Raw genomic sequence first — 57,671 nt, 5'->3', positions numbered from 1 at the left:
AGCGGCAGGTCCGCGACGTGCTCGACGGTGTCACCGGCCAGCCTCAGCAGCAGTCCCTCGCCGGTGTAGGCGCCGACCACCGCGTAGCCGTCCCCGTCGCGTTCGAAGGCGACGCCGCAGTTCAGCGGTGAGCGGTGCTGGTACAGCTCGCGGCCGGTGAGCGCGTCGAAGACCTTGCCGAGCTGGCCGCCCGTGAGCACCAGGCCGCCGAGCGGGGTGAGGAAGTTGCACAGGCTGCCGGTCTCGGCCACCGGCTCGCCGTCGCGCCGCAGCACGCCCGCGTCGCCGACGGTGAGCGTCGAGCCGCCGCGCTCCGGCAGCACCGCGTTGACGCCGCCGGTGGGCGGCACGGCGGCGGTGTCCCAGGTGCGCGCCTGGTAGTCGTAGCCGCGGTAGGTGGCGCCGAAGGTGGCGAAGACCAGGGTGGTGCCGCCCGCGAAGGCGCAGGAGCGGGGCCAGACGTCGTCGGGCAGGGCCGTGGTGTCGCGGGCCTCGGGGGCACCGGACGAGACGTCCCACAGCCGCATCGTGCGGTCGTAGGAGAGGCTGACCAGCAGGTTGCGGGAGTCGTCGAGCACGAGGCGCTTGATGCCCGCGTCGTGTGCGGGGACCGTGGTGCGCTCGTCGGGGCCGACGACGATGATCTGGCCTTCGTCGTTGCCGGCGAAGATGGTGCCGGAGGAGGAGATGGCGACGGTGTCGGTCTCCACGCCGTCCATGTCCAGGTCGGCGACCATGCCGCCGGTCCGCAGGGACCAGCGCTTGATGGTGCCGTCGTCGCTGGAGGAGATCAACTCGTCCTCGTCGCGGGCCCATTCGACGGAGATGACGTCGGCGGTGTGCCCCTCGAAGCGGTGCAGCACACGGCCGGTGAAGTCGTAGACCCGCACTCGGTGGTCACGGGAGGCGGTGGCGACGAGCTCCTTGCCGGGGTGGAAGACGGACATCTCCACGTCGTCCTCCTGGTCCCCGAAGACCGCAACCAGCCGCAGGCCGGGTACGGTCCACAGGCGGGCGGTGTAGTCGCTGGAGGAGGTCAGCAGGTGCCTGCCGTCCGGCGCGAACTGGCACTGGTTGGCCAAGTGGTCGTGGAAGGAGCGGGCCACCGCCCGCCCGGTGCGCTGATCCCAGCAGATGACCTGGTTGTCGTAGCCGGCCGTGGCCACATACTCGTCCCGCCAGGCGGCGATGCCGCTGATGGGCCCACTATGCCGGATCATATGGACTCTCCCAGGAGCTCGATGGTGTGTCCGCCCTGCTCGGCCTTGACCTGCAGATAGTCGTGGTTGCGTGCGGTCCGGTGGATGCCCGTGGGGATGACCTCCTCCACGGCGACGCCGTAGCCCCTGAGCTGCCGGACCTTGTCGGGGTTGTTGGTGCGCAAGCGGATGCGCGCCACGTCCAGGGCGCCCAGCATCTGCGCGGCGACGCGGTAGTCGCGCATGTCGTCCGAGAAGTTCAGCTCCCGGTTCGCGGCGAAGGTGTCCAGGCCCTGGTCGTCCTGGACACGGTAGGCGTCCAGCTTGTTGTAGAGCCCGATGCCACGCCCTTCCTGACGGAGGTACAGCAGGATGCCCCCGGTCTCGGCGAACAGGTCCACCGCTTCGGCGAGTTGCGGTCCGCAGTCGCACCGGGCGGAGCCGAAGACGTCGCCGGTGAGGCATTCCGAGTGCACACGCACCAGGGGTACGGGCGGTGCGCACGGGAACACGACGGCGATGTGTTCCCGTCCGTCGCCGAGCCCGGTGAAGCTGATCATCTCGGCAGTGCGCCAGGAGCCGTCGCTCAGGTTCACCGGCACTTCGATCTGGGTGCGGATCGTGGCCCCGGTGGTGAGCGGACCGGTCCTCGGTTGCGGCATCTTGCCGCTGGTCGTGCTCAGCATGGATCGTCCCTCCGCTGGTAACGGCCCGATCACGTAACCACGCCTTCACCACTGCGCACATGACGGACAGACCGAGACACCTTCCGAAATGTTTTGTGTTCAACACCGAGACCCTGTTGCTCCTCGGTTGGGGCGATCGAGGACCGTCGAGACCGTGGCGGGGTGCGCGGTGCCCTCCGGCCGGCCGGGACGCGGCCCGTGCCCGGGCCGAGCGGGGATAGCGGCGCGGGACCGGGCCGAGCGGGGAAGGGCGGCGCGGGCTCCCCGAGCGGCGGGGCGGGCGGCGCGGGCTCGGCCGGAACACGGCTGGACAGCCGCACCGGCCTGATCGTTATGCTGCCGCGGAAAGCGTTCAAACGAACATCCGCCGGGCCACGGCGAGGGGGCGGTCAGCATGCGGGACACGGTCGATGTGCGGCGCCGGCGGATCCTCGCCGCGGTGGACTCGCGCGGCACGGCCCGGGTCACGGACCTCGCCTCCGAACTGGGCGTGTCGGTGATCACGGTCCGCCGCGACGTGGAGGAGCTGGAGCGTGCGGGCAAGCTGACCCGGGGCCACGGGGTGGCACGGTCGCTGGCCGCGGTCGGTGCCCGGGCGCCGACCGCGGCCCAGGACCCGCCGGGGGACGGCGGCGCCGTCGGGGTGATCGTCCCCGAGCGCCACTCGTACCTCTACGATGCCCTGCACGGGGCGCGCTCGGTCCTGGAGGCGGCCGGCATGCGGATCGCCCTGCACATCACGCCGCCGACGGCCGGCGCAGAACGTCTCCTGGTGGAGCGGGCACTGGCCGGCGGGGCCCGCGGCCTGATCATCGCGCCGCGCTGGCGCAGCCCCGCAGCCGAGGAGGCCGACTACGGCTGGCTGGCCGCCCTGGACGTGCCCACCGTCCTGATGGAGCGCAGGCCACGCCCCGGCAGCGCCCTGCACGCGCTCGACTCGGTCTGCTCCGACCACTGGTACGGCATCCACCTGGCGGTGGACCACCTGGTCTCCCTCGGCCACCGGCGGATCGTGCTGGCCGCGCGGAACGACAGCCCGACGGCCCGCGCGATCCGCGCGGCCTTCGCCGAGATCGCGGCCGCCAGGCCCGAGGTGGCGGACTGGTCCGTGGCGCTCAGCTCGCCGGACGCCGAGCCCTTCGAGCCGGGCACGGGCGGCACCGACGGGGTGGGCGGTGCGGGCGGCCACCCGGGCCCGGGGCCCCTCGACCTCGCCGAGGTCCTGCGCGAACGGAACGCGACGGCCGCGGTGCTGCACGGCGACGTCGACGCCCTGATCCTGGTCCAGCGGCTGATGGAGCGCGGTGTGCGGGTACCGCGGGACTGCTCGGTGGTGGCCTACGACGACGGTGTGGCGGCCCTGGGCAGCACCCCGCTGACGGCGGTCGCACCGCCGAAGGCGGAGATCGGGCGGGCCTCGGCCGAGCTGCTGCTGCGGCGCCTCGGACACCCGCCGGACGCCGCACCGGCCCCGGTGCGCAGGATCGAGCTGCTGCCGGAGCTGAAGCAGCGCGGCTCGGCGGTGGCCGTGGCACCGGCTCTTCCGGCCGCCCGGCCCCTTTCTGACTGATCGTTTGATCGTCTTAAGTTCTTCTGATCGATCTATTGACCAGATCTGGTCAAGCGATCAGGATGCCCGTGTCTCACCCCGGAGCCGCGGGAGGCCGCCATGCCCAGTCGACTGCCTGCACCGCCTGCAGAACCCGCACCACCCCCATGTCGCGCCCCCTCAAAACGGGCCGCGGCGGCCGGGAGCACCGCGCCGCCGGAGCCGCCCGGCAGGAGCCGCCGGTCCGTGCTCACCGCGCTCGGCACGGTGCCGCTCGCGGGCGCACTCGGGGCCTGCGGGGGCGGTGGAGGCTCCTCGCACGGCTCACGCGGCGTCACCCGCCTCACGTTCTGGTCGGCGCTGCGCGGCAGCCAGGAGGTGGTGGAGGAGTTCAACCGCACCCACGACCGGATCCAGGTCGACTTCGAGCAGATCCCCTCGGGAACCCAGGGCGGCTACCTCAAGCTCAGCAACGCCGCCCGGGCCGGCAACTCCCCCGACGTGGCCACCATCGAGTACCCGGAGGTGCCCGAGTTCGCCATCGACGGGGTGGCCCGCGACATCGGCTCCCTGGTGGACGACCGGCTGCGGGCGAAGCTGCTGCCGCAGGCGCTGGACCTGACCACGTTCGAGAAGCGGATCTACAGCGTCCCGCTGGACGTCGAGCCCATGGTGATGCACTACCGCAAGGACCTCTTCGACCGGTTCGGCATCCGGGTGCCCCGGACCTGGGACGAGTTCGAGCAGGCGGCGCGCGTCGTGCGGAAGAAGGCGCCGGAGCGGCGCCTCGCGGTCTTCGCAACCGACGGCGCCGAGACGTTCGCGGCGTTCGCGTGGCAGGCCGGCGCCCAGTGGTACGACATCCGGGGCGGCGCCTGGAACATCTCGCTCGCCGACGAGCCCACCCGCCGGGTCGCCGCGTACTGGCAGCGGCTGGTCGACGAGGACCTGGTCTTCGCCAATCCCGGGACGGGCAAGCTCCACGACGCGCAGGTCGGCCAGGGCCTGATGCTGGTGCGGTTCTCCGGCGCATGGGAGGCCGGGGCCCAGATGAACGCCCACCCCGTGCAGAAGGGCCAGTGGCGCGTCGCGGGGCTGCCGCAGTGGGACCCGGACCGGCCGGCGGTGAGCACCCAGGGCGGCTCCACCTTCGCTGTCACCAAGGACTGCCGGCACCCGGAGGCCGCGATGGAGTTCATCGCCTGGCAGGTCTCCGACCCGGCGGCGTCACGGGCCCGGCTGTCCAGCGGCGCCAGCAGCCAGTACCCGGCCGCGCCCGGCCTGGTGCAGGTGGGCAGGAAGACCTTCGACCGGTCGTACTACGGCGGCCAGGACATCTACCGGCTCTTCGACGACGAGGCCCACAAGATCAGGGCCAGCTGGCGGTGGGGGCCCCGGATGCGGCCCACCGTCACGGTGATGCAGGACGGCTTCGCGCGGATGAGCGGTGGCCAGGGATCCATCATCGGCGCGGTGCGCCAGGCGCAGCGGGGCACGATGCCCGACCTGAGGGCGCTCGGGCTCGCCACCACCGAGCACAGCACATGACACCGGCGCCGGGGCCCACGGCCCATGACGCGGCGCCGGATCCCGTACGGCACACGGCGCCGGCTCCCCACACGCCCGGCACGGGACACCGCTCGCCGTACGGCGCGCACCGCAGTGACCACAGCACAGCAGAGAGGCAGGTGACACCTGTAATGACCACGACCGCCCCCTGGCCCGCCGCGGGCGAGCGCCCCTCCCCCGCCGCGGTGCCCGCGCCACGCGGTGCCCGCCGCACCGGGCGCCGCCGTGCTCTCGGCGCCTGCGGTGTCCTGATGACGCCGTTCTTCGTCCTTCTCGTGACGGTCTTCCTCATCCCCGTCGCGACGGCCGTGTGGCTCAGCTTCTTCGGCACCGACGAGCCGGGCCTGGGCTTCGGCCCCGAGCGCACCGTCTTCGTCGGCCTGCGCAGCTACGCGGCCGTACTCAGCGACCCCACCTTCCTCAGCGGGCTCGGCGTCGTGGTCCTGTACTGCGTCATCTACATACCCGTGATGGTGCTGTGCGCGCTGGCCCTCGCGCTGCTGCTGGACTCGGGGGTGGTGCGGCTGCGGTCGTGGGCGCAGCTCGGGCTCTTCCTGCCGCACGCGGTGCCCGGCATCATCGCCGCCATCATCTGGCTCTACCTCTACACGCCGGGGCTCTCCCCGGTGATCGACCTGCTCGGCAAGGCCGGGTTCACGGTGGACTTCCTCGGCATCCACACCGTCGTCCCCTCGATCGTGAACATCGCCCTGTGGAGCAACCTCGGCTACGACATGGTGGTCTTCTACGCCGCGCTGCAGGCCGTGCCCCACGAGGTGGTGGAGGCCGCGGTGGTGGACGGGGCCGGGCCGGTGCGCACCGCGTTGCAGGTCAAGACACCGCTGATCCGGGCGTCCATCGTGATGGTGGCGATGTTCACGCTGATCTTCGCGTTGCAGCTGTTCACCGAGCCGATGCTGCTCAGCCAGTCCACACCGATGATCAGCTCGCGGTTCTCACCCAGCATGTACATCTACGACGCCGCGTTCGCCCGCAACAACTACGGTCTGGCGGCGGCCGCGTCCGTGGTGCTGCTGGTGTGCACCATCGCGCTGTCCTACGGCGTCACCCGCTGGACCAGCCGGATCGACGCCCGGAGCGCCCGTGCGGCGCGGCAGGAGGTGGCGGCATGAGTGCCGCGGGAATCGGGGCGGGCGGCCCCGCGGCGCTGCGGCCCCGGCTGCTCGGCCGGGCCACCGTGAACGTGGTGGTGGCCGTCTCCGTGCTGTACACCCTGCTGCCGGTGCTGTGGCTGGTGCTGGCGGCGACCAAGGGCCGGGACGCGCTGTTCAGCAGCGACCTGCTGTCGTTCCACGACTTCGCGCTCTGGACCAACCTCAGGGCCCTGTTCGCCACGGACGGCGGGCTCTACGGCCGGTGGTACCTCAACAGCCTGCTCTACGCGGTGCTGGGTGCCGGGCTGGGCGCGCTGATCAGCACGGCCTGCGGCTACGCCTTCGACAAGTACCGCTTCCGGCACAAGGAGAAGCTGTTCGGCCTGGTGCTGGCCGCGGTGATGGTGCCGCAGACGGTGCTGGCGCTGCCGCTGTACCTGATGGCGTCCGCCACGGGCCTGGTCAACACCTTCTGGGCGGTCTTCGTCCCGGTGCTGTTCAACCCGTTCGGCGTCTACCTGGGGCGCATCTTCAGCCAGGGGTACGTTCCCGACGAGGTGCTGGAGGCGGCGCGGGTGGACGGCGCGGGCGAACTGGCGACCTATGCGAAGGTCTCCCTGCGGATGCTGGGCCCCGGCATCGTCACCGTCTTCCTCTTCCAGCTCACCGCCATCTGGAACAACTTCTTCCTGCCCCTGGTGATGCTCTCGGACCAGCATCTGTACCCGGTCAGCCTCGGCCTGTTCACCTGGAACAGCCAGGCCTCCGTCACACCCGACTACTACCCCGTGGTCATCGCGGGATCGCTGCTCGCGGTGCTCCCGCTGATCGTCGCCTTCGCCCTGTTGCAGCGCTTCTGGCGCTCCGGCCTGACGGCCGGGGCGGTGAAATAGGCCGGCCGCCGCGCACCGCGGGCGAAGGCCGAACGCAAAGGAGAAGAATGCCCGGCGCACCCAGCGACCGTCCCCGTCCGCGCGCCGCTCTGGCCATGAGGCCGGACGCGGCGGCGGCCGTGCTCCCCCCGCCCGCCCTCGAGGCGCTCGGCGCGGTGTGCGACCTGGCCCCGCCGCCCGTCCTCGACGACTTCGGCACCGACCGCGCCCGCCGGGTGCTGGCGGACACCGAGCTCCTCGTCACCGGCTGGGGCTGCCCACCGCTGGACGCGGACGTGCTGGCCGCGGCGCCGCGGCTGCGTGCCGTGGTGCACACCGCGGGCACGGTGCGCGGCCATGTCACCGAGGCCTGCTGGGAGCGGGGCATCGAGGTGTCGTCCGCCGCCGCGGCCAATGCGCTGCCGGTGGCGGAGTACACCGTCGCCATGATCCTGCTGGCCGGCAAGCAGGTCCTGGAGCGTGCCGCCGCCTACCGCAGCACCCGGCGGCGCGACGAGCCGCTCGGCGTGGCCCCCTCGATCGGCAACTACCACCGGAGAGTGGGCATCCTCTCGGCGTCCCTGATCGGCCGGCGCGTCATCGACCTGCTGCGCCCCTATGACCTGCACGTCCTGCTGCACGACCCGTATGTCACCGGTGAGGAGGCGCGCGCGCTCGGGGCCCGGCCGGTGAGCCTGCCCGAGCTGTTCGCCGGCAGCGACATCGTCAGCGTGCACACCCCCCTGCTGCCCGCCACCCGCGGCCTGGTCAGCCGTGAGCTGCTCACGTCGATGCGCCGGGACGCGGTGCTCATCAACACCGCACGCGGCGCGGTCGTCGACCAGGACGCCCTCGTCGACGTCCTGCGGCAGCGCAGGATCCGGGCCGTGCTCGACGTGACGGAACCCGAGGTGCCGCCGCCCGGCCATCCGCTGTGGGACTGCGACAACGCCCTGATCACCCCGCACCTCGCCGGTTCGCAGGGCAACGAGTGGCGGCGTTTGGCCGACCTCGCGATCGGTGAGGTGAAGCGCTGGGCCGCGGGCGACGGCTTCGCCCATCCCGTGCGACGTGAAAGGCTGGCATTCCTGGCATGAGCTCACCCCTTGAACTCCCCGGCGACGAGCGGGAGCTGAGCCCGTACACCGGCTACACCCGGGTCCACTGGGAAGCGGCGGCCGACAGCCTGCTGCGGGCCGCATGGCGCTGGGCCACGCCGGGCAGCGCCCTGCTCGACCTGCCGGGCCGGCCGTCCCGCTCCGGGGTGCGCTCGGACGGCCTGGAGGGCTATGCCCGCACCTTCCTCGCGGCGGGCTTCCGGATCGCGGGGGCGGGCGGGAAGGACCCGTTCGGCTGGCTGGAGCGGTATGCGGCGGGCCTCGCCGCCGGCACCCGGACGCCGGGCCGCGACGACACCGAGTCCTGGCCGCTGATCCTGGACCACACCGTGCAGGGGCAGCCGATGGTGGAGTCCGCGTCGGTGGCGCTGGGGCTGCGGCTGACCAGGCCCTGGCTGTGGGACCGCCTCGACCCCGCGGTGCAGGACCGCGCCGAGGCCTGGCTGCGCGGCGCGCTGCGGCACACTCCCGCGCCCAACAACTGGTACCTGTTTCCCTTCACCGTGGCCGGTTTCCTCCAGTCGGTGGGCCGCAGCGACGCCGAGACGGCCCGGGCCCGCGAGCGGGCCCTCGAACTGCTGGACTCCTGGTACCTGGGCGAGGGCTGGTACTCGGACGGCGACGGGCGCGCCTTCGACCACTACAACGGCTGGGCGCTGCACCTGTACCCGGTGCTGGACGCCCACCTCGGGGGCGACGCGGAACTGTCGGAGCGGTACGGGGCGCGCCTGAGGGCCCATCTGGAGAGCTTCGGGCTGTTCTTCGGCGGCGACGGCGCCCCGCTGCACTTCGGCCGCTCGCTGACGTACCGGTTCGCCACCGGCGCCGCGGTGGCGCTGGGCGCCGTCACGGGGCACACCCCGCTGGCACCGGGGGCGTCGCGGCGCATCGTCAGCGGAGCGCTCAAGTACTTCCTGGACCGGGGCGCGAGCGGCCGTGAGGGGCTGCTCAGCCTGGGCTGGCACGGTCCGCACGAGGCGACCCTCCAGTCCTACTCGGGCCCGGCCTCCCCGTACTGGGCGTCGAAGGCGTTCGTCTCGCTGCTCGCCCCGGCCGGGCACCCGCTGTGGTCGGCACGCGAGGAGCCGGCGCCCAGCGAGGGCCCCGACCGGGTGATCGCGCTGTCCGGGCCCGGGCTGCTGGTGCACAGCACCCGCGCCGACGGGATCGTCCGGCTGCACAACCACGGCACGGACCACGTCCGCCCGCACGAGGGCGAGTCCACAGTCGCGGACGACCCGCTGTACGACCGTGCGGCCTACTCGACCCGCTCAGGACCCACCTCGGCCGTGAACGTCCCCGACAACCACCTCGCTGTCGAGGTCGCCGGGGTCGCGAGCGCACGCCGCAGGATCCGGCCGCTGGGCGCGGGGCAGGGCGACGGCTGGGGCTGGGCGGCATCCTGGCACCGGCCCGTCTTCCCGAAGGGCGCGCCGATGGTGCCGGGGCTGCGGGTCACGAGCGTCACGGTGGTGCGCGGCCGGTACGAGCTGCGGGTGCACCGGGTGTCCGGCGCGCCGGACGGGGCGCGGCTCAGGCAGACGGGGTGGGCCACCGGACCCGACGAGCAGGTGGTCTCCGCGCTGCATCCGCTGCACGGCTGGGACACCGCGGACGAGGTGCGCGCGCCACAGGGCACCGCCTTCACGCGGTGGGCGCTGGTGCCGCGGCTCACCGCGGACGACGCGGGCGGCACCGGTGTGTACGCCGCCCTCGCCACGCTGACCGCGGAGGACGAGCCGGCGCCGCCGGCGGAGGCGGTGACGGGGGTGACGGCCTCCGCCGACGGTTTCGAGGCCCGCTGGGCGGCGGACGGTGCGGTGACGCGGATCGCGTTCGATCCGCTGACGGTCGAACTCCTCCCCTGACCCGACGCCGTCCCCTCGCCCCGGCCGGCTTAGGGGGCGCGGGGAACTGCGCGCCGGCCACGACGAGACGGCCGGGTCGTCACCGTCCCGAAGGGGCAGTCCCTGCCGTCCCCGGGACCACCGGCGAGGGGGTGGTTGCGCGCGCCCGCGCGGTGTTGCCGCACATCGAGGCAGCCCCGCGCCCCCGGGAGGCGGGCCGGGACGCGGCCCCGCCGAGCGGGCCCGGCGAAGGGCACCTTGCGGCCCCATGTGCACCCGCGACACTGTGGTGCCGGTCGGCACCGCGGTGTCGGCCCCTGCCTCACCCCCCACAGACACGAGGTACCGCAGATGATCAGAACCAGCCGCCGCCGCTTCCTCGGCACCATCGCCGCGGGAGCGGCATCCGCCGCCGTCCCGGTCTCGGCCGTGCCCGCCGCCGCGGCCCGCGGGCGGCGCGCCGGCGGGGCCGCCCCGCGCGCCGGGCGGACGCTCTACCTCGGCACCTACGGCCAGGCGGTCGGGGTCGCCGACTACAACCCGGTGAGCGGGGCGATCACGGCACAGGGCACCGTCGACGGCGTGGCCAACCCGTCGTTCCTGGCCCTGCACCCGTCGGGGAAGACCCTCTTCACCGTCGACGAACAGTCCGGCGGCGAGGTGACGGCGGTCTCGCTCACCGGCGACGGCCCCCGGGTGCTGGGCACGCAGAGCACCGGCGGCGACGGCCCCTGCCACCTCTCGGTGCACCCGGACGGTGCCTGGCTGCTGAGCGCCAACTACGGCTCGGGCAGCGTCGCCGTGCACCCGATCGCCGCCGACGGCTCGCTCGGGGCGCGCACCGACCTCGTCACCCACAGCAGTCCGCCGCCCGGTCCCCAGGGCGGCCCGCACGCCCACCAGATCCTCACCAGCCCGGACGGCGCCTTCGTGCTCGCCGTCGACCTCGGCACCGACTCCGTGTACACCTACACCCTGGACCAGGACGCGGGCACGCTCACCCAGGTCTCGGTGGCGGCCTTCCCGGCCGGCAGCGGCCCCCGGCACCTGGTCTTCCACCCGGGCGGCGACTTCGCCTATGTGGCCTGCGAGCTGGGGAACGCGGTCGTGGTCTGCGGGTACGACCCGGCCACCGGGGAGCTCACACCGGGCGAGCCGCAGTCGACGGGCGCCGGCTCCGACTCGAACGCACCCGCGGAGATCGTGGCGACCTCGGACGGTTCCTTCGTCTTCCTCTCCAACCGCGGCGACGACACGATCGCCCGGTACGCCGTCGGATCCGGCGGGGCCGAGCTGCAGCTGCTCGACACCGTGCCGGTGGGCGGCGCCTTCCCGCGGCACCTCGCACTCTCCCCGGACGAGGGCCTGCTCTTCGCCGCCAACCAGAACTCCGGCACCGTCACGGTCTTCCACCTCGACGCGGCCACCGGCGAGCTGCAGAGCACCGGCCGGCCCTTCGCCCAGCCGCAGGCGGTGTGCGTCCTGCCGCTGTGAGCCACGTGCGGGTGTGCGGCTCCCGGCCGGGAGCCGCACACCGGTGGCGGTGGCCCGCCGGCACGGCAGACCCGCCCCCCTCCGGCTACCCGGCCAGGCGCTGGGTGCCGAGCACGGTGAGCAGGGCCAGGCGTTCGGCGTCCGCGGTGCCGGGCTCGGCCGTGTAGATCCTGATGCGCAGGTCGCTGCCGGCCACCGTGAGCACGTCGAAGTCCAGCGTCACCGGCCCGACCTCCGGATGGTCGACGATCACGCGCGCGGCCTCGTGGTGGCCCACCGCGCCGGAGTCCCACAGCTCCACGAACCGGTCGCTGTGCGCGCGCAGCTCCGCGACCAGCCGTCGGATGCCCAGGTCGGCCGGGTAGCGGGCGGCGGCCACGCGCAGGTCGGCGACGAGCGCGGCCTCGAACGCGCGCAGCGTCTTCGGGGTGTGCCGGACCCGGCCCGGCGGGCCGAGCAGCTTGCGCCAGACCGCGTTGCGCTGGTTGCCGCGCCATCCGGAGGAGTCGCCCATCAGCGCCGCATGCGGCTGGTTGGCCAGGAGCAGCGTCCAGGACGCGTCGTAGACCGCGACGGGCGTGGTGGTCAGCCGGTCCAGCACCCGCTGCACGCTCGGGGTGATCTGCCCGGGCACCGTGTCCGGTCCCGGCGGCGCGAGACCGGCGAGACCGTACAGGTGCGCCCGCTCGGGTGCCGACAGCCGCAGGGCCCGGGCCAGGGCCTCGACGACCTGAGCCGAGGGGTGGGAGGCACGGCCCTGTTCGAGGCGGGTGACGTAGTCGACGGAGATCCCGGCCAGCATGGCCAGCTCCTCACGGCGCAGCCCGGCCGCGCGCCGCTGCCCGCCGGTGGGCAGCCCGGCGGCCTCCGGCTGGACCCTGTCGCGCCAGCGGCGCACCGCCCTGCCGAACTCCGCCGTCGTCATGCCCCAAGTCTGCACCCCGGGTGCGCGGACGTGCCTGGTACCGGGAGTCCCAGGAAGCCGGGGCCACTGCCTGTGAGGAGCGTCCGGGCGGAGTCTGGCGGCATGACGACGACACTCATCACCGGAGCGAACAAGGGCCTCGGCTTCGAGACGGCCCGCCGGCTCACCGCGGCCGGGCACACCGTCTACCTCGGCAGCCGGGACGCCGAGCGCGGCCGCCGGGCCGCCGAGCGGCTGGGCGCGCGCCCGGTCCTCCTCGATGTCACGGACGAGGCGTCCGTCGCCGCCGCGGTGCGGACCGTGGCGGCCGACGGCGGCCTGGACGTGCTGGTCAACAACGCCGGCCTCGAGGCGCGGACGCCGGACGGCGCCGTGCCCGGCGCCGGCGAGGTGACCCTCGGCATGCTCCGGGCGGTCTTCGAGACGAACGTCTTCGGCATGGTGCGCGTCACCCACGCCTTCCTGCCGCTGCTCCGGCGGTCCACCGCCCCGGTCGTGGTCAACGTGAGCAGCGGCCTGGCCTCGCTGAGCCGGCTCAGCACCCCGGGCACACCGGCGTACGCCTACCCCGGGCTCGCCTACCCGGCGTCGAAGGCCACGGTCAACACGGTCACCGTGCAGTACGCGAAGGCGTTCCCGGGCATGCGGATCAACGCCGTGGAGCCCGGTTACACCGCGACGGACCTGAACCTGCGCCAGGGCACCCAGACCGTCGAGGAGGGCGCCGACATCATCGTCCGCATGGCGCAGGTGGGCCCCGACGGCCCCACCGGGGGCTACTTCGCCGCCGAAGGCCCGCTGCCCTGGTGATCCGCGGGAGGCCCGGGCGCTCCCGGCGCCACGGTGCAGGTCCGGTGCCGGGCACACCCAGGGCCGAAGCTTCGGAGAGCGCTCTCCGTTCGGGTACAGTGCGGTCATGAAGAGCAAGCCGCAGGAGGTGGCGGCCGGCCCGCCCACGCTGGAGGACGTCGCGCGGGTCGCCGGGGTGTCCCGCGCCACCGTCTCGCGGGTCGTCAACGGCGTCCGCAACGTCGACCCGGCGATCCAGGAGGCGGTGCGCGCGGCCGTCGCCGCCACCGGCTACACGCCCAACCGCGCCGCGCGCTCCCTGGTGACCCGCCGCGCGGAGACCATCGCCCTGGTGGTGTCCGGCGCGGGGGGCGACTCGGCCGAGGAGCAGGCCGCGTTCGCCTCCCGGGTGTTCTCCGACCCGTTCTTCGGGCGGGTGACCAGCGGCGTCATCGGCTATCTGCGGCCGCGCGCCATGCATCCGGTGCTGATGTTCGCGGAGACCCCGGCGGCCCGGGACCAGGTGGTCGCCTTCCTGCGGCAGGGCAGTGCGGACGGGGCCCTGGTCGTGTCGACGCACGCCGACGACCCGCTGCCCCCGATGCTGGCCGAGGCCGCCCTGCCCGCGGTGCTCTTCGCGCGCCCGGCGAGCCCGGTGCCGATCAGCTATGTCGACCTGGCCCACCGGGACGGCGCACGGCTGGCGGCCGAGCATCTGCTGGCCCGCGGCTGCCGGCGGATCGCGACCATCACGGGGCCGCTGGACGTGGTCGCGGGCCAGGACAGGCTGGCCGGCTTCCGGGACGCGATGGCGCGGCACGGCCACGGCCGTGTACCCGTCGCCGAGGGCGGGTTCACCCGGGACAGCGGCGAGGAGGCGATGGCCCGCCTGCTCGCCGAGCACCCCGGACTCGACGGGGTGTTCGCGGCGAACGACCTGATGGCGCAGGGCGCCTGCCGGGTGCTGCGCGAGCACGGCCGGCGGATCCCCGAGGACGTCGCGGTGGTCGGCTTCGACGACAGCAGCGCCGCCGCGGCCTGCGTCCCGCCGCTGACCACGGTGCGTCAGCCGGTGGAGGACATGGCGGCGGAGATGGCCCGGCTGCTCCAGCGGCGCATCGAGGGCCGGGACGAGCAGGACGGCGGTGCCGCCTCCGTCATCTTCGAACCGGAGCTGGTGGTCCGCGAGTCGGCGTGAGCGACGCGATCGGCCGTGACCCGGTAGGCGCGATCGGCCGTGACGCGGTAGCGGGGTGCGGCGGGACGGCGGTGTGCGGCGAGGCGACGGCGTCCGGGGACGCGCGGTCGCCCACCGTACACACCCCCGCGGCTCAGCGCGGCAGCCGGTTCTCCAGGACGTTCTGCCAGTCCGGTGCCGCCTCCCCCTCGCCGTGCTCACGGGCCGGCTCCGGGCGGCGGCCGCCGCGGGCGAAGAAGTCGGCGAGCGGGAGCGTCGCGGCGCCGACGGTGACGGCGTCGGGGCCGAGCCTGCCGAGCTCGATGGTGACGCGGGCGGCCGGGTGGCGCATGGCGTAGTCCTTGGCGTAGGCGCGCACCGCGGGGAGCATGTAGGGGCCGAGCTGGAGGCCCGCCCAGCCGCCGATGAGGATCCGCTCGGGGCTGAAGAGGTTGATCAGGTCGGAGATGCCGGCGCCGAGGTACTCGGCGGTCTCGTCCAGCACGGCGACGGCGACGGGGTCGGGCTCGCCGCCGTCCGCCGGTTTCGCCGCGGCCAGCAGCGCGGTCACCCCGGTCTCCTCGTCGGCGCCCTCGGGCAGCCGCCCGCCGGCCTCCTGCCAGCGTTCGAGCAGCGCCTCCGAGCCCGCGTAGGCCTCCAGGCAGCCGAGTGCGCCGCAGCGGCACCGCCGGCCGCGCACGCTGACCGTGAGGTGGCCCCACTCGCCGGGGGTGCCGTGCGGCCCGCCGTTGATGGTGCCGTCGGTGACGATGCAGGCGCCGACGCCGGAGCCGAACAGCACGATGGCGGCGTCCCGCGCACCCCGTCCGCCGCCGAACCACATCTCGGCCTGGCCGAGCGCCTTGGCGCCGTTGTCGATGTACCAGGCGGTCTCGTCGGGGAGGTCCACCGCGCTGCGCAGCAGCCGCTCCAGCGGGACCGCGTCCCAGCCGATGGTCTGGCCGTGCACGACGGTACCGCGCGGGTCGGAGCCGTCCACGATGCCGGGCACCCCGACGCCGACGCCCAGCAGCCCCGCCGGGTCGATGCCCGCCTCGGCCATCATCTCGGCGACGGCGTCCCTGATGTGGCGGACGATCAGGTCCACGTCGTAGCCGTCGGTGGTGAGGGGGCGCTCGGTGCGGGCCAGCTCCTCCAGTGCGACGTCGAACGCCTCGACCCGCACCCTGGTCTCGCCGACGTCGACCCCGATGAGGTAGCCGCTGGAGGGTGCGACCCGCAGCAGGGTGCGCGGTCGGCCGCCGTCCGACTCGACGACGCCGGCCTCCTCCAGCAGGCCGTCCGCGGTGAGTTCGGCGACGACGTTGCTGACAGAGCCTGAACTCAACCCCGTGGCGGGGCCGAGGGCCTGGCGACTCATCGGGCCGTCGAAATACAACCGTTGCAATACGGCTGTGCGGTTGCCCCTTCGCAGGTCACGCACGGTCCGTCTGTTGCGCTCAGCCATGTGGCTCCTTCCCTTCCGGCAAGATACCCCCGTGGAACCTCTTGACGCGAACTTCCTTCAGGATTTAACTCACGTCCTAAATTAAGCCCTGACATTCTTTGTTCAGTAAAGGCACCCACCTTCAGGACTCCCCGGAAAGGGGCGTATCCGACATGCGCAGACTTCGAGCCGCCGCAGTCATCGCCACGGTCACCGCTCTGTCCGCCACCGCGACCGCCTGCGGAGGCGGCACCAGCACCGGCGGAGGGAGCAACGACTCCCCCAAGACGCTCACCTACTGGGCGTCCAACCAGGGGCCTGACGTCCAGGCGGACAAGAAGATCCTGACGCCTGAGCTGAAGAAGTTCGAGCAGCAGACGGGTATCAAGGTCAAACTCGAGGTCGTGCCGTGGTCGGACCTGCTCAACCGGATCCTGGCCGCCACCACGTCGGGGCAGGGCCCTGACGTGCTGAACATAGGCAACACCTGGTCGGCCTCCCTCCAGGCGACGGGTGCGCTGCTGCCGTGGGATGCGAAGCAGTACGCCAAGATCGGCGGCAAGGACCGCTTCACGGCGTCGGCGGTGGGCTCGACGGGCGCCCCGGGCAAGGACCCGGCCGCGGTGCCGCTCTACTCCATGGCGTTCGCCCTCTACTACAACAAGCAGATGTTCAAGGACGCCGGGATCAGCAAGCCCCCGGCCACCTGGGACGAGCTGGTCGCCGACGGCAAGAAGATCTCCAAGAACGGCAAGTGGGCGCTCGGCGCCGAGGGGTCGAACCCGGTCGAGAACATCCACCAGACCTTCGTGCTCGGCAAGCAGCACGGCGCGGACTTCTTCGACGCCAAGGGCAACCCCACCTTCACCTCGCCCGGCGCCGTCGCCGCCGTGAAGCAGTACGTCGACTTCATGGCCAAGGACAAGATCATCGCGCCGGGCAACGCCGAGTACGCGCAGAACCAGTCCCTGGAGGACTTCGCCAAGAACAAGACGGCGATGGTGCTCTGGCAGAACGCCTCCACCACCTTCAAGGCGCACGGCATGAAGGAGAGCGACTGGGGTGTCGCGCCGGTGCCCGTGGCCTCCGGCACCCCCGGCGCGGGCAAGCAGGTCAACTCGATGGTGGCCGGTATCAACATCGCCATCTTCAAGAACACCAAGAACCTCAAGGGCGCCACGGACTTCGTGAAGTTCATGACGAGCACCGACGAGCAGAAGGTGCTCTGCAAGGCCTATGCGAACATCCCCCCGGTCAAGGCCGCGCAGAGCGACCCGTTCTTCTCCAACCCGGAGGCGACCGTGCTGAAGAACACCCTGCTGACCAGCGCCGCGCCGCTGCCGCAGGTGCCGAACGAGTCGCAGTACGAGACGTCGGTGGGCACGGCGATCAAGGGACTGTTCACCGATGTGGCCGCGGGGCGCCCGGTGACCACGGCGTCGGTGAAGGCGGCGCTCACCAAGGCCCAGCAGCAGATGCCGAAGAGCTGAGCCGATGACCGCCACCACCACCGCCGACCGGCAGGCGCCGCCCACCGGCGGCACGGGGCGGGCGGGCACCGGGCAGGCGGGGCCGAGGAGGCCCCGCCTGCCCGGGCGGCTGCGCCGCGTCGGCCTGCCCTATCTGCTGCTGCTTCCCGCGCTCCTGCTCGAACTCCTGGTCCACCTGGTGCCGATGGTCATCGGCATCGTCATGAGCTTCAAGGAGCTCACCCAGTTCTTCATCCGCGACTGGGGCACCGCTCCGTGGTCCGGGCTCGACAACTACCGCGTCTCGGTCGACTTCGACGCGCCGATCGGGCAGGCGCTGCTCCACTCGTTCGTCGTCACCTGCGGCTTCACGGTGCTCTCCGTGGGCCTGTGCTGGCTGATCGGCACCGTGGCGGCCGTCTACATGCAGGAGAACTTCCGGGGCCGGGGCTTCCTGCGCGCCGTCTTCCTGACGCCGTACGCGCTGCCCGTCTACGCTGCCGTGATCACCTGGGCTTTCATGTTCCAGCGGGACAACGGCCTGGTGAACCACGTGCTCGGCGACCAGCTGGGGCTGACCAACGGCCAGACGTTCTGGCTGATCGGTGACAACAGCTTCGTCGCCCTGCTGACGGTCTCCGTCTGGAAGGGCTGGCCGTTCGCCTTCCTCATCATCATGGCCGGGCTGCAGAACATCCCACGGGAGCTCTACGAGGCGGCGGCCATCGACGGTGCCGGGATGTGGCAGCAGATCCGCCGCATCACCCTGCCGTCGCTGCGCCCGGTCAACCAGGTGCTCGTCCTCGTGCTGTTCCTGTGGACGTTCAACGACTTCAACACCCCGTACGTGCTGTTCGGGAAGTCGGCACCGGAGGCGGCGGACCTCGTCTCGATCCACATCTACCAGGCGTCGTTCGTCACCTGGAACTTCGGCACCGGCTCCGCCATGTCGGTCCTGCTGCTGCTGTTCCTGCTGCTGGTGACGGCCGTCTACCTGGTGCTGACCTCCCGTGGAAGGAAGACGGCCGATGTCTAGCACCGCGGGGGCCACCCGGACCGCGCCCCGCCGCTCCCCCACCGCACCGCCGCCGTCCTTCGTCTGGTCCCGGCGGATCTTCCTCACGCTGCTCACCGTCTTCGTGCTGGTGCCCGTCTATGTGATGATCAGCAGCTCGCTGAAGCCGCTTCAGGACGTCTCCGGGGCGTTCCGCTGGCTGCCCAGCGGGCTGACGATCCGCCCCTACATCGACATCTGGTCGACCGTGCCGCTGGCGAAGTACTTCATGAACTCGCTCATCGTGGCGGGCGCGGCGACGGTGTGCTCGGTGATCGTCGCGGTGTTCGCCGCCTACGCGGTCAGCCGCTACCGGTTCCGCGGCAAGCGGGTCTTCACGGTCACCGTGCTGTCCACGCAGATGTTCCCGGGCATCCTCTTCCTGCTGCCGCTGTTCCTGATCTACGTCAACATCGGCAACGCCACCGGGATCGCGCTGTTCGGCTCGCGCGGCGGGCTCATCCTCACCTATCTGACGTTCTCGCTGCCGTTCTCCATCTGGATGCTGATCGGGTACTTCGACTCGGTGCCGCAGTCCCTGGACGAGGCGGCCCTGGTGGACGGCTGCGGGCCGCTCGGCGCCCTCTTCCGGATCATCGTGCCGGCCGCGATCCCCGGCATCGTGGCGGTCGCCGTGTACGCCTTCATGACCGCCTGGGGCGAGGTGCTCTTCGCGTCCGTCATGACCAACGACACGACCCGCACCCTCGCCGTGGGCCTCCAGGGCTACGCCACCGAGAACAACGTCTACTGGAACCAGGTGATGGCCGCCTCGCTGGTCGTCAGCGTCCCGGTGGTGGCCGGGTTCCTCCTCCTGCAGCGCTATCTGGTCGCCGGTCTCACCGCCGGAGCCGTCAAGTGACACACCCCGAAAGGACCTCCGTGCCCGAGCCCATCGACCTCGCCGCCCTGCCCAAGGACTTCGTCTGGGGTGTGGCCACGTCGGCGTACCAGATCGAGGGAGCCGTAGCCGAGGACGGCCGCTCGCCCTCGATCTGGGACACCTTCTCGCACACCCCCGGCAAGATCGAGGGCGGTGACCACGGCGACGTCGCCTGCGACCACTACCACCGCTGGCCCGAGGACGTCGCGCTGATGAAGGAGCTGGGCGCGGGCGCCTACCGGCTCTCGGTCGCCTGGCCGCGGATCGTGCCGGGCGGCGACGGGCCGGTCAACGAGGCGGGGCTCGGCTTCTACGACCGGCTGGTGGACGCCCTGCTGGAGGCGGGCATCACCCCGAACATCACGCTGTACCACTGGGACCTGCCGCAGGTGCTCCAGGACCGCGGCGGCTGGCCCGCACGGGAGGTCGCCGAGTACTTCGCCGCCTACGCCTCGGTGGTCGCCGAGCGGCTCGGCGACCGGGTGCACCAGTGGGCGACGCTCAACGAGCCGCTCTGCTCCGCCTGGATCGGCCACCTGGAGGGCCGGATGGCGCCCGGCCTCACCGACATCAAGGCCGCCGTGCACGCCTCGTACCACCTGCTGCTCGGCCACGGCCTGGCCGCCCAGGCCATCCGCGCGGCGGCCCCGGGCGCCTCGGTGGGGATCGTCAACAACCTCTCCACCGTCGCACCGGCCACGGACTCCGAGGCCGACGCGGCCGCCGCGCGGCGCGCCGACGGGCACACCAACCGCTGGTGGCTCGACCCGGTGCACGGCCGCGGCTTCCCCGCCGACATGCGCGAGGTGTACGGCGTGGACCTGCCGGAGCGCCCCGGGGACCTTCAGACCATCGCACAGCCGCTGGACTGGCTGGGGCTGAACTACTACTTCCCCGCGGTGGTCGCCGACGACCCCGAGGGCCCCTACCCGTTCGCCCGCCAGGTGCCCCGGCCGGGCGTGCCGCACACCGGCATGGACTGGGAGATCGACGCGAACGGCATCGAGGCGCTGCTGATGCGGCTCACCGAGGAGTACGGCGCCCGCAGCCTCTACGTCACCGAGAACGGCTCCTCGTTCCCGGACGTGGTGCGTGCGGACGGCACCGTGCACGACCCGGAGCGCATCGGCTACCTCGAGGAGCACCTGGCGGCCTGCGCCCGCGCGGCCCGCCGCGGCGCTCCGCTGGCCGGCTACTACGCCTGGTCGCTGCTGGACAACTTCGAGTGGGCCTACGGCTACGACAAGCGGTTCGGCCTCGTGCACGTCGACTACGAGACCCAGAAGCGCACCGTCAAGAGCAGTGGCCGGCGCTATGCGGAGATCATCCGCAGCCACCGCGAGGGCGGCGCGCGGGCCACCTGACGCGTCCCCTCCCCCGGCCCCGGGCCCCCGTACCGTATGTCTTCTGCCGCGGTACCGGGGCCCGGCCCCATGCCCCCGGCGGTCACCCGGGGCGCCGTGCGGTCACCGGAGTGCCACCGGTCAGCTCAGGGCGGCCACGGTGTCGACGGCGGCCGTCAGCGACGGCACCACCTCGCGGCGCGCCCACCTGCGCTCGGCAGCAGACGCCCCCCGCGACTGCTGCTCCACGAGCATGATCAGGTAGAGGTAGCAGCGGTAGAGCGCGATCCGCAGGCGTGACGTCTCGTCGAAGACGACGAAGCCGCCGGCCTCCTCCTTGTAGCCGTCCAGGAAGTACGGGTCCATCTCTATCTCGCCGAGCAGCGCGCCCGAGACGAAGTCGGCCAGCGGGTCCCCCCAGAACATCCGCTCGCCGTCCACCAGGCCGCCGATGCGCGGTCCCTTCGGGCCGCCCTCGATCAGGACGTTGCCCTCCCAGAGGTCGAAGTGCACCAGTCTCGGCACCACGACCTCGTCCAGCACCGGATACGCCCGCCGGAGCACTCCCGCCAGTTCCTCGGCGGGCCTGGGCAGCCGGGCGCCGAACCGGCGTGCGTCGTCGACGACCGCGTCCAACATCCCCGAGAAGGCCTCCCGCCAGGTGGGCGCGAGGGGGCCCAGCGCGCCGGACGGGTAGCCGAAGCCGTCCCCGACGACCGTGTGCAGCCGCGCCACCAGGTTGCCCAGGTCATGGCGGAGCGCTTCCTGCTCGCCCTGGAGGAAGTGCTCGCGCGCCTCGGGCCAGCGGGTGCCGGGCAGGGCGGTCATCAGCAGGAAGGGGCCCACGTCGGCGGCGGCGTCCGTGTGTACGGCCTCGACGTGCGGCACGGGCACCTCGCCGTCCGCCTCGTGGGCAGCGCGGCAGAACATCGCCTCGGCGCGCAGCAGGTCGCGCTCGTAGGCGAGCCGGGGACGGTCCGCGGGCGGCGGGAGCTTCAGCACGAGCCTGCGGTCGTCGTCGAGCGTGATCATGGTGACATCGTTGTACGTGCTCCCGGACAGCTCCCTGGTGTCCCTCACGCGCTCCGGCGGAACCCCGGCGGCGGCCAGGACCTCCGCGAGCTGCTTGGTCATCGTTGCGGTCATGTTCATCGGCTCTTCCTCGCCTGTCGGCACTCGGGCGAACGGCGGGGCCACGGTGGTCCGCTCCCACCCGTGGACCTACGGCGGCCTCGGCGTTTCGTACCGGCGAGCGGGGGTGAGGGCCGGAACGAAACCCGGGGGGAGCCTGACGTCCCAGTGGCGGACGCCGAACTCGTAGATCGCACAACCGTAACGGGTCCTGGAAGCCGCTCAGTTCATCCCCGCCAAGCGGAGGAGGGCATACCGGTCCGGGTGCACGGGAGACCGGTCCGGGGGGCCCGGGTCGTCGGCCGCCCCGAGACCGGCACTGTGCCGGAGAGCGCTCTCCGAACAGTTGGAGTGTTCCGGGGCGGCGGGGGCGTGTCAAGCGGGGGCGCCGGAAGGGCCGGTGGAGGTGCCGGGTGAGGTGTCGATGGAGGTGTCGGAGGGACCGCCTGTGCCTGCCGCGGTGCGCCGGGGTGTCCGTGCCTCGGATGCCACCCGTGCCTGGGCAAGCACGCCGGGGGCGGGTCGTGCCCTGGGGTGGCGCCCGTGCCCTGGGGTGCCGGCGGGGCGCCCGCGACCGCCGCGCGTGCCGGTGGGGAGGCTGTGCCCGACGCGAGAGCCGGTGGGCCACCCGCGACCGCCGCGCATGACGGCGGGGCGCCCGCGCCCGACGCGACAGCCGGCCGGCGCCCGCGACCGCCGCGCGTGCCGATGCGGGCCGCCCCCAGTCGGCCGCGGGTGTCGGTGGGGACGGCCCGAGCCGTTCCGTCGTCTCCATTGACGCGCATGACCTGGGGTGTCTAGCTTGCGTGGGGAGCGGCCGGTCACCCGAAGGAGGGTCCATGGACGACGGGCACCGGGGCGGGACCGGATCCGTGGTCGGCCGCGCGCTGTGCGTGCTGGAGGCCTTCACGCCCGCCACGCCGGTGCTGACCCTCACGGACATCTCCCGGCACACGGAGCTGCCGCTGACCACGGCGTACCGCCTGGTGAAGGAGCTGACGGCGCACCGGGTCCTGGAGCGCGAGGCGGGCGGGGGCTACCGCATCGGACTGCACCTGTGGGAGATCGCGTCGCTCGCGCCCCGCGGCCTGGGCCTGCGCGAGCTGGCGTTGCCCTACCTGTCGGACCTGGGCCACGTGACCCGGGAGAACGTGCAGCTCGCGGTCCGCGAGGAACTGTCCGTGCTGTACGTGGAGCGACTGGCCGGGCGCCGCTCGGTGCGGGTCCTGACCCGGGTCGGCGGCCGGTTCGCACTCACGCCGACCGGGGTCGGCCGGGTGCTGCTCGCGCACGCCCCGGTGGAGGTGCAGGAGCGGGTGCTGGCGCAGCCGATGGTGCCGTACACCGAGCACACGCTCTGCGATCCGGTCCGTATCCGGCGGATCCTCGCCGAGGTGCGGCAGAGCGGGGTGGCGGTCTGCCACCGCCAGGTGACGCCCGACGGCGTCTCGGTCGCGGCACCGGTGCACGGTCCCGGGGGCGAGGTGGTGGCCGCGGTCTCGGTGGTCGCGCATGTGGACAGGGCCGAGCCGCGGGCCCTGATCCCGCTGGTCCAGGTGGCGGCGCGGGGCATCTCCCGGGCGCTGGGCGCGCGGTTGCCCGCGGGGCCCGCGGCGAGCGGGGGCGTGACCGACGGGGCGCCGCCGGCCGGGGCGCGCCTCGCCGGGGCGTGACCGCTTCGGCGAGGCGCCGGTGGGGCTGCGCCCCGGAAGGGGCACGGGGCTGAGACCGTGGGGGCGCCTCCCCCGCCCCCACGGCAGTGGAAGAGGATCCGCCGCGTCGGGGGTACCGCCCACGCCGTCGAGGCGGTGCGGAAGCGACCGGCCACGACGCGACTGCTGCGGGCCCCCGGGCCGAGCCTCTTGCGGTCTCGGCCCCGACGCGTCCACGGCGGGCCCTGGGGGCCGAGCCCCCTGCGGTCTCGGCCCCGGCCACCGGACGCCGGAGCCGAGCGCGCAGCTCCCCGCGCCCCTTCCCGGGCACGAGGCGGGCCCCTACCGTTCCGTCCCCGGCCATCCGCCCGTGTGACCTGCTCGCGCAGTTCCCCGCGCCCCTTCCGGGGCCGCTTCCTTCCGGGGCGACGAGCCCGTATTCAGTGGCCCCGGGCGATCCACTCCCCCAGGTGGGGTGCCTCGCCGCCGATCGTGGTGCTCTCGCCGTGTCCGGTGCGGACCACCGTCTCGGGCGGCAGGGTCAGCAGCCGGTCACGGATCGAGTCGATGATCGTCGGGAAGTCGCTGAACGACCGGCCGGTCGCGCCCGGCCCGCCGGCGAAGAGGGTGTCGCCGGTGAAGACGGTGCCGAGGGCCGGTGCGTAGAGGCTGACCGCCCCGGGGCTGTGGCCCGGGGTGTGCAGCACGCGCAGCACCGCCCCGGCCACGGTGACCTCCTGCCCGTCGCCGAGGTCGCCGTCCGGGGCCCGCTCCGGGTGGGTCTGCCGCCACAGCGGGAGGTCGTCCGGGTGCAGGAGGACGGGGGCACCGGTGCGCTCCGACAGGCCGGGGGCCGCGTCGATGTGGTCGTCGTGGGCGTGCGTGCACACGATCGCGGCGAGCCGCCGGCCGCCCAGCGCGTCCAGGATGGCGTCCGCGTCGTGGGCCGCGTCGATCACCACGGCCTCGGAGTCGTCGCCGACGATCCAGACGTTGTTGTCGACGTCCCAGGTGCCGCCGTCCAGCGAGAAGGTGCCCGAGGTGACCAGGTGGTCGATACGGGCCGCCATCAGAGGACCACCACCGAGCGGAGCACGTCCCCCTGGTGCATCCGTCCGAACGCCTTCTCGACGTCCTCGAGCGGGATGGTCTCGGTGACGAACGCGTCCAGGTCGAGTCGCCCCTGCAGGTACAGGTCGATCAGCATGGGGAAGTCGCGGGACGGCAGGCAGTCGCCGTACCAGGACGACTTCAGGGCGCCGCCGCGGCCGAAGACGTCGAGCAGCGGCAGTTCGAGCCGCATATCGGGCGTGGGTACCCCCACGAGGACCACGGTGCCGGCGAGGTCGCGGGCGTAGAAGGCCTGCTTGTACGTCTCGGGCCGGCCCACCGCCTCGATCACGACGTCCGCGCCGAAGCCGCTCGTCAGCTCCTGAACGGCGGCGACGGGGTCGGCGGCCCGGGAGTTGACGGTGTGGGTGGCGCCGAGTTTCAGGGCCGTCTCCAGCTTCCGGTCGTCGATGTCGACGGCGATGATCTTAGCGGCGCCGGCCAGCCGGGCGCCGGCGATGGCGGCGCCGCCGACGCCGCCGCAGCCGATCACCGCGACCGCGTCGCCGCGGTTCACGTTCCCCGTGTTGATCGCGGCGCCGATGCCCGCCATCACCCCGCAGCCCAGCAGGCCCGCGGCCGCCGGGGACGCCCCCGGGTCGACCTTGGTGCACTGCCCCGCGGCGACCAGCGTCTTCTCCGCGAACGCGCCGATGCCGAGGGCCGGGGTGAGCTCCGTACCGTCCGCCAGTGTCATCTTCTGCTTGGCGTTGTGGGTGTTGAAGCAGTACCAGGGGCGGCCGCGCAGACAGGCGCGGCACTGCCCGCACACGGCACGCCAGTTGAGGATGACGAAGTCGCCCGGGGCCACCTCGGTGACGCCGTCGCCGACGGACTCCACGACGCCGGCGGCCTCGTGCCCCAGCAGGAAGGGGAAGTCGTCGGTGATGCCGCCCTCGCGGTAGTGCAGGTCCGTGTGGCAGACGCCGCACGTCTGCACCGCGACGACCGCCTCGCCGGGCCCGGGGTCCGGGACGGTGATGGTCTCGATCCTGACCGGCTCGCCCTTCGCCGCCGCGATCACACCCTGCACCTGCTGTGCCATGTCCGCCAGCCTCTCTCTTGTCTGTGTCTTCCGACCGCGGCGACTGCGCCGCCCCCGGGACCTACCCGGTCCCGCCGAGTCTCTCGCGCTCCGGGCGCGTCTGTGCGCACGGGGCACGAACGGGTCGGCCATCCCCGTCGTCGGACGGGAACGGGGATGGCCGGGTCCGGGCTCAGAGATCCAGGACCAGCCGTTTGGACGCGCAGCGTGAGACGCACACGAACATCACGTCGTTGGCGGCCCGCTCCTCGGCCGTCAGCAGTGAGTCGCGGTGGTCCACCTCGCCGTCGAGGACACCGGTCTCGCAGGTGCCGCAAGTTCCCTCCCGGCAGGAGGACAGCACCGGCACCCCGGCCTCCTCCAAAACCTCCAGGACGGAGCGGTCCGGCGGCACGGTCAGGGTGGTGCCGCTGCCGGCCAGCTCCACCTCGAAGCTCTCGCCGGTGCCGTCCGGCGCGGGGTCCTCGCGGGGCGTGAAGCGCTCGGTGTGCAGGGCCCCCGCGGGCCAGCCCTGGCAGCGCTGCTCGACCGCGTCGAGCAGCGGCGCGGGCCCGCAGCAGTAGACCTCGGTGCCCGGCCGGGGGCTGCCGAGCAGGCCCTCCAGGTCGAGCAGGCCCGTCTCGTCCTCGGGGCAGAGCTCGACGCGGTCCGGGTGGTCCGCGGCGAGTTCCTCCGCGAAGGCCATGGAGGCGCGGGTGCGGCCCCCGTACACCAGCCGCCAGTCGGCGCCGCGCCGGGCGGCCTCGGCGACCATGGGCAGGATCGGGGTGATGCCGATGCCGCCGGCGATGAAGAGGTAGCGCTCGGCGTCGACCAGCGGGAAGTGGTTGCGCGGGCCCCCGATCCGTACCGTGCTGCCCTCCGTGAGGGTGTCGTGGACGTAGGCGGAGCCGCCGCGGCCGTCCCGCTCGCGGAGTACGGCCACCTGGAGGACCGAGGGGTCGTCCGGGTGGCCGCACAGGGAGTACTGGCGGACCAGACCGGGCGTCAGCCGGAGGTCGATGTGGGCGCCGGGCTGCCAGGCGGGCAGCGGCTCGCCCTGCGGATGGCCGAGGGTCAGCCGGACGACACCGTCGGCCAGCCGCTCCTTGCGCACCAGGGTCAGGTCGAGTTCGACCTCGGTGCGCGGGGGCGTCGTGGTGGGCATGGCGTCTCTCTCTCGGATGCGGACGTGACCAGGGGCGCGGGTGGGGGACCCGGTGCCGGACCGTGCGCCCCGCCGGCCGTGCGCCCCGCCGGCCGTACACCTCGGCGCGCCGGGCGGGGCGGCGGGCGCCGGATGCACGGCCGGCGGGGCGGCCGGGGCTCAGGTCCTCGCCATGGGGCGCTGTTCGGCGGGCCGGGCGGCGTCCGGGTGGGCGAGCAGCCAGTTCCACAGGTCGACCGGGTCCTCGAACTCCTCCTCGGCACCGCAGTAGCAGACGCCGAGCAGCCGGTCCGTGCCGGGCACCCAGTGCACGCGGAAGACGCCACCGGGCAGCGCGGCCGGGTCGTGCGCGCTCACCGGGCGGCCGGCGCCGCCTGGGCGCCCTCCTCGGCCAGCCGCTTGAGGATGCGCCGGGCGGCGAGGCCACCGGTGTCGATGTTGATACTGAGCTCCTGGTAGCCGTCCCGCTCGGCGGTGATGGCCTTCTCCAGGACGTCGAGGGCGACCACGTCCTGCAGGACGACGGTGCGGTTGTTGTCGTGGACGAACTCGGAGACCGACTCGTCGTCCAGAGCGAAGTCGCGGGCCACCGCCCAGAAGTCGTGGGTGCTGTGCTCCGTCTCGGGCGTGATGGCGTACACGACCTCCATGTGGAAGCCGTCCGGGTCGGTGCCGTCGGGCTCCGGCGGCCGGCTGCCCACCGGGGCGACCCGGCTGTGCAGCAGGTAGAGGCAGGGCGCGTGGTACTCGATGTCCTGCCAGCGGGTGATGCGGCCCTCGATGCCGGTGGAGTTGGCGTAGAACGGCGGGCAGGCGGCGTCGTCCATGTGCCGGCTGACCCGGACCACGCCGGCGGCGTCGTCCACCTCGGTGGTGATCGGTGTCTCGGCGACCTCCGGGGTACCGATGTATCCGCCGTGCAGGTAGGTCTCGTGGGAGAGGTCCAGGAGATTGTCGACCAGCAGGTCGTAGCGGGCGGCCAGCGGCTCCATTCCGGAGACGGTGGTGTAGCCGGGGTGGTCGAGCCAGGGTGCGCGCGGGATGAGCTTCTCGTCGGCGAGCTCGCGCTCCCCGATCCACACCCAGACGAACGAGTCCTGCTCGACGACCGGATAGGACGTCAGGCGGGCGGTGCGCGGCACACGTTTCTGCCCCGGCACGCTCACACAGGCGCCGTCGGCACCGTACGTGAAGCCGTGGTAACCGCAGACGACCTGGTCTCCGACGAGCCTGCTGGGCTCCTGGGAGAGCGGGAAGCGGCGGTGCACGCATCGGTCGGACATGGCCGTGACCGTGCCGGACTCGGTGCGCCACAGCAGGATCGGTTCGCCGCAGACGGTGCGCGAGAAGAGCTCCCGGTTCACCTCCCGGCCGTAGGCGGCGACGTACCACTGGTTGCGGACGAATGCTGTCATCGGTCCTCCTGCCATTTGGGACACCGCGCTCAGGGTGCTCCGGGTGTCCGGCCGTGAACAGGGCGGTTTCCGCTCAGCGGAAGCGGTGGGTGCCCCGGGCGCGCCCCGTCTGACGGGGACCGTCTCCGACGAGGCGGCCCCTCCGGGGCGGTGGGGCGGGCCGGGGCCCGGCCGCACGCGAGGGCCCGCCCCGGAAGGGGCGCGGGGCGGTGTCGACCGGTCCCGACGGACGTGCGGATCGGCACCGTACCGAGGGGGCCGTCCGTGTCGTCCCGGGGCCACCGGCCGGTGGGGGCCGCGCGCCCGGCGCGCCCGCGCCCCCGGGTGGGCCCGGGCTCATCCCCGCGTGAGGGCGGGTCAGAAGGGATACGTCGGCTCCGTCGCGCGCATCGTGATCCAGCGGGTCTCCGTGAACGCCTCGGCATTCGCCGCGCCGCCGAACCGCGCCCCCGTACCGGACGCACCTACGCCGCCGAAGGGAACGGGTGCCTCGTCGTTGACGGTCTGGTCGTTGATGTGGACCAGGCCGGTGGGGATCCGCTCGGCGAGGTCCAGGGCCTTCATGACGTCCCGGGTGAGGATGCCGAGCGACAGCCCGTACGGGCTCGCCGTCGCCAGCGCGACCGCCTCTTCCACGGTGGAGAAGCTCCGCACCGGCGCGACGGGACCGAAGACCTCCTCGGCGTAGGCCGGTGAGGTGTCGGTGACGCCGGTGAGGACGGTGGGCCGGTAGAAGAGGTCCTCGTAGGTGCCGCCCGCGGCAAGCCGGGCGCCGCCGGAGACGCTGGCGGTCACCAGGGAGTGGATCTTGTCGCGCTGGCCCGCGTCGATCACCGGCCCGAGCGCCACCTCCTCCTTGGCGGGGTCGCCGACGGGAAGCCGCCCGGCACGCTCGGCGAGCCGCTCGGCGTACTCGTCCGCGACGGACGCGTGGACGAGGTGCCGTCCGGTGGTCATGCACACCTGGCCCTGGTGGAAGAAGGAGCCCCACGCCGCGGTGGAGACGGCACGCTCCAGGTCGGCGTCGGGCAGCACGATCAGCGCGGAGTTGCCGCCGAGTTCCAGATGGGCGCGCTTGAGGTGCTCGGCGGCCGCCGCCCCCACCTTGCGTCCCGCCGCGGTGGATCCGGTGAAGGAGATCACCCGCACCGGTGGCGCGGCCACCAGCGCCGCGCCGGCCGCCGCGCCGCCGGGGACGAGGGTGAGCACGCCCTCGGGGAGCCCCGCCTCCTCGAAGACCCGCACGAGGGCCACCCCGCCGCCGACCGCGGTGCGCGGATCCGGCTTGAGGACGACGGCGTTGCCGAGTGCGAGGGCCGGCGCCACGGACCGTATCGCGAGCACCAGGGGCACGTTGAACGGCGCGATCACACCGACCACGCCGGCCGGCACCCGGCGCGCCATGCTCAGCCGTGGCTGGGCGGACGGCAGCAGCTCGCCCAGCGGCCGGGAGGCGAGCGCGGCGGCCTCGTAGCACTCCTGGGCGGCGGTGTCCGTCTCGAACGCGGCCTTGCCGGGGATGCTGCCGGCCTCCCTGATGAGCCAGCCCTGGATCTCCTCGGCGTGCTCGGTGAAGAGGTCGCCGGCCCTGCGGAGCACCGCGGCGCGCTCGGTGTAAGGGGCCCTGGCCCATGCGTCCTGGCACCGCGCGGCGTGCTCGGCGGCCCGCGCCACGTCCTCGCCGTCGGCGATCCCGGTGTGTTCCAGGACCTCGCCGGTGGCCGGTTCCACGACGGGCGCGGTGCCGCCGGAGGCGGCCGTCCAGCCGCCGATGCTGACCTTGCCCGACCAGGTGCGCGTATCGAGCAGAGACATCATGGGCTCCTTCGGTGTGGGTGTTTCGGTGGTACGGGTGCCGGGCGCGGGCACGGGGTGCGCTGTCACTTCGGGGCCGGCCCGCATGCCGGGCGGGGAGGCCGGTTGGCCGGCGTGCCGGCGGCGGGGCCTCACGGGTCGAAGGTCGGATCGGGTGCGACGGCGACGTCCAGCAGCAGCGGCCGGGTCCGCCCGGCGAGCGTGGGCACCACCGCGTCGAGGGCTGCGATCAGCTCGTCGTGGCCGGTGATCCGCCGGGCGGGGCAGCCCAGCGCGGTGGCGAGCGCGTGGACGCTGATGTCCTCGAAGGCGGGCCAGGGACCCTTGCCGCCCGCCTTCTCCGCGAGCCGGTCCATGATCGCGTAGCGGCCGTTGGAGAGGACCACGAAGACGGCGCCGACGTCGTAGTGGGCGGCCGTCCACAGCGCCTGCACCTGGTAGAGCGAGGAGCCGTCCCCGAGCACGGCGACCACCGGACGGCGGGGCTCCGCCATCCGCGCCCCGATGGCCGCGGGCATCGCGAAGCCGAGGCCGCCCATGGCCGCGCTGAGGAACCCGAGCGGCGCCCGCGCGGGCAGCAGCGCATGCAGGTCCGGGCGGCTGGACGGGGTCTCCTCGACGACGACGGTGTCGGCGGGCAGCCGTTCGGCGAGCGCGGCCAGCACATGGGCGGCACGCAGCGGCTCGCCGGCCGCCGGCGGAGCGGGCCGGGGCCGTCCGGCCGGCGGCACCGGGGTGGCGGCACGGGGCGGCACGGGGGCGGCGGCACGGGGCGGCACCAGGGCGGCGAGCCGGGTGAGGAAGTCGGCCAGCGGGGCGAGGACGGCGAGTTCGACGGGGGCGCGGTGGGCCTCCGCCGGGTCGTCGGTGACCAGGACGAGCCGGGTGCCGGGGCGTACCAGCGGCCCCTCGTCGTAGGGGTACTGGCGCAGCACCGGCGCGCCGGCGACCAGCACCAGGTCGTGGGGGGCGAGCGCGGTGCGCAGGCGGCTGCGGTCGGCGGGCAGGTGCCCCGCGAAGAGGCCGTGGTCCTGGGGGAATCCGGCACGGGCGCCGAACGGCTCCTGCCAGACGGGGCAGCCGAGCCGCTCCGCGAGCGCCACCAGCGCGCGCCAGGTGCCGGGGGTGTCGGCGGCGGCGCCCACCACGACGGCCGGCGCGGCGGCGTCCGCGAGCACGGCGGCCACCTCCGCCACGGACTCGGCGGGGGCGGCGGTGGCCGTGCGGAGCACGGCGGGGGCGGGGACGGGCAGGTCCTCGGCGGGCTCGGCCCAGTCGTTCATGGGGACGACGAACAGTGCGGGGCCGCGGCCGGTCCGGGCGGCGTGCGCGGCGCGTCCGATGGCACCCGGGACGTCCTGGGCGCGCAGCGGGGTCTCGACACGCACCGGGTAGTCGCCGGCCAGGGAGTCCAGCTGTCCGGTGAGGAAGGGTTCGTGGGCCAGGTGGCGGCGGTCCTGCTGGCCGACGAGCACGACCAGCGGGGCCCGGTTGGCGCGCGCGGTGGCCAGCGCGCCGACCGCGTTGCCGAGGCCCGCGGTGGTGTGCAGGACGACCAGCGCGGGCGCGTCGCGCAGGAGCGCCCAGCCGGTGGCGGCCCCGACGACGGAGCCCTCGTGCAGCGCGAGCACGAACCGGAGGTCGTCGGGGAGGTCGGTGAGGAGGGTGATCTCGGTGGAGCCGGGGTTGGCGAACAGGGTGGTCAGGCCGTGCCTGCGCAGTTCGTCGAAGGCGGCGTCGCGGACGGTGCGCATGGGTGGGGTTCCTCGTTCTGTGGGGCTTCGTCGTTCGGGAACGGGCGTACGAGGGACGGTTCTGGTGGCGGCTCGCTTCGTGGGGCTGCATCGTTCGGGAACGGCCCGCGCGGGGCGGGTTCTGGTGGCGGCTCGCTTCGTGGGGCTTCGTCGTTCCGGAACAGGCCCGCGCGGGGCAGGATGTCACGGCGGCTCGGTCCGTGGCACTTCGTCGTGTTCGGCAACAGGCCACGCCCGGCGGGCCCGTTGCGCCTCGTTCCGTGGGATGCCGGGGCCCTGCGGACGGCGATCCCGGACGGCGATCCCGGACGGCGGGCTCGGCGGGCGCCGGAGCTCGGCGGACCGCCGCCCGCCGAGGCCCCGGTGCCCCGGCGTCAGACCGGGCTCGCCGCGCGCCGGCCGCGCACCTGCGCCAGCAGCAGGAAGCCGGCCACGACCAGGCCGGCGTCCAGCCAGACGGCGGCCGTCCAGCCGCCGGTGGAGTCGCGCAGGGCGCCGCCGATCGCGGGCGCCAGCACGGCGCCGGTCTCACCGATCAGGTTCTGCATGCCGAAGGCGGAGCCGCGCAGGTCCGGGCGGGCCAGCTCGGCGGTGAGGGCGTGCCCGACGGGCTGCAGGGCGTTGAAGAAGAGGCTGGCGGTGAAGAGCAGCAGGCCCATCACCCACAGGGACGGATGGTCGGCGGCGCTCAGGTACCAGGCGAAGGCGACGGTGAGGACGGCCTGCACCCCGGTGAAGGTGAGCATCATCTCCTTGCGGCCCCAGCCGCGCCTGAGGCCGTGGTCGGAGAGCCAGCCGCCGGCCGGGAAGCCGATGATGCCCGCGCCCGCGTTGAAGCCGGCCGTCAGCGCGGAGTTGGCGAACGAGGAGTGCGCGGCGCCCGCGACGATGGACACCGACCAGAAGCTGAAGAACCAGAGGTTCCACAGGATCGCGATGTTGCAGAGGTAGATGATGAACAGGTCGCGGTCCTTCAGCACGGGCCCGATCTCCTCGCCCTTGCGGACGAGCACGAACAGCACCAGGCCGACGGCGAGGGCGACTTCGAGCACCGCGATCCACAGGTCGGACAGGCCCGTGGTGTCCCCGACGAGGTAGACGGCCATGATCAGGACGAGCGAGACGGCCGCATAACCGCCCAGGTGCAACGCCGCCCTGCCGACCGTGGCCGCCCTGAGGTGGGCGCGGAAGAACCACGTGACCGCGGCGGCCACCACCAGGGTGGCGGCGCCCAGCACCCAGAACGCCATCCGCCAGCCGTCGATGTCGGGCAGGAAGAGCTGGCCGAAGTCGATGAAGTCGGGGGTGCATATGGTGGCGACGGTGATGCCGATGGCGAGCCCCGAGATGCACACGCCCATCCCGAAGCTGCGGTCCTTGGGCGGGGTGTTGTCGGTGATCAGGGTGCGGTCGTTGGAGTAGAAGGCGCCCTCGCCCAGGCCGGTGGCGACGCGTACCACGATGAAGGCGACGAGTCCGCCGAGGAAGCCGGTGAGGATGGTGGCGAGCCCCGCCCACAGCAGGCTGACGACGACCATGGTGCGGTGCCCGTACCGGTCGCCGAGGTACCCGCCGGGGAACTGGGTGAGCATGTAGCCGGCGAAGAACAGGCCGCCGATGAGGCCGCCGAGGGCGTGCGGGTGCTCGGCGTGCGCCATGAAACCGACACCGTTGTCGATCATCCAGGTGACCACGGGGCCGGTGACGGAGCGGTCCGCGGCGCTGACCGTCCAGCCGAGCAGGAGCAGCAGCCAGAGCGTGTGCCAGGGCGACACGCGTCCGGTGCGCGGGCGGCCGCCGGCCGTCGTGGGCCCCGCGAGGCCGGGCGCCCGTGCGCCGCCGGCTTCCGCTGCGGGAGGGGGAGCCGGGTTGTCACCCGGTACTGGCGTCATCGGGAACTCCTCGCTCGTGGGCGGCGGTTCGGGGACTCGGCGGGCCCCGCGCACGCCACGGGGCAGGCCTCCGGCAAGGGCTGAGGGGCCCGGGGGAAACGGAGGCTCCGGCGCGGCCAAGGTACGGCCGCGCTTCGCTCCGTGGAACAGGTGAAACTACAATTTCTGCTATGCCGAATTCTCAGCCGCCCAGGTCACGGCCTTCAGCGGCGCGCGGGCGGTCTTCCGGGGGGCCTGGGGGCGGTGCGGAGGATGTGTACGGCGCCGCCTCGGTCGCCAACGCGCTGCGTGCGCTCGCCTACCTGGGCGGCCGGGACACCGTCCGGGTCACGGATGTGAGCGACCATCTGGGGGTGGCCCGGTCCACCGCGCACCGGCTGCTGCACACGCTGCGGGTGCACGGCTTCGTGGAGCAGGTGCCGGGCGGCCGGCAGTACCGGCTCGGTGCCGTGCTGCTGGCGCTGGCCGAGGGCCGGGTGGCGGTGGAGTCGCGCAGCAGGATCGGCACGGCTCAGCTGGTCCGCGTCGCCCGGCCGTTCCTGGAACGGCTGCGCGACGAGGCCGCGGAGACCAGCAACCTGCTGCAACTTGACGGGCCGGACGTGCTGTTCCTGGACGGCGTGGACGGCCCGCACGTGCTGCGGGTGGCCCCGCGCACCGGGGACCGGGTGCCCGCGTATGCGACCGCGGGCGGCAAGGCGCAGCTCGCCCAGCTCCCCGTGGAGGCCGTGCGGCTGCTCTATCCGGCCGGCCTCCACCGGCTCACCCCGGCCACCCTCACGGACCTCGGCGCGCTGGAGGCGGACCTGGCCCTGGCCCGCACGCGCGGCTATGCGCTGAACATCGACGAGAGCGTGACCGACGTGCACGGCTTCGGCGTGCCGGTGCGCGATGCGCACGGGGTGTCCATCGCGGCGGTGACCGTGGCCGCACCGAGCACCCGCGGGGGCCCGGCCCGCGCGGCCCGGCTCGCCCCGCTGCTGCACCGGGCGGCCGACGGCATCACCGCACACCTGTGACACACGGGCCGGCGACCGGCCCTCGGCCGGCTCCGAATCCCCGGACTACTCGGTGGGTTCCATGGTCCGTGGTCAGATCCCGGTGGGTCCAAGGTCCTTGGCCTGGTCCGGGTGAGTCCCGGGGCCCCGGTCAGCAGCCGGTGAGCTCGAGGTCCGTGAACCGTGCGGTGAACCCGCCCCCGGTCGGCGAGGCGCACATCAGTCCCGCCCGGGCCGTGGCGTCCGGCGGGAAGAAGGCCAGCCGGAGCAGGGTGGTGGGGGCGCCGCCGTCCGTGCCGTACCGCAGGGTGACCGCGTCGCCGGCACGCTCCATCTCGATGGTGAGCGGCGCGGATGCCGTGCCGAGGCGCGCGAGGGGGACGACGTTCCAGTCCGAGACCTCGCGGGTGACGACGGCGCTGATCTGCCGTTCGCCGTCGACGTACTCGATGCCGGTCTTGACCCAGTTCCGCTCGTCGGCCCGCAGCATCAACCCCGCCTGGTCGTACTGCGTGTGGTAGTCGCCGTCGAAGGTGACCCGCAGCCGGAAGGCGGCGGGGACGGGGCGCAGCAGCGCGTGGCCGGAGTCGCGCACGAACCCGTAGTGCGTGGAGTTCCAGAAGTCCGTCTCCGGGGCCGTGCTGATCTCCACGGCGTCCTCGCCGGGCCGCCAGGCGGCCGGTGGGTTGAGCCAGCGCCAGTCCGCGTAGCCCAAACAGGCCACCGGCACCTGCGCGGTCGGCGCCTGCGCGTCCTGCCCGCTCATGACCACTCCCCGCTCCTCGGGCCCCGCCGGGACTCCCCCGTGCGGACGGCCGCGGCCGACGCCGCCCGGCTCACTCTGCCACACCCCCACTCCCCAAAGAATTAAAGGTTAATTATGAATAATCGTTGACACGTGTCGTCCGAGTCGTCAAAGTCGTCGCAGCGCCGGCCCGGCTGCCGCGGCAGGTCGCCGCGCCGGCGCACTCCATTCCCCCGCGCATGCTCACCACCGGGAGGCACCCGTGCGTTTGCGCACAGCGGGCTCGGCCCGCACCCGAAGAACTCGCCCGCACCGCTGGACCCTGGCCCTGACCGCAGCCCTGGCGCTCACCGCCGGCACGGCGCCGGCCGCCCTCGCCGCCGGCCCGGTCCCGGGCGCGGGGACCGGCGACGACCAGGGCGCGCCCGCGTACTACGACAGCGGTCTCGCCCCCACCCCCTACATGGGCTGGAACACCTACTACGGCCTCGGCGCGCCCACCGAGGACCAGGTGAAGGCGGTCGCCGACGAGATGGTCTCCTCGGGGCTGCGGGACGCCGGCTACGACATCGTGTGGCTGGACGGCGGCTGGCAGGCCGACCAGCCGCGGGACGCCGAGGGCAGGCTGGCGGCGAACCCGGAACGTTTCCCGTCCGGCATCCCCGCCCTGGTGTCGTACCTGCACAAGCGCGGGCTCAGAGTGGGCATCTACACGGACGCGGGCGACTACGACGGCGGGAAGAGCTGCGGCCTCGGCAGCCGGGGCCACTACGAGCAGGACGCCAGGCAGTTCGCCGACTGGAAGATCGACGCCATCAAGGTGGACTTCCTGTGCGGGATCGCCGAGAAGCTCGACCCGGGGCCCGCCTTCCGGGAGTTCAGCGCCGCCGTCGCCAAGTCCGGCCGGCGCATGCTGCTGAACCTCTGCAACCCCCTCACCGACGACTGGGGCCTGCCGCACACCCCCGCGCAGGACGCGCACAACGCATACGTCTACGGCCCCACCACCGCCGACTCCTGGCGCACCGGCACCGACATGGCGTTCGGCACGCCGACCCCGGGCGAGTGGCCCAACGTGCTGCGCGCCGTCGACGCCAACGCCTGGCACCCGGAGGCGAACGGCCCCGGCCACTACAACGACCCGGACTACCTGCTGCCGATGCGGAAGCTCCCGGACGGCGGCTACGAGCTGACGGAGGAGGAGTCCACCACCCAGCTGGTGATGTGGGCCGAGATGGCCTCCCCGTTGGTGATCGGCTCCGACCCGCGCACCCTTCCGCAGTCCATGCTCGACACCCTGAAGAACCCGGAGATCATCGGCGTCGACCAGGACCCGCTGGACGTGCAGGGCGTCCGGGTCGCCACCGATGCCACCGGGGACGTCTACAGCAAGGTGCTCAGCGGTGCGGGCCGGCGGGCCGTGGTGCTGCTGAACCGCTCGGACCAGGCGGCCGACCTGACCGTGAAGTTCGCGGACACCGCGCTGGACGGCCCGGTCCGGGTGCGGGACCTGCGGGCCCGTGCCGACCGGGGTGTGCACACCGGCTCGTACACGGTGCGGGTGCCCGCGCACGGCACGGCCTTCCTGAAGCTCACCGGCCGGGACGCGGCACCGGGCACCGCGCTCGCCAGGCGCGCCTCGGCGAGCCCGGCGCTGGTGCGCGACGGTGACGCGCTCACGGCGTTCTGGCGCGGCGCGGACGGCGCGCTGTACCAGCAGCGCGGCCGGGACGGCGCCTGGTCGGGGCCCGCGCAGCCGCTGGGTGGCCCGACCGGCGGGCGGATACTGGGGCAGCCCGCGGCGCTCGCCTCGGCGGGCGGCCGGCTCGACGTCTTCGTGCGCGGCACCGATTCGGCCGCCTACCAGCGCACCTACGCACAGGGGCGGTGGGGGCGCTGGCAGCGGCTCGGCGGGACGCTCACGGACGCGCCCAGCGTGGTCGCGGACGGCGCGGGCGGCTGGACGCTCTTCGCGCGCGGCGCCGACGGCCTGGTCACCTCCCGCACCGCGACGTCCGGCTGGACGTCGCTCGGCGCACCGTCCGACGCGCCGTTCTACGGCAGGCCCGCGGCGGCCGTGGACTCCGCCGGGCGGGTGCACCTCGCGGTGCGCACCCCCGACGACACGGTGTGGACCCGCACCCGGGACACCTCGGGCGACTGGTCCGACTGGTCGTCGCTGGGCGGCACGGTCGGCGGCAGCCCCACCCTGGTGACGGCCGGGGACAGCGTGCACCTCTACGCGCGGGCCGGCGACTACACCCTGTGGCAGCGCACGCTCGGCGCCGACGGGACGTGGAGCGACTGGAGCAAGCGCGGCGAGTTCCCGAGCGCGTCCTTCTCCGGTGCGCTCGGCGGGGCGGCGGCACCCGGCGGCGACGGGGTCCTCGCGGCGTTCCGCGGCGTGGACGGACGGATCCACCAGACGGCGCTGTGACGCCCGGCCGGTCCCGGGCCCCCGCCCGGGACCGGCCGCACAGCCGGCCCCCAGCCGGCTCGGGCAGCCGACCGGCTGCTCACCTGACAGGCCCTCAGAAAATAAATTACTAATTAATCTTGACGTTCTGTTCCCCTCCGACCAGTCTGATCCCGCCGTAGACGAGAGCCCGGCCGTCAGGGGACCGGAGCTTCGTCCCGCGGACGCAGAGGAGTTCCCCATGATCACACCCGACCCGTCCCGGCGCCGGTTCCTCGCGGGGCTCGGCGCCCTCGGTACGGCCGCCCTGGCGTCCGGCTGCGTCACCTCGACGTCGTCGTCCGGCAAGGACGCGTCGTCGTCAGGTCCCGTCACCCTTCAGTCGAATCTCTCCGCCCCGCAGGCGAAGACCGCCATGGAGAAGCTGGTCGGCGCGTACGGAAAGACCGGCAAGGGCACGGCCTCGCTGAACACCGTGGCGGCCGAGACCTTCCGCACCCAGCTGCCGACCTACCTGACCTCGGCCAATCCGCCGGACGTCTACACCTGGTATCCCGGCTCGGTCGCGGACGCCTATGCCTCGAAGAACCTGCTGCTCGACCTGGGCGACGTCTGGCAGGACTCCCCCGACCTGGCGAAGTACTCCGGCGCGCTGAAGAAGCTGTGCACCTCCCGGGCCGGCAAGAAGGTCTTCGTGCCCTTCACCTACTACTGGTGGGGCATGTTCTACCGGAAGTCGAACTTCGCCAAGTGGGGCGTCGACGAGCCGAAGACCTGGGACGACTTCCTCCAGGTGTGCGACACGCTCAAGTCGAAGGGCGTGGCGCCGATCGGCAACGGCATGGGCGGCAACACCGCCTGGATCGGCTCGGGCTGGTTCGACTACCTGAACATCCGGATCAACGGCGCCGCCTACCACCGCGACCTGCTCGCCGGCCGCCACCGGTTCGACGACCCCGAGGTGCACAGGGTCTTCGACCGCTGGAAGGAGGCACTGCCGTACTTCGACCCGGACGGCACCGCGATCGCGTTCGAGGACGCCACCACCAAGCTGCTCCAGGGCAAGACCGGCATGATGCTGATCGGCACCTTCTTCGCCGACTCGGCGCCCAAGGACGCCCTGGACGACATCGACTTCTTCCGCTTCCCGGTCATCGACCCGAAGGTGCCGCTCGCCGAGGAGGCGCCCACCGACGGGTACTTCGCCAGCATCCACACCCACCGCGAGGACGGGGTGAAGAAGCTGCTGAGCTACCTCGCGACGCCGAAGGCCCAGGAGATCTACATCAAGAACTCCTCCGGAACGGTGCTGCCCGCCCATCCCGACGCCAAGGACAGCGGCACGGCGCTGGTGAAGAAGGGCCGGCAGCTCGTGGAGGGCGCCGCGGACGTCACCCAGTTCTTCAACCGGGACTCCAGCGACGCGATGCAGCCGTCCGCGGACAACGCCCTCACCAAGTTCTTCGCCAAGCCCCAGGAGATCGGCTCGATCCTCACCACCTGGCAGCGCGACGCCGAGAAGATCTGGGGGAAGTGACGTGGCCGTGCTCACCGCCGGCGAGGAGCGCTCCGGCAGCCGCGCGGCCCCGCGCGCCCGCCGGCGTGCCACCCGGGTCCCGCCGGTCGTCGTCGCCTTCGTACTGGTGCCGCTGCTGGCCGAGGCGTTCTGGGTGTTCTGGCCCGCCCTCCAGGGCTTCTACCTCGCGCTGACCTCCTGGGACGGCGTCTCGGCGCCGCACTTCGTGGGCCTCGGCAACTTCCGCGAGATGCTGCACGACGCCACCTTCCGCACCGCTCTGCTCAACACGGTGCTCTGGCTGGTGCTGTTCGGCGGGCTCTCCGCCGTGCTGGGCCTCGGTGCGGCACTGCTGCTCCAGCAGGAGCGCCGCGGGGTCGGCTTCTACCGCGCCGCGCTATTCCTGCCGGTGGTCTTCTCACTGGTGGCCACCGCCCTGGTGTGGCAGGCGCTGTACCAGCCGGACGGCATGATCAACCGGGTGCTGGGCGGCATCGGCCTGGGCAGCCTCAGGCACGCCTGGCTCGCCGACCAGGACACCGCCCTGTACGCGGTGATCGTGCCCGCGCTGTGGCGGCAGATCGGCTATGTGATGGTGCTCTACGTCGCGGGGCTCAAGGGCATCGACCCGGTGCTCTACGAGGCGGCGAAGGTCGACGGCGCCACCCGGTGGCAGCAGTTCCGCCATGTCACACTGCCCCAGCTGCGCAGTGTCAACGCGGTCGTGCTGTCGGTGATCATCATCGACTCGCTGCGCTCCTTCGACGTGGTGTGGTCCCTCACCCGCGGCGGCCCCTACCACTCCTCCGAGCTGCTGAGCACCTATATGTACTCCACGGCGTTCCAGTCGCTGCGCCTCGGCTACGGCTCGGCGCTCGCCGTCGTCATCTTCGTGCTGGCCTTCGGGGTCATCGCCTCGTACCTCGTCCGCGCCTTCAAGGAGGCCGACTGATGAACGCCCCGAGCAGGCGCAAGTGGGCCACCGCGGGCTTCCATGTGAGCGCGGGCGGCCTGTCGCTGCTGTGGCTGCTGCCGATCCTGCTGGTCCTGGTCACCAGCGTGCGGTCCTTCGACGACATCGCGGCGCACGGCCTGGGCGGCCTGCCGCACTCGTTCACGCTGGCCAACTTCGGGCAGGCGTGGTCGGACGGCGGCCAGCAGCGCGCGCTCATCAACAGCCTGCTGGTCACGGTGCCCTGCGTGCTCGTCACACTGGTGCTGGCCTCGATGGCCGCGTTCGCGCTCAGCCGCTATGCGCTGCCGCTGCGCCGCACCCTGCTGCTGGTGATGCTGGGCGGCAACCTGCTGCCGCCGCAGATCCTGCTGATCCCGGTGAACAAGCTGACCGAGCTGACCGGCCTGTACGACTCGCTCACCGCGCTGGTGCTGGTCCAGATCGGCTTCGGCGTCGGGTTCTACGTCTTCGTCCTGCACGGCTTCATGCGGGCGATCCCGGCCGAGATCCAGCAGGCCGCCGTGATCGACGGCGCCTCGCCGGTGCAGATCTTCTGGCGGATCATCCTGCCGCTCACCCGGCCCGCGCTGGCAGCGCTCTCCGCGCTGTCGTTCACCTGGGTCTTCAACGACCTGCTGTGGGCGATCACGGTGCTCCGCTCGGACGCCAAGATGCCCATCACCGCGGCGCTCATCGGGCTCCAGGGCCAGTATGTGTCGATGTGGAACGTGATCGCCGCGGGCTCCGTGATCGCCGCCGCCCCCACCGTGGCCGTCTTCCTCCGCTTCCAGCGGCACTTCGTGGCGGGCCTCAACCTGGGAGCCGTGAAGTGACCGCCACCGCAGCCGAACCGGGGGTCGGCACGGCCGGGCAGGGCGTCCGCCGCTGGACCCTGACCACCGGCACCACCTCGTACACCGTCGTACTTCCGGGGCACGGCCGCTGGGCGGAGCTCGCCTCCTGGGGTCCGCGGGGCGTGGAGGAGGGCCCCGACCCGCTGGACTGGTCGCGGCGCACCCACTTCCTCACCCCCGCCGACGCCGCCCCGGCCGAGTACATCCCGCAGGGCCTGCGCCCCTTCACCGGGGCCGACCTGGTGGCTCAGGTCCCGGGGCGGGAGCGGGGCGTGTGGTGGGACTTCGACGGTGCCCGGTTCACCGCGGCCCGTGCGGACCGGCCCGGGACGCTGCGCCTGGCGTTCGCCGACGCGGTGCTCGGCCTGCGGGCCGAGCTGTGCTATGAGACGGTGCCGGGTACCGATGTGCTCCTGCGCTGGACGGAGCTCACCTGCACCGGCGAGGAGGAACTGCGGCTGACGCAGCTCGACTCCGGGGCCGTGAACGTGCCCCTCACCGGCAGCGCACGGCTCACCTGCCTGTCCGGGCAGTGGTCGCAGGAGTTCCAGCTCACCCCGGTCGAGCTGCCCCGCGGCCGCTTCGAGATCGGCTCCACGCAGGGCGCGCCGGGTCACGCCTACGCGCCCTGGCTCGCCGTGCAGGACACCGCGCACGCCGGCCACGACAGGGGGGACACCTACGGCGTCGCCCTGGCCTGGCCCGGCAACTGGCACATCACGGCCGACGCGGAGCCCGGTGGCATGGTGCGGGTGCGGGCGGGCCGGGTGCCGCACGAGGGCAGCGTGCCGCTCGCCCCCGGGCAGACGCTGTGCACGCCACGGCTGGCGTGCGCGTTCAGCCCGGACGGCCTGGACGGCCTGGCACGGGTGTGGCACCGCTACGAACGCACCCTCGCCGGCGAGCGGCTGCACCGGCCCCGTCCCGTGCTGTACAACTCGTGGGAGGCGACCGGGTTCGACGTGGACGCGGCAAGCCAGCTCGAACTGGCCCGCGCCGCCGCCGCCTTGGGAGCGGAGCTCTTCGTGGTGGACGACGGCTGGTTCACCGGCCGCGACGACGACACCGGCGGCCTCGGCGACTGGCACCCCGAGCCCGCGTCGTTCCCCGGCGGCTTCGGAGCCTTCGTCGCCGAGGTGCGCGCGCTCGGGCTGGGCTTCGGCCTGTGGGTGGAGCCGGAGGCCGTCAGCCCCGCCTCCCGGCTGTATGCCGAGCACCCCGAGTGGGTGTACCGGATCGAGGGCCGCGAGGCCACGCTGGTCCGCAACCAGCTGCTGCTCGACCTCGGCCGCGCGGACGTCCAGGAGTTCGTGCTCGGCACGCTGGACAGGCTGCTCGGCACGTACGACATCGGCTACCTCAAGTGGGACATGAACCGCCCGCCGACCGAGCGGGGCCGCCCCGGCGCGGGCCCGGCCGACCGTCTCGACCTGGACGCCGCGCACGTCGCCGGCTACCTGCGGGTGCTGGACCACCTGCGCGCCGCTCACCCCGGCGTGACGGTGGAGGGCTGTGCGGGCGGCGGCGGACGGATCGAGCACGCCACCGTGGCCCGCACGGACGTGGTGTGGCCGAGCGACAACACCGCGCCGCTGGACCGGCTCGCCATCCAGTACGGCTTCCTGCACGCGCACGCCCCGCACGTGATGAGCTCCTGGGTCACCGACGCGCCCGGCGTCTTCGACCCACGGCCCCGCTCGCTCGCGTTCCGGTTCGTCACCGCCATGGCGGGCGTCCTCGGCATCGGCGCCGACATCCGGACCTGGGCACCGGCGCAGCGCGCCGAGGCCGCCGCGTGGGTGGCCCGCTACAAGGAGGTGCGGGACGTCCTGCACCACGGCGAGGTGCACCTGCTGGGCTCCCCCGCCGACCCGACGTGCGCGGTGCAGTACGAGGAGGCCGGCGGCGGGCGCGTGGTGGTCACCGCCTGGAGCACCGGGCGGCTGGACGGCGCGCCGCTGGTGCCGGGACGCGCGGCACGGCTGCGGCTGCGCGGGCTCGACCCGGCCGCCCGGTACACCGACCGGGCCACCGGCACCGCCTACAGCGGGACCCACCTGCTGCACGCGGGCCTGCCGTTCGCCTGGAGCGCGGAGTACGACGCCGAACTCGTCGTGCTCGAACGGACGGAGGACGGCCGCCGCCACCAGCGGACATAACTTCGTAAATAAAATGGCCGGGGGCGGGCGAGGGCGGTCGCCGCCCCCGGCCGCACGCGTCGACCGCGCGGCGCGCCCCGCACCGCCGCCGCGCGCGGCATCCCGTACCGCGTACCGCGCACCTCACACCGCATGCCCGCACGGCCTACCCCCGAGGAGTGGAACCGCACCATGAACCATCCCCCACAGCGGCCCGGCGCCCGCTTCACCGACCGCGTCGCCGTGGTCACCGGAGCGGCCTCGGGCATCGGCGCGGCCACCGCGCGGCGGCTCGCGGAGGAGGGTGCCGCGGTGGTCCTCACGGATGTGGCCGCCGACCGCGGCGAGCAGGTGGCGCAGGACGTCCGCGGGCACGGCGGGCGGGCGCTGTTCGTGCGCGCCGACGCCGCGGACGCCGCCGACTGGGAACGGGTCGTCGCCGCGGCGCACACCTTCGGGCCCGTGGGAGTGCTGGTCAGCAACGCCTTCACGGTCGAGGTGCGGCCGGCACACGAGATGACGCTGGCCTCCTGGGAGCGGCAGCTCTCCGTCAACCTCACCGGGGCCTTCCTCGGCTTCAAGGCGGCCCTGCCCGACCTCGCCGAGGAGAGCGGCGCGGTGGTGCTCACCTCGTCCGTGCACGCCCACATGGGCCTGCCGGGGCGTCCCGCGTACGCCGCGTCGAAGGGCGCGCTGCTGTCGCTGAGCGGGCAGCTCGCCGTCGAGTACGGGCCGCGGGTGCGGGTCAACACGGTGCTGCCGGGCCCGATCCTGACCGCCGCCTGGGACGGCATCGGGGAGGCGGACCGGGAGCTCAGCGGTGCCGCCACCGCACTGGGCCGGCTGGGGCGTGCCGAGGAGGCGGCCGCCGCCATCGCCTTCCTCGCCTCCCCCGACGCCTCGTACATCACCGGTGCGAGCCTGCTCGTGGACGGCGGCTGGAGCGTCGCCAAGGACTCGTCCTGAACACCGCAGGCCCCCGTCAGGAGAGCCGCACACCTCATCAGGAGAAAGGCAGGAACAGACATGTCGCCTTACGCGCGCCGCGGGGTGCACGGCCAGACCGTGGAGACCCTTGCGCGCCGGGTGCTCAGCGGTGAGTTCCCGGAGGGAGCGACGCTGGACCTGGTGGCGCTCCAGAGGGAGCTGGACGTCAGCCTCACCGCGCTCCGCGAGTCCCTGAAGGTGCTGGCGGCCAAGGGCATGGTGGACGCCCGGCAGAAGCGCGGCACCTTCGTGCGGGCCCGCTCCGACTGGAACCTCCTCGACGCCGATGTGCTGCGCTGGCGGTTCGCCGAGAGCGACGCCTCGGAGCTGGACGGCGGACTGCTGCGCAACCTGGACGAGGTGCGCGGCATCGTCGAGCCCGCCGCGGCCCGGCTGGCCGCCGAGCGCCGCACCGGCGAAGACCTGGCGGCGCTCCAGGAGGCACTCGCGGCGATGGGCGAGGAGGGCGGCACCCCGCACCACGCCGTCGAGTCCGACCTCGCCTTCCACCGCGCCCTGCTCGCCGCCACCCACAACGAACTGCTGGAGCGCATGGAGATGGTGATCGAGTCCGGTCTGGCGCACCGCGACCGGCTGGTGCACAGCACCGGTCGCGCCGGCGACCCGGTGCCCAGCCACCGTGCGGTGCTGGACGCGGTGCGCGCCTCGGACGCGCAGGGCGCCGAGCACGCCATGCGGGCGCTGCTCGCGCAGGCGCTGCGCGACGTGGACCGGGTCAGGGACGCGGTCGAGAGCCCGGCCGGTGAGGAGCGATGAGGATCGACCGGATCGAGACGTTCCTGGTCCCGCCGCGCTGGCTGTTCTGCCGGGTGGAGACCGACGACGGCGTGGTCGGCTGGGGCGAACCGGTCGTCGAGGGCCGCGCGGAGGTGGTGCGCGCCGCGGTGGACGTGCTCGCCGAGCAGCTGCTCGGCCGGGACCCGCTGCGCATCCAGGACCACTGGCAGGTACTCAGCAAGGGCGGCTTCTACCGCGGCGGCCCGGTCCTGTCCAGCGCCGTCGCGGGGCTCGACCAGGCGCTGTGGGACATCGCGGGCCAGGTGTACGGGGCGCCGGTGCACGCGCTGCTGGGCGGCCCGGTGCGGGACACCGTGCGGGTGTACGCGTGGATCGGCGGCGACGAGCCGGGCGAGCTGCGCGAGCAGGCGGCCGAGCAGGTCGCGGCGGGCTTCACCGCCGTCAAGATGAACGCCGCGGGGCGCACCTCGCCGCTGACCACGCCGGCGGAGACCGCCGGCGTCGTCGAGCGGGTCGCCGCGGTGCGCGAGGTGCTCGGGCCGCACCGGGACGTCGCCGTGGACTTCCACGGCCGCTTCACACCCGCGAGCGCCCGGCGGGTGCTCGCCGAGCTGGCGCCGCTGCACCCGCTGTTCGCGGAGGAGCCGCTGCTGCCCGACCAGGGCCATCTGCTGCCCTCGCTGGTGGCGGCCAGCCCGGTGCCGATCGCCACGGGTGAACGGCTCTACGGCCGCGGCGAGTTCCTGCCGGCGCTCACCGCGGGCATCGCCGTGGCCCAGCCGGACCTGTCGCACGCGGGCGGCATATCCGAGGTGCACAGGATCGCCGCACTGGCGGAGACGTTCGGCGCGCAGCTCGCCCCGCACTGCCCGCTCGGCCCCATCGCGCTCGCCGCCAGCCTGCAGGTCGGCTTCGCCACGCCCAACTTCCTCATCCAGGAGCAGAGCCGCGGCATCCACTACAACAAGGACGCCGACCTGCTGTCGTACGTCGTCGACACCGAGCCGTTCCGCTTCGAGGCCGGCCTCGCCCGGCGCACCGCCCTGCCGGGCCTCGGCATCACCGTGGACGAGGGGGCCGTGCGGGCCGCGGACCGGCGGGGCCACGCCTGGCGCAACCCGGTGTGGCGGCACCCCGACGGCTCCTTCGCCGAATGGTGAGCGGCCCAGTGGGGCACGGGCCCGCGGTGAGCGGACCCGCCCCGGACGAGGAACTGCGCATCGTGACCGACCCGGCGCACGGCGGCCGGTGGACCTCGCTCACCGCGGGCGGCCGCGAGTGGCTCTGGCGGCGCCCCGAGCCGCGCCGGGCCCTGGTCGCACCGGGTGACGCGTTCGCCGACGCGGGCGGCCTGGAGGAGTGCGTGCCGACGGTCCGCGGGACACCCGACCACGGAGACGCCTGGTCGCGCCCCTGGGTGCGGGACGGTGACGCGGAGACGGTCGCCTGGCCCGGCTTCCGGCTCACCCGCCGGATCCGCACCGAGGGCGCCAGGGCGGTGGTCGACTACCGGCTGCGGGCCGAGCCCGGCCGCCGGTTCCTGTGGGCCGCGCACGCCCTGCTCCAGCTCTCGGATCAGGCCCGCCTTGTCGCGCCCGAAGGGACGCCGGTGCGGCTCCACCCGGAAGCGGCACCGCTGCTCGCCGAGGACTGGCCGACCGGGGCGCCCTGGATGACCGGTGCCTGGCCGGCACCGTGCGGGCTGCGCCTGGACCGGTTCGGGCCCGACGACGGCACCGCGGTCGGCGCGGTGCTGCTGACACCGGCGGCCGAGGTGCACGACGGCCCCGATGTGCTGCGGCTCGCCCTGCACGCGCCGGACCAGCCGGCCGGGGTCGCGCTCTGGCGCAACCTCGGCGGCTTCCCCGCGGAAGCCCCGTACCGGAGCTGCGGCGTGGAACCGATGCTCGGCCGCTGCTTCGCGCTGGACGACGCCCGGGAGGGCGACGCCGCCGTGGTGCCCGCCTCCGGCGAGGCGCACTGGCGGCTGACGCTCACCGCGCTGCGCGCCACCGCCCCCGCCCGGCCTCCGGGCCCCACCCCGCACCGGCCGCCCGCCGCCCCCGCCCCTTCCGGCCCGCCCGGCCCCGCTTCCTCCCGCCCGCCCGGCCCCGCTTCCTCCCGCCCGCCCGGCCCCGCTTCCTCCCGCCCGCCCGGCCCCGCTTCCTCCCGCCCTGCCGACCCAGGCTCCTCCCGCCCTGCCCGCCCTGCGTCCTCCCGCGCTCCCGGCGCCGCCGCTCCCCCGCCTCCCCCCACAGGAAGGAACCCCACCCCATGACCGAGCAGAGCACGCTGCGACCGCTGTGGGCCGACCGGCTGGAACTCGGCGAGGGCATCCGCCAGGTGGCCGGCCGGATCGTGCTCACCGACATCCTCACCGGCCGGCTGCTCGGCGCCCCTGCGGACCCGGCAGGCGCCCTCGAGGTGCTGGCCGAGCTGCCGGTGCCGCTGGGCGCGGTGGCGCCGGTCGCCGGGCGGGACGGCCACTGGATCGCCGCGGCGGGCACCGGTGTGGCCCTGCTCGGCCCGGACGGCGGCACCGAATGGCTGGCGCGGCCCGCCGACGGCGCCCCGGTGCGCTGCCGGATGAACGACGGCACGGCCGACCCGCGGGGCCGCTTCTGGGCGGGCAGCATGGCCTACGACGCGGTGCCGGACGCCGGGGCGCTGTACCGGGTGGACCCGGACGGTGCCGTGCACCGGGTGCTGGACGGCATCACCGTGCCGAACGGACCGGCGTTCACCGCGGACGGCACGGCCCTGTACCTCGCTGACAGCGCGCGGGGGCTGATCCGCCGGCACGCCGTCGACCCGGCCTCCGGCGAGCTGGGCGAGGCGGTGGTCTTCGCGAGGCTCGACGAGGGCAGCCCGGACGGCATGGCGGTCGACGCGGCGGGCGGGCTGTGGTGCGCGATCTGGGGCGCGGGCGCGGTGCACCACTACCTCCCGGACGGCTCGCTGGACCGGGTGCTGACGCTGCCCGCCGCCCAGCCCGCCGGGGTGTGCCTCGGTGGGCCCGACGGCCGGTCCCTGTACGTCACCACGGCCCGCATCGGCCTCACGTCCCCGGGGCCGCTGGACGGCGCGGTCTTCACAACCCGGGTCGGCACGCCCGGGCTGCCGGTGGCCGAGTACCGTCCCACCACCTGATACGGCGTCACCTCACGTGCCCCGGCGGACACACCGCGTCTTCACCTTCTGAAGGCTCCGTGTTTCCGGAAGGTCAAGGCCCGGTCATTGGTGCATACCTATTGACGAGACATGTTCAACTCCCGAAGCATGTGGCCGAGACCCCGGCCGCGACCTTCCGGCCGGGCCGCACGTGCGGGTGTGCGCGGCGCCTGGCCTCCTCTGGGATCCGGTGCGCCGGGCGGGCCCGCCCGCGTACCAGGAAGGCATCCCCCCACGATGAGAAACCGCAGACACCGCACCCCGCAAGGCATCCGGCACAGACGTGGTGCGCTCTGGACGGCGGCGCTCGCCTCCCTCGCCGCGGCCGGCCTCCGCCCCACACCGGCCGACGCCGACCCGACGGCGGGTGAGGCGCTCCAGGAGGGAGCACTTCACCTACGACCTGCCGGCCGGCCCTCGGCCACCTTCACCTGGGGCGGGCCTGCCTGGACCGCCGGCCACGCCTCGGGCGGCACTCCGGCGGGCCACGGCGCCCTCGCCGCGGTCGCCGCCCCATCCCCCCACAACAAGAGGTGAGCACCTTGAGCACTGCACGACACCGCATGTCACACCGCGGCCGGTGGATCGCCCTGGCGGCCGCCGTGGCCGCCACCGCGACCGGCACCACCGTCGCCGCCTGGGCCGGCACCGGGGACGCACCCGCCGTCAAGGCGGCACCGGCGGCCGTGGCCCCCTACCTCTACAACGGCTGGGGCAACCCGCCCGACCCGGCCGAGGTCATGGACGCCACCGGCGTCAGCTGGTTCACCATGGCCTTCGTCCTGGACGCCGGCGACTGCGACCCCCAGTGGGACGGCAGCCGCCCGCTCGCCGGCGGCCAGGACGAGAAGACCATCGACGCGGTGCGCGCCAAGGGCGGCGACGTGGTGCCGTCCTTCGGCGGCGCGAGCGGCAACAAGCTGGAGCAGTCCTGCGCCGACGCCGACGCGCTCGCGGGCGCGTACCAGAAGGTCATCGACGCCTACGGCCTGAAGGCCATCGACATCGACATCGAGGGCGACGCCTACAACGACCCGAACGTCCAGCAGAAGACGATCGACGCGCTGAAGAAGGTGAAGGCCGACAACGACGGTCTGATCACCTATGTCACCTTCCCCAGCGACCAGAGCGGCCCGGACGCCGGCATGATCGACAAGGCCGCCGACTCGGGCCTGGAGGTGGACGGCTGGACCATCATGCCGTTCGACTTCGGGGGCTCGGGACAGGACATGGCGCAGCTTACCATCCAGGCCACCGACGGCCTCGAGAACGCCGTCAAGAACGCCTACGGCTACAGCGACGAGGAGGCCTACGCGCACAGCGGCCTGTCGTCGATGAACGGCATCACGGACGTCCAGGAGAAGGTCACCACCGACAACTTCCAGACGATCCTGGACTACGCCCGGCAGCACCACCTGGCGCGCCTGTCGTTCTGGTCCGTCAACCGGGACCGCCCCTGCCCCGGCGACTACCCGAACGACGACACCTGTTCCGGCGTCGACCAGGACCCGTGGCAGTTCACCAAGATCTTCGCTGGCTACACCGGCTGAGAGGGCGCCGCAATGTTCCCACGTGTGCAGGGCGACCACAGAAGAGGCCGCAGGGTGGCCCGGCTGGCCGCGGCGTTCGCCGTGCTGGTCGGGGCGGGTGCCGCCGCGCTGACCATGCCGAGCGCCGACGCGGCGGAGGGCGATCCCGACCTCGGTCCGAACGTCGCGATCTTCGACCCGGCCATGTCGAAGGACGAGATCCAGGGCGAGCTGGACGGCGTCTTCAAGCAGCAGGAGACCAACCAGTTCGGCCAGGAGCGGCAGGCGCTGCTGTTCAAGCCGGGCTCCTACGACGTCGACGCCGACGTCGGCTTCTACACCCAGGTCGCCGGCCTCGGCCTCTCACCGGACGACACCACCATCAACGGCGCGGTGCACGCCGAGGCCGACTGGTTCGACGGCAACGCCACGCAGAACTTCTGGCGCGACGCCGAGAACCTGGCGGTCAACCCGACCGGCGGCGCCGACCGCTGGGCCGTCTCCCAGGCGGCGCCCTACCGCCGTATGCACCTCAAGGGCGACCTCCAGCTCGACGACGGCGGCTGGTCCAGCGGTGGCCTGCTGGCCGACAGCAAGATCGACGGAACGGTGAACTCGGGCTCCCAGCAGCAGTGGCTGTCCAGGAACACCGAGTGGGGCGGCTGGACGGGATCCAACTGGAACATGGTCTTCGTGGGCGCCGAGAACGCCCCCGCGGGCGACTTCCCTAAGCCGCCGTACACCCGGGTCGACCAGACCCCGGTCTCCCGCGAGAAGCCGTTCCTGTACGTCGACGACTCGGGCGCCTGGAAGGTGTTCGTGCCCGGGGTGCGCACCGACTCCTCCGGCACGTCCTGGTCGCAGGGCACACCCGAGGGCACCTCCATCCCACTGGACGACTTCTACATCGCCAAGCCGGGGGCGACGGCCGCCGACATGAACGCGGCGCTGGACGCGGGCAAGCACCTGCTCATCACGCCGGGCGTCTACCACCTCGACCAGACGCTGCACATCACCAAGCCGGACACCGTGGTGCTGGGCCTCGGCCTCGCCACGCTGATTCCGGACGGCGGCATCACGGCGGTGTCCGTGGCCGACGTCGACGGTGTGCAGCTCGCCGGACTGCTGATCGACGCGGGCACCACCAACTCCGACGAGCTGATGCAGGTCGGCCCTCAGGGCTCGGGCGCCGACCACTCCGCGGACCCGACCGCGCTGCACGACGTTTTCTTCCGGGTCGGCGGCGCCGGCGTCGGCAAGGCGACCACCAGCCTCACCGTGAACAGCTCGAACGTGATCGGCGACCACCTGTGGATCTGGCGCGCCGACCACGGCGAGGGCGTGGGCTGGGACTCCAACACGGCCGACCGGGGCCTGGTGGTGGGCGGCGCCGACGTCACCATGTACGGCCTGTTCGTGGAGCACTACCAGAAGTACCAGGTGACGTGGAACGGCGAGAGAGGCAGAACGTACTTCTTCCAGAACGAGATGCCGTACGACCCGCCGGACCAGGGCGCCTGGATGAACGGTGACACCAAGGGCTACGCGGCCTACAAGGTCGCCGACTCGGTGCAGCACCATGAGGCGTACGGCCTGGGCAGCTACTGCTTCTTCAACGTGAACAACTCGGTCGTCGCCGACCGTGCCTTCGAGGCGCCGGACGCCCCGGGGGTGACGTTCCACGACCTGGTCGCCGTCTCGCTGGGCGGCGGCGCGGGGAGCATCACCCATGTCATCAATGACACCGGGGGGCCCGCCGACAAATCGAGCACGGTGGCGAACGTGGTCAGCTATCCCTGATCCCGGGGTGGTCGGCGGTCGCTGACCCGGCGCACCGTACGGTATGCGTACCCGAGGGGGTGCGGGCATGGGCCCGCACCCCCTGCGGCTGCCCGGCACGAGGATGCGCCGGGCGAATAGCGGTGGCCGTTCGGCCGGCATTCCACCATGCACAGGAATCGGAAAGTGGAAGAAAAGCAGCCTGACATGACAGCAGGTCACAGGCGCTTTTTCCGGGCACCTTTTCATTTCCCGGGGTCTTGTCACGGGCAGTCCCGGGCCGTATTTTCGCAGCACACCCGGAGGAGGAGAGCGGAGCTGCCGCCGCCTGACGTTCCCCCACCTCTCCGGGCCGGTCCTCATGACGCCGATTTCCCATCCGGGATTCTCTTCGGCGCATGCCCGGCAGAAGCAATGGAGGAATTCTCCCGTGAGCATCAAACGCCGTACTCTACTGGCCTCCGCCCTGGCGGCGTCCGCGGGTGTCGCCGGCGCCGTGGCCGCCGAGCAGGCGGGCGCCGCCCCCACGCCCCGCACCGGCTCGCCCACCGCGAGTCCGGCCGGCGACGTGGTCGGCAAGATCACCGTCGGCTACCAGGGCTGGTTCGCCTGCGGCGGCGACGGCGCCCCGATCAACGGCTGGTGGCACTGGAGCAAGGCTACACTCTTGCAACATGGCCAAACCACAGATTGACCTACTGCTACGAAAATCCAAGGTGGTCCGAGAGGGGGAAGAAGCGCTCTCCCTGCGACGCGCCAGGCGTACACCTGCGAAGAGCTGACCTCCGCCATCCGTGACGAGGGCAGCCGGCTCGCTTCCGTCGCCCACATCAGCGTCAGAGCGGTTCGGATAGAGGCGCAGGAACGTTTCTCCGGCTGGACCGTGGCAGCCGGTGAGTGGGCCGTGAAGGAGCCTGCGGTGGCGCCACATCTGGTCACCTGGGTCGACTGCGAAACCGGACCGAGCCGACTGAACTAGCGACGCACAGAACGGGGAGGCAAGATCCCTTGCCGCAGCCACGGGGCCGCGTGGCTGTGTCCGTCTCCCCTAGCTCTGCACTGTGTCTACAGCTCTGAGGGCATCCCTGCTGGTGTCCACCAACCATTCGGGGGCAAGCCGCCGCAAGGATCGTAGAGCCGCGTTCACACGGTCCCTTACCATTCCCGACGACACTTGAGCCAGCATCGGAACCATATCTGTGAGCGCAGTCTCAGCACTGCGCCACTCTTGAGCCTGAGCTAGCGCGTCTAGCTCTGCCGCGCGATAGGAAAGACCGGCGCGTACGCGACTGCCATCAGTTCCCTTGATTGCCCGGCGGAAATACTGTGCTGCTTCCCCCGGTTGCTCCAGGTCTAGCAACATCTCACCCTTGTGGCCTGCCAGCTCTGCCGGAGTAATCCACCATGTCCACACCGGATCTCGGTCTGAAATGGAATCCTCCAGGCCACCTAGGGCCCTGGCCATCTCCTGCCAACTGCGCGTGCGTTCACCGGCCATTGCCAACGCTCTGGCTCGCCGTACACGGGCCATGACTGCTACCCGGCCCGGGACACGCCCGGATAGCTCAAGGGACGCCTCAGCCAGCCGGACGGCTTCACCGGGCTTGTTCTGCGCCACAGCCACCATGGCGAGCAAGTCACTGGAGAACCATTGCATCCCCAAATCTTTGCCGTGACGTGCCAAGATCAGTGACTCATTCAGCGCGTGCCGCGCATCGTCGTACCGACCGGCACTGTAGCAGAGCCACCCGGCCACTTCCGCCATCTCCGCCACAGCCGATACCTGTTTGGGGTCCGGGTCAACAATCTGATCTAGCTTGCACTGCTCGCTCTTCCAGAGCTGCAACCCTGCTGCGGCGACGTTGTCTCCTCCGAAACGGGAATCAAACGCCAAGAGCGCGTCAAACTGTGCTCGATACCCGGTGTCCCTGTCTTGCTCTCTGATGGGCGACAGAAGCTCATCCATCCTAGACAGGAACTCCTTGGATGGAACTTGCTTCCCGGCCAGCACGCGCGACAGGTACGAAGCATTGGTGTAGCCCATTCGCCTTGAAGCCTCGGTCAGCGTCAGCCCCCGCTGACTAAGAGCCTCCCGTACTCCGTATGCATCGAACCTCGCCATAGGCCCATCGTACCCAGGTCACGTAGTCAACGAGTAGTCAACGGTAGTCAACGTTGGTCAACGGATTGGTACGCCAGTCTAGGTCCCCCACCGCACGACAACGGCCCCGGACGTGGTGAGACGTCCGAGGCCTGATGCCTTCTGGGAGGCACCGTGAGTGAACCTAGCAGTGCTGCGTCAGGGAACGCATCTCCCGGCGCACGAAAGCCCCGTGTGGGCCTGCCTGTGGTCATGCAGGGCCTTGGCCGGAGCTACTTCGCAACTCTGCCCGGCGGAGGACTTCTGATCTCCAGTCCTGGCGCTGACTCGATGCTTCAGGAGTTGGCGCGCGAACCGTACGACGAGCACCGCGACAGCCTGCATGCGCTGATCCGCACGGCTGGCGAAGTTCTGGACCGTCCGACGGCCACGCGCGAGGAGATCCGCACCGTGACCTGTCGTCTGCTGGACGTACTGATGGATGTGGCAGTGAAGCTGTGAGGGAGAAGCCGTCCGCGTGCGACTGGCTGGACGGGATGAAGTTGGACCTACAGCGCATCATCGAATTGGCGAACAGTGGTCTGCGCACGTCCGAACAAATCGCTGAGGCGATGTTGGTCACTTCGCAACTTCGGTACAAGTGCACGGCACTGCGTACGGTCTTTGTCCAAGAGGACGCATCGCGCCAGCGCATCAGGAACGCACGGAAGAGCGCAATTCAGGCGCGCGCCAGGGGGAGCCATGTTCAGTGAGCCTCCAAAGCCTGTCGCCTGGTGCCGAACCTGCCAGGAACTCATGTCCTGGTGGCGAGAGGCGACCCACGGCACCAAGAGAACGTACGACCCGGGCGGAGCGCGTGACTACGCAGCCAGGATCCGCAACCACAACAACGGCCACTAGCCCTACGTGGTACTGCGGCACGTGCATCGGCAAGAGAGTCATTTGGTGTCCGGATTGCTGGGGATTCGGCGGGGCGCCGAAAGATTCCGACCAGTGCAACGGCACAGGCACCCTGCCCTGTCCAGCATGTGCCGGCGGTACGTGGTGGCCAATGGTCTGGTGGTAGAGACTCCCACCCCTACCCGGAAGACGGTATCCATCCCGTTCCGCGAACACCCGGGTAGGGGTGGGGCACGACTACCGGAACGCTCCGGTAGGTCTCAATTGATGCAGCAGCCTCGCTGTGGTTGGCAGACCGTACGCAGCGAGGAAAACGACGGAAAGGAGCCTTATACGAGCGAACGCTGTCACATGACTCTTCCCTGTCCCTGGCCGCTGGTTGCATATCTAGCGGCTGGGGACAGCGTCGACAGTAAGACCCCTGCCCCGGCGGCCGGCTGTACGCAGTCACCGGGACAGAGGCATCGTGAGGTCGCAAGATCCCGTGTGGCTGTCCTCTTTGGACGGACGGCAGCCGCACGGGCCCGCAACTCCTACACGAGAAGGGTAAGTCACGATGACCACACCCACACAGGTTCCATCGCGGCGTGCTTTGAGCACGTCTGCGCGGAGCCTTCTCTCCGAAGAAGGATTCCGACGCGTCGTCCACCTGGTCATGCGGGACAACGACGGCGTTGAGGAGGAGCTGGCGCGCCGGATCGTGGACGAAGCTCTCAAGTTCGTGGCCACGGCCGCCCGCAACCGAACTCGGGGCAGGATCCTCCGCCCGAGCGCGACGGTAGACATGGGTTGGCACGCGCTGATCCTGCACACGGAGCTGTACGCCGATCTGTGTGAGTCTCTGGGACGCTTCATCCACCATCGGCCGGAAGGGCCGGACACACTCCGCCGGGACGACGCCACGTGCGAGCGGACCATGGACGCCATCCGGGAGGCTGGCTACGACCCGGACGCGTATCTCTGGAGTGCCATCGCGGACACGCAGACTCCGGGGGCCAACTGCGGGCACACGGACTGCCACGACGGCGGATCCTCCTGCACGCCTCCGGAACCCGACCCGCCCACCACTGCGTAACAAACTGGCAAAGCGGCCTATATGCCGCCGTAGTGGCCCCTGATACTGGGGCTCAGTACGCCAGGGAGGCGCCATGACATCCGAGCCCGCGTGGGAAGATCCACGGCTCACAAATGTGATTACGTACTTCTCCGCTACCGTGCGGCAGGCAACTCGCCGCAGAGACACACAGCGGTGCCGGAAGGCCAGATCCGGGCACGTAGTCATGGTCAACACGGAGACCGGAGAGCCGTACAAGGTCCCGTGCATGGCGTGCAACCCTGGCAACGACTGACCCGCAGTACCCGGCCCCGTCTGTCTGCCGCCATCCCGCGGCAGGTGGGCGGGGTCGCTTGCATGCCCAGGTATGACGAGAGGCCCTGCCTTCACCTGCGGGCTTTTCTGTTGCCCGCCCGTACGGGCAGCGTGCACGTGCTCTAATCGGATGACCCGCGAGGGCTCTTTACTCATCGGGTGTTGCGTTGCTCTGGAGCAAGGACATGTCCCGGGCTCCTTCGCCGTCCAACTCCGGCATCACCTCCTGGCCGGACATCAGCGAGTACGCGAAGGTCTATCCGACCGACTACGGCAACCTGAACAGTGGCAGGCCGGCCGCGCTGTTCTCCTCCTGGGACGACCAGACGGTGGACACCCACTTCCGCTGGATGCGGGAGAACAACTGCGACACCGCGGCGCTGCAGCGCTTCAACCCGTTCAGCCCGGAGGGGCCCACGCGGGACGCGATGGCGCAGAAGGTGCGTACGGCCGCGGAGAAGCACGGCCGGAAGTTCTACATCATGTACGACGTCACCGGCTGGACCGACATGCAGTCGCAGATCAAGGACGACTGGACGTCGAAGATGCGGGCGCACACCGCCTCCAGCGCCTACGCCAGGCAGAACGGCGAGCCGGTGGTGTGCGTCTGGGGCTTCGGGTTCAACGACTCAGGGCGGCCCTTCACACCGGACCAGTGCCTGGACGTGGTCAACTGGTTCAAGGGCCAGGGTGTCTACCTGATCGGCGGTGTGCCCACCCACTGGCGCACCGGCACGGAGGACTCCCGGCCCGGGTTCACGGACGTGTACCACGGCTTCCACATGATCTCGCCGTGGATGGTCGGCAGGATCTCGGACACGGGCGGGGCCGACCGGTTCCTGCGGGACGTCAACACCCCCGACAAGGCGGACTGCGACGCGCACGGCATCGACTACCAGCCGTGTGTGATCCCCGGTGACCTGCAGTCGGGCCACCGGGCGCACGGCGAGCTGATGTGGCGGCAGTTCTACAACATGGTGGGGCTGAAGGTGGCCGGCATCTACATCTCGATGTTCGACGAGTACAACGAGAGCAACCAGATCGCGAAGACCGCGGCGACGGCCGCGGATGTGCCGGCCGGGTCCGGCTACCGGGCGCTCGACGAGGACGGCACGGCCTGCTCGTCGGACTACTATCTGCGGCTCACCGCGGATGGCGGCCGGATGCTGAAGGGCGAGATCCCGCTCACGGCGACTCGGCCGACGGCGCCGACGCTGTAGGCGGACACCGCTTTGGGCCTCCCGCCGGCGGAGGTCGTTCGCGCAGTTCCCCGCGCCCCTGTTCATGGCCCTTCGCGCCCCGGCAGGGGCGCGGGGAACCACGCGACCAGCCACAACGAAAGCCGCACAAGGCCACCGGCCCGGAGGGGCACCTCGCGCCGTACCGGACCTTCCGGCGGTCGCCGGTCGCGCGTCGCGGTTCCCCGCGGCCCCATCGGCGCGCAGCACCGCTGAAGGGCGCGGGGGCTGCGGGACCGTCCGCCGCGATCGGGAGCCCCCCGCGGGGCTCAGGTGTGGGCTCGTCCCCGCAGGCGTGGGGTGAACGTCGCGTGGAAGATGGTCGATGCCGCGCCGACCGCGGCCGCCTCCGCGCCGAGTACGGAACGCTCCACCTCCACCCGCCGCAGCCGCCGCGCGGTGGGGAACTCGTTGACGGTGCGGCCGATCTCGTCGAGGTAGAACTCGGCCACGTCCTCGGTGAAGAACGGTCCGCCGAGCACGATCAGGTCGATGTCCAGCAGGTCGACCAGGCCGAGCGCGCCGCGCCCCACCGCCCCCGCGACCTCCCGCAGCGCGGCCACCGCTGCCGGGTCGCCGACGGCGGCCGCCCGGCCCACGGCCCGGTAGGCGGCCGTGCTGCCGAGCGCCGCGTCCGGTGTGCGCAGCCCGGCGGACGCGGCGAGTCCGGTGACGGAGACCGGTGGATTGCACTCCGGCAGGATCTCGGGCCGGCCGGC

At 72.6% G+C, this 57,671-nt stretch carries 47 protein-coding genes and 1 pseudogene (2 of these 48 cut by a window edge); 32 read left to right on the top strand and 16 right to left on the bottom strand.

From position 1 onward, the window contains the following. Both ACSMXW_RS35960 and ACSMXW_RS35955 read right to left on the bottom strand, forming a co-directional pair. Positions 1-1,220 carry the 5' portion of a WD40 repeat domain-containing protein gene (locus ACSMXW_RS35960; protein WP_485802643.1) on the bottom strand. It extends 466 nt beyond the left edge of the window, so the window shows 1,220 of its 1,686 coding nt (coding positions 1-1,220); the start codon lies at positions 1,218-1,220; its stop codon lies beyond the left edge, outside the window. Beyond that, positions 1,217-1,885, bottom strand: a complete 669-nt coding sequence (locus ACSMXW_RS35955; RefSeq protein ID WP_485802641.1) for a GTP cyclohydrolase II — start codon at positions 1,883-1,885, stop codon at positions 1,217-1,219. Before ACSMXW_RS35955 ends, ACSMXW_RS35960 begins: the two co-directional genes overlap by 4 nt. Before the next feature lie 394 nt (positions 1,886-2,279). On the opposite strand from ACSMXW_RS35955, the gene ACSMXW_RS35950 reads away from it, so the two are divergent. From ACSMXW_RS35950 to ACSMXW_RS35920, 7 genes are all read left to right on the top strand, one after another. Continuing rightward, positions 2,280-3,455, top strand: coding sequence for a substrate-binding domain-containing protein (locus tag ACSMXW_RS35950; RefSeq protein WP_485802639.1), 1,176 nt, complete (start codon positions 2,280-2,282; stop codon positions 3,453-3,455). A 225-nt stretch (positions 3,456-3,680) separates the two neighbouring features. Beyond that, entirely contained in the window at positions 3,681-4,982 is a 1,302-nt protein-coding gene (locus ACSMXW_RS35945; protein ID WP_485802638.1) for an ABC transporter substrate-binding protein, read from the top strand. A 152-nt stretch (positions 4,983-5,134) separates the two neighbouring features. Then, the gene (locus ACSMXW_RS35940; protein ID WP_485802637.1) at positions 5,135-6,136 is read left to right on the top strand and encodes a carbohydrate ABC transporter permease; all 1,002 of its coding nucleotides are present in this window, start codon (positions 5,135-5,137) and stop codon (positions 6,134-6,136) included. Then, positions 6,133-7,011 (top strand): carbohydrate ABC transporter permease, encoded by an 879-nt coding sequence (locus ACSMXW_RS35935; protein ID WP_485802635.1) that lies wholly within the window; start codon positions 6,133-6,135, stop codon positions 7,009-7,011. The genes ACSMXW_RS35940 and ACSMXW_RS35935 overlap by 4 nt, the downstream gene beginning before the upstream one ends. A 47-nt stretch (positions 7,012-7,058) precedes the next feature. After that, the gene (locus ACSMXW_RS35930) at positions 7,059-8,087 is read left to right on the top strand and encodes a hydroxyacid dehydrogenase (protein WP_485802633.1); all 1,029 of its coding nucleotides are present in this window, start codon (positions 7,059-7,061) and stop codon (positions 8,085-8,087) included. Continuing rightward, on the top strand, positions 8,084-9,976 hold the full coding sequence (locus ACSMXW_RS35925) for a DUF2264 domain-containing protein (protein ID WP_485802632.1): 1,893 nt from the start codon (positions 8,084-8,086) through the stop codon (positions 9,974-9,976). The genes ACSMXW_RS35930 and ACSMXW_RS35925 overlap by 4 nt, the downstream gene beginning before the upstream one ends. A gap of 330 nt (positions 9,977-10,306) precedes the next feature. Next, positions 10,307-11,449 carry a lactonase family protein gene (locus tag ACSMXW_RS35920; protein ID WP_485802630.1) on the top strand — a complete coding sequence of 381 codons (1,143 nt, stop codon included), beginning with the start codon at positions 10,307-10,309 and terminating at the stop codon, positions 11,447-11,449. A gap of 85 nt (positions 11,450-11,534) precedes the next feature. Here the strand turns inward: ACSMXW_RS35920 and ACSMXW_RS35915 are convergent, their stop codons facing one another. Continuing rightward, on the bottom strand, positions 11,535-12,374 hold the full coding sequence (locus tag ACSMXW_RS35915) for a helix-turn-helix transcriptional regulator (protein ID WP_485802629.1): 840 nt from the start codon (positions 12,372-12,374) through the stop codon (positions 11,535-11,537). Positions 12,375-12,476: 102 nt separating this feature from the next. Between ACSMXW_RS35915 and ACSMXW_RS35910 the strand changes: the two genes are divergently transcribed. Further along, positions 12,477-13,184 carry an SDR family NAD(P)-dependent oxidoreductase gene (locus tag ACSMXW_RS35910; protein WP_485802627.1) on the top strand — a complete coding sequence of 236 codons (708 nt, stop codon included), beginning with the start codon at positions 12,477-12,479 and terminating at the stop codon, positions 13,182-13,184. A gap of 106 nt (positions 13,185-13,290) precedes the next feature. Next, a complete protein-coding gene (locus tag ACSMXW_RS35905) occupies positions 13,291-14,361 on the top strand; it encodes a LacI family DNA-binding transcriptional regulator (RefSeq protein ID WP_485802625.1) in 1,071 nt (356 codons plus the stop codon). 133 nt (positions 14,362-14,494) lie between these two features. Here ACSMXW_RS35905 and ACSMXW_RS35900 read toward each other — a convergent pair whose 3' ends face one another. After that, the gene (locus ACSMXW_RS35900) at positions 14,495-15,808 is read right to left on the bottom strand and encodes an ROK family transcriptional regulator (protein WP_485802624.1); all 1,314 of its coding nucleotides are present in this window, start codon (positions 15,806-15,808) and stop codon (positions 14,495-14,497) included. 152 nt (positions 15,809-15,960) lie between these two features. On the opposite strand from ACSMXW_RS35900, the gene ACSMXW_RS35895 reads away from it, so the two are divergent. From ACSMXW_RS35895 to ACSMXW_RS35880, 4 genes are read left to right on the top strand one after another with little or no spacing between them, the layout of a single operon-like run. Further along, positions 15,961-17,277 carry an ABC transporter substrate-binding protein gene (locus ACSMXW_RS35895; protein WP_485802622.1) on the top strand — a complete coding sequence of 439 codons (1,317 nt, stop codon included), beginning with the start codon at positions 15,961-15,963 and terminating at the stop codon, positions 17,275-17,277. A 4-nt stretch (positions 17,278-17,281) separates the two neighbouring features. After that, a complete protein-coding gene (locus tag ACSMXW_RS35890) occupies positions 17,282-18,292 on the top strand; it encodes a carbohydrate ABC transporter permease (protein ID WP_485802621.1) in 1,011 nt (336 codons plus the stop codon). Continuing rightward, positions 18,285-19,172 carry a carbohydrate ABC transporter permease gene (locus ACSMXW_RS35885; protein ID WP_485802619.1) on the top strand — a complete coding sequence of 296 codons (888 nt, stop codon included), beginning with the start codon at positions 18,285-18,287 and terminating at the stop codon, positions 19,170-19,172. The genes ACSMXW_RS35890 and ACSMXW_RS35885 overlap by 8 nt, the downstream gene beginning before the upstream one ends. A 20-nt stretch (positions 19,173-19,192) precedes the next feature. Next, the gene (locus ACSMXW_RS35880) at positions 19,193-20,557 is read left to right on the top strand and encodes a GH1 family beta-glucosidase (RefSeq protein WP_485802618.1); all 1,365 of its coding nucleotides are present in this window, start codon (positions 19,193-19,195) and stop codon (positions 20,555-20,557) included. 120 nt (positions 20,558-20,677) lie between these two features. Here the strand turns inward: ACSMXW_RS35880 and ACSMXW_RS35875 are convergent, their stop codons facing one another. Then, a complete protein-coding gene (locus tag ACSMXW_RS35875; protein ID WP_485802616.1) occupies positions 20,678-21,688 on the bottom strand; it encodes a phosphotransferase family protein in 1,011 nt (336 codons plus the stop codon). A gap of 818 nt (positions 21,689-22,506) precedes the next feature. On the opposite strand from ACSMXW_RS35875, the gene ACSMXW_RS35870 reads away from it, so the two are divergent. Next, on the top strand, positions 22,507-23,340 hold the full coding sequence (locus ACSMXW_RS35870; protein ID WP_485802614.1) for an IclR family transcriptional regulator: 834 nt from the start codon (positions 22,507-22,509) through the stop codon (positions 23,338-23,340). 419 nt (positions 23,341-23,759) lie between these two features. Here the strand turns inward: ACSMXW_RS35870 and ACSMXW_RS35865 are convergent, their stop codons facing one another. The 8 genes from ACSMXW_RS35865 to ACSMXW_RS35830 all read right to left on the bottom strand — a co-directional run bounded on the left by ACSMXW_RS35865 (position 23,760) and on the right by ACSMXW_RS35830 (position 33,497). After that, positions 23,760-24,389, bottom strand: coding sequence for an MBL fold metallo-hydrolase (locus tag ACSMXW_RS35865; RefSeq protein WP_485802612.1), 630 nt, complete (start codon positions 24,387-24,389; stop codon positions 23,760-23,762). Continuing rightward, positions 24,389-25,474, bottom strand: coding sequence for an S-(hydroxymethyl)mycothiol dehydrogenase (locus ACSMXW_RS35860; protein ID WP_485802611.1), 1,086 nt, complete (start codon positions 25,472-25,474; stop codon positions 24,389-24,391). Before ACSMXW_RS35860 ends, ACSMXW_RS35865 begins: the two co-directional genes overlap by 1 nt. A gap of 172 nt (positions 25,475-25,646) precedes the next feature. Continuing rightward, complete coding sequence (locus ACSMXW_RS35855; RefSeq protein WP_485802609.1) at positions 25,647-26,621, bottom strand: PDR/VanB family oxidoreductase; 975 nt, start codon at positions 26,619-26,621, stop codon at positions 25,647-25,649. A gap of 159 nt (positions 26,622-26,780) precedes the next feature. Beyond that, a complete protein-coding gene (locus ACSMXW_RS35850) occupies positions 26,781-26,978 on the bottom strand; it encodes a hypothetical protein (RefSeq protein ID WP_485802608.1) in 198 nt (65 codons plus the stop codon). Further along, complete coding sequence (locus tag ACSMXW_RS35845; RefSeq protein WP_485802607.1) at positions 26,975-28,036, bottom strand: Rieske 2Fe-2S domain-containing protein; 1,062 nt, start codon at positions 28,034-28,036, stop codon at positions 26,975-26,977. Before ACSMXW_RS35845 ends, ACSMXW_RS35850 begins: the two co-directional genes overlap by 4 nt. Before the next feature lie 357 nt (positions 28,037-28,393). Next, on the bottom strand, positions 28,394-29,851 hold the full coding sequence (locus ACSMXW_RS35840) for a benzaldehyde dehydrogenase (RefSeq protein WP_485802605.1): 1,458 nt from the start codon (positions 29,849-29,851) through the stop codon (positions 28,394-28,396). Between the two features lie 131 nt (positions 29,852-29,982). Further along, positions 29,983-31,605, bottom strand: coding sequence for a thiamine pyrophosphate-dependent enzyme (locus tag ACSMXW_RS35835; protein ID WP_485802603.1), 1,623 nt, complete (start codon positions 31,603-31,605; stop codon positions 29,983-29,985). Between the two features lie 374 nt (positions 31,606-31,979). Continuing rightward, a complete protein-coding gene (locus tag ACSMXW_RS35830) occupies positions 31,980-33,497 on the bottom strand; it encodes an MFS transporter (RefSeq protein WP_485802601.1) in 1,518 nt (505 codons plus the stop codon). A 254-nt stretch (positions 33,498-33,751) separates the two neighbouring features. Between ACSMXW_RS35830 and ACSMXW_RS35825 the strand changes: the two genes are divergently transcribed. Continuing rightward, on the top strand, positions 33,752-34,516 hold the full coding sequence (locus ACSMXW_RS35825; protein WP_485802600.1) for an IclR family transcriptional regulator: 765 nt from the start codon (positions 33,752-33,754) through the stop codon (positions 34,514-34,516). A gap of 130 nt (positions 34,517-34,646) precedes the next feature. Here the strand turns inward: ACSMXW_RS35825 and ACSMXW_RS35820 are convergent, their stop codons facing one another. Beyond that, on the bottom strand, positions 34,647-35,261 hold the full coding sequence (locus ACSMXW_RS35820; RefSeq protein ID WP_485802598.1) for a DUF1349 domain-containing protein: 615 nt from the start codon (positions 35,259-35,261) through the stop codon (positions 34,647-34,649). A 241-nt stretch (positions 35,262-35,502) separates the two neighbouring features. On the opposite strand from ACSMXW_RS35820, the gene ACSMXW_RS35815 reads away from it, so the two are divergent. The 14 genes from ACSMXW_RS35815 to ACSMXW_RS35750 all read left to right on the top strand — a co-directional run bounded on the left by ACSMXW_RS35815 (position 35,503) and on the right by ACSMXW_RS35750 (position 52,038). Continuing rightward, entirely contained in the window at positions 35,503-37,677 is a 2,175-nt protein-coding gene (locus tag ACSMXW_RS35815) for a DUF8189 domain-containing protein (protein ID WP_485802597.1), read from the top strand. Between the two features lie 220 nt (positions 37,678-37,897). Beyond that, positions 37,898-39,193, top strand: a complete 1,296-nt coding sequence (locus ACSMXW_RS35810) for an ABC transporter substrate-binding protein (protein ID WP_485802595.1) — start codon at positions 37,898-37,900, stop codon at positions 39,191-39,193. 1 nt (position 39,194) lies between these two features. Beyond that, entirely contained in the window at positions 39,195-40,124 is a 930-nt protein-coding gene (locus ACSMXW_RS35805) for a carbohydrate ABC transporter permease (RefSeq protein ID WP_485802593.1), read from the top strand. Further along, on the top strand, positions 40,124-40,960 hold the full coding sequence (locus tag ACSMXW_RS35800; protein WP_485802592.1) for a carbohydrate ABC transporter permease: 837 nt from the start codon (positions 40,124-40,126) through the stop codon (positions 40,958-40,960). The genes ACSMXW_RS35805 and ACSMXW_RS35800 overlap by 1 nt, the downstream gene beginning before the upstream one ends. Then, entirely contained in the window at positions 40,957-43,140 is a 2,184-nt protein-coding gene (locus tag ACSMXW_RS35795; RefSeq protein WP_485802591.1) for an alpha-galactosidase, read from the top strand. Before ACSMXW_RS35800 ends, ACSMXW_RS35795 begins: the two co-directional genes overlap by 4 nt. Before the next feature lie 171 nt (positions 43,141-43,311). Beyond that, entirely contained in the window at positions 43,312-44,085 is a 774-nt protein-coding gene (locus ACSMXW_RS35790) for an SDR family NAD(P)-dependent oxidoreductase (RefSeq protein WP_485802589.1), read from the top strand. 60 nt (positions 44,086-44,145) lie between these two features. Then, complete coding sequence (locus ACSMXW_RS35785) at positions 44,146-44,883, top strand: FadR/GntR family transcriptional regulator (protein WP_485802587.1); 738 nt, start codon at positions 44,146-44,148, stop codon at positions 44,881-44,883. Beyond that, on the top strand, positions 44,880-46,025 hold the full coding sequence (gene dgoD, locus ACSMXW_RS35780) for a galactonate dehydratase (protein ID WP_485802585.1): 1,146 nt from the start codon (positions 44,880-44,882) through the stop codon (positions 46,023-46,025). The genes ACSMXW_RS35785 and dgoD overlap by 4 nt, the downstream gene beginning before the upstream one ends. A gap of 26 nt (positions 46,026-46,051) precedes the next feature. Further along, entirely contained in the window at positions 46,052-47,143 is a 1,092-nt protein-coding gene (locus ACSMXW_RS35775; RefSeq protein WP_485802584.1) for a hypothetical protein, read from the top strand. Next, positions 47,140-48,015, top strand: coding sequence for an SMP-30/gluconolactonase/LRE family protein (locus ACSMXW_RS35770; RefSeq protein ID WP_485802582.1), 876 nt, complete (start codon positions 47,140-47,142; stop codon positions 48,013-48,015). Before ACSMXW_RS35775 ends, ACSMXW_RS35770 begins: the two co-directional genes overlap by 4 nt. 258 nt (positions 48,016-48,273) lie before the next feature. Continuing rightward, positions 48,274-48,573 (top strand): hypothetical protein, encoded by a 300-nt coding sequence (locus ACSMXW_RS35765; RefSeq protein ID WP_485802581.1) that lies wholly within the window; start codon positions 48,274-48,276, stop codon positions 48,571-48,573. A gap of 5 nt (positions 48,574-48,578) precedes the next feature. Next, a complete protein-coding gene (locus ACSMXW_RS35760) occupies positions 48,579-49,586 on the top strand; it encodes a chitinase (protein WP_485802579.1) in 1,008 nt (335 codons plus the stop codon). Between the two features lie 12 nt (positions 49,587-49,598). Then, on the top strand, positions 49,599-51,365 hold the full coding sequence (locus ACSMXW_RS35755) for a coagulation factor 5/8 type domain-containing protein (protein ID WP_485802578.1): 1,767 nt from the start codon (positions 49,599-49,601) through the stop codon (positions 51,363-51,365). A gap of 409 nt (positions 51,366-51,774) precedes the next feature. Beyond that, positions 51,775-52,038: a hypothetical protein gene (locus ACSMXW_RS35750; protein WP_485802577.1), complete on the top strand. Its 264-nt coding sequence runs from the start codon at positions 51,775-51,777 to the stop codon at positions 52,036-52,038. A 354-nt stretch (positions 52,039-52,392) separates the two neighbouring features. Here ACSMXW_RS35750 and ACSMXW_RS35745 read toward each other — a convergent pair whose 3' ends face one another. Next, entirely contained in the window at positions 52,393-53,466 is a 1,074-nt protein-coding gene (locus ACSMXW_RS35745; protein WP_485802575.1) for a helix-turn-helix domain-containing protein, read from the bottom strand. Between the two features lie 309 nt (positions 53,467-53,775). On the opposite strand from ACSMXW_RS35745, the gene ACSMXW_RS35740 reads away from it, so the two are divergent. The 3 genes and pseudogenes from ACSMXW_RS35740 to ACSMXW_RS35730 all read left to right on the top strand — a co-directional run. After that, a complete protein-coding gene (locus tag ACSMXW_RS35740) occupies positions 53,776-53,946 on the top strand; it encodes a hypothetical protein (RefSeq protein WP_485802574.1) in 171 nt (56 codons plus the stop codon). A 1,054-nt stretch (positions 53,947-55,000) separates the two neighbouring features. After that, the gene (locus ACSMXW_RS35735) at positions 55,001-55,420 is read left to right on the top strand and encodes a glycine-rich domain-containing protein (protein WP_485802572.1); all 420 of its coding nucleotides are present in this window, start codon (positions 55,001-55,003) and stop codon (positions 55,418-55,420) included. Positions 55,421-55,887: 467 nt separating this feature from the next. Beyond that, positions 55,888-56,934: pseudogene (locus ACSMXW_RS35730) on the top strand (glycoside hydrolase family 99 protein); the annotation flags it as partial. A gap of 287 nt (positions 56,935-57,221) precedes the next feature. Here ACSMXW_RS35730 and ACSMXW_RS35725 read toward each other — a convergent pair. Beyond that, positions 57,222-57,671: the 3' end of an ROK family protein gene (locus tag ACSMXW_RS35725; RefSeq protein WP_485802570.1), read on the bottom strand. 5,127 nt of this gene lie beyond the right edge of the window; 450 of the gene's 5,577 nt are visible here — the last part of the coding sequence; the start codon falls outside the window, past its right edge; its stop codon occupies positions 57,222-57,224.

It is taken from the genome of Streptomyces sp. DSM 116793, from assembly GCF_057320905.1.
The sequence above is the reverse complement of the archived record's forward strand: the minus strand, read 5'-3'. Positions and strand labels throughout refer to the sequence as shown.

Bases quoted from the DNA above. Each gene is read 5' to 3' on its own strand.
- ACSMXW_RS35915 (WP_485802629.1), bottom strand. From the start codon at position 12,374: ATGACGACGGCGGAGTTCGGCAGGGCGGTGCGCCGCTGGCGCGACAGG.
- ACSMXW_RS35865 (WP_485802612.1), bottom strand. From the start codon at position 24,389: ATGGCGGCCCGTATCGACCACCTGGTCACCTCGGGCACCTTCTCGCTG.
- ACSMXW_RS35895 (WP_485802622.1), top strand. From the start codon at position 15,961: ATGCGCAGACTTCGAGCCGCCGCAGTCATCGCCACGGTCACCGCTCTG.
- dgoD (WP_485802585.1), top strand. From the start codon at position 44,880: ATGAGGATCGACCGGATCGAGACGTTCCTGGTCCCGCCGCGCTGGCTG.
- ACSMXW_RS35920 (WP_485802630.1), top strand. From the start codon at position 10,307: ATGATCAGAACCAGCCGCCGCCGCTTCCTCGGCACCATCGCCGCGGGA.
- ACSMXW_RS35785 (WP_485802587.1), top strand. From the start codon at position 44,146: ATGTCGCCTTACGCGCGCCGCGGGGTGCACGGCCAGACCGTGGAGACC.
- ACSMXW_RS35925 (WP_485802632.1), top strand. From the start codon at position 8,084: ATGAGCTCACCCCTTGAACTCCCCGGCGACGAGCGGGAGCTGAGCCCG.
- ACSMXW_RS35890 (WP_485802621.1), top strand. From the start codon at position 17,282: ATGACCGCCACCACCACCGCCGACCGGCAGGCGCCGCCCACCGGCGGC.
- ACSMXW_RS35930 (WP_485802633.1), top strand. From the start codon at position 7,059: ATGCCCGGCGCACCCAGCGACCGTCCCCGTCCGCGCGCCGCTCTGGCC.
- ACSMXW_RS35745 (WP_485802575.1), bottom strand. From the start codon at position 53,466: ATGGCGAGGTTCGATGCATACGGAGTACGGGAGGCTCTTAGTCAGCGG.
- ACSMXW_RS35885 (WP_485802619.1), top strand. From the start codon at position 18,285: ATGTCTAGCACCGCGGGGGCCACCCGGACCGCGCCCCGCCGCTCCCCC.
- ACSMXW_RS35830 (WP_485802601.1), bottom strand. From the start codon at position 33,497: ATGACGCCAGTACCGGGTGACAACCCGGCTCCCCCTCCCGCAGCGGAA.
- ACSMXW_RS35790 (WP_485802589.1), top strand. From the start codon at position 43,312: ATGAACCATCCCCCACAGCGGCCCGGCGCCCGCTTCACCGACCGCGTC.
- ACSMXW_RS35810 (WP_485802595.1), top strand. From the start codon at position 37,898: ATGATCACACCCGACCCGTCCCGGCGCCGGTTCCTCGCGGGGCTCGGC.
- ACSMXW_RS35735 (WP_485802572.1), top strand. From the start codon at position 55,001: ATGCGGGACAACGACGGCGTTGAGGAGGAGCTGGCGCGCCGGATCGTG.
- ACSMXW_RS35860 (WP_485802611.1), bottom strand. From the start codon at position 25,474: ATGGCACAGCAGGTGCAGGGTGTGATCGCGGCGGCGAAGGGCGAGCCG.
- ACSMXW_RS35770 (WP_485802582.1), top strand. From the start codon at position 47,140: ATGACCGAGCAGAGCACGCTGCGACCGCTGTGGGCCGACCGGCTGGAA.
- ACSMXW_RS35800 (WP_485802592.1), top strand. From the start codon at position 40,124: ATGAACGCCCCGAGCAGGCGCAAGTGGGCCACCGCGGGCTTCCATGTG.
- ACSMXW_RS35835 (WP_485802603.1), bottom strand. From the start codon at position 31,605: ATGCGCACCGTCCGCGACGCCGCCTTCGACGAACTGCGCAGGCACGGC.
- ACSMXW_RS35900 (WP_485802624.1), bottom strand. From the start codon at position 15,808: ATGGCTGAGCGCAACAGACGGACCGTGCGTGACCTGCGAAGGGGCAAC.
- ACSMXW_RS35955 (WP_485802641.1), bottom strand. From the start codon at position 1,885: ATGCTGAGCACGACCAGCGGCAAGATGCCGCAACCGAGGACCGGTCCG.
- ACSMXW_RS35940 (WP_485802637.1), top strand. From the start codon at position 5,135: ATGACCACGACCGCCCCCTGGCCCGCCGCGGGCGAGCGCCCCTCCCCC.
- ACSMXW_RS35950 (WP_485802639.1), top strand. From the start codon at position 2,280: ATGCGGGACACGGTCGATGTGCGGCGCCGGCGGATCCTCGCCGCGGTG.
- ACSMXW_RS35870 (WP_485802614.1), top strand. From the start codon at position 22,507: ATGGACGACGGGCACCGGGGCGGGACCGGATCCGTGGTCGGCCGCGCG.
- ACSMXW_RS35765 (WP_485802581.1), top strand. From the start codon at position 48,274: ATGAGAAACCGCAGACACCGCACCCCGCAAGGCATCCGGCACAGACGT.
- ACSMXW_RS35910 (WP_485802627.1), top strand. From the start codon at position 12,477: ATGACGACGACACTCATCACCGGAGCGAACAAGGGCCTCGGCTTCGAG.
- ACSMXW_RS35740 (WP_485802574.1), top strand. From the start codon at position 53,776: ATGCTTCAGGAGTTGGCGCGCGAACCGTACGACGAGCACCGCGACAGC.
- ACSMXW_RS35820 (WP_485802598.1), bottom strand. From the start codon at position 35,261: ATGAGCGGGCAGGACGCGCAGGCGCCGACCGCGCAGGTGCCGGTGGCC.
- ACSMXW_RS35935 (WP_485802635.1), top strand. From the start codon at position 6,133: ATGAGTGCCGCGGGAATCGGGGCGGGCGGCCCCGCGGCGCTGCGGCCC.
- ACSMXW_RS35840 (WP_485802605.1), bottom strand. From the start codon at position 29,851: ATGTCTCTGCTCGATACGCGCACCTGGTCGGGCAAGGTCAGCATCGGC.
- ACSMXW_RS35875 (WP_485802616.1), bottom strand. From the start codon at position 21,688: ATGAACATGACCGCAACGATGACCAAGCAGCTCGCGGAGGTCCTGGCC.
- ACSMXW_RS35845 (WP_485802607.1), bottom strand. From the start codon at position 28,036: ATGACAGCATTCGTCCGCAACCAGTGGTACGTCGCCGCCTACGGCCGG.
- ACSMXW_RS35855 (WP_485802609.1), bottom strand. From the start codon at position 26,621: ATGCCCACCACGACGCCCCCGCGCACCGAGGTCGAACTCGACCTGACC.
- ACSMXW_RS35755 (WP_485802578.1), top strand. From the start codon at position 49,599: ATGTTCCCACGTGTGCAGGGCGACCACAGAAGAGGCCGCAGGGTGGCC.
- ACSMXW_RS35905 (WP_485802625.1), top strand. From the start codon at position 13,291: ATGAAGAGCAAGCCGCAGGAGGTGGCGGCCGGCCCGCCCACGCTGGAG.